This is a genomic window from Marinobacter lacisalsi, from assembly GCF_042651045.1.
GTDB classification, from domain to species: Bacteria; Pseudomonadota; Gammaproteobacteria; order Pseudomonadales; family Oleiphilaceae; genus Marinobacter; species Marinobacter lacisalsi.
On record NZ_JBHSDI010000059.1, the window covers coordinates 56,391 to 96,788 of the forward strand.

At 61.1% G+C, this 40,398-nt stretch carries 39 protein-coding genes and 1 tRNA gene (1 of these 40 cut by a window edge); 23 read left to right on the forward strand and 17 right to left on the reverse strand.

The features are described 5' to 3' along the window. From accC to ACFOZ5_RS16615, 9 genes are all read left to right on the forward strand, one after another. Window positions 1-664, forward strand: partial view of an acetyl-CoA carboxylase biotin carboxylase subunit gene (accC, locus tag ACFOZ5_RS16575; protein WP_449288628.1) — the 3' end only. The gene continues 677 nt to the left of window position 1, outside the view; the window shows 664 of its 1,341 coding nt (coding positions 678-1,341); its start codon lies beyond the left edge, outside the window; it ends in the stop codon at window positions 662-664. 1 nt (window position 665) lies between these two features. Then, entirely contained in the window at window positions 666-1,562 is an 897-nt protein-coding gene (gene prmA, locus ACFOZ5_RS16580) for a 50S ribosomal protein L11 methyltransferase (RefSeq protein WP_379889339.1), read from the forward strand. A 57-nt stretch (window positions 1,563-1,619) separates the two neighbouring features. Beyond that, window positions 1,620-2,870 (forward strand): DUF3426 domain-containing protein, encoded by a 1,251-nt coding sequence (locus ACFOZ5_RS16585; protein ID WP_379889341.1) that lies wholly within the window; start codon window positions 1,620-1,622, stop codon window positions 2,868-2,870. 237 nt (window positions 2,871-3,107) lie between these two features. Beyond that, complete coding sequence (gene dusB, locus ACFOZ5_RS16590) at window positions 3,108-4,103, forward strand: tRNA dihydrouridine synthase DusB (protein WP_379889412.1); 996 nt, start codon at window positions 3,108-3,110, stop codon at window positions 4,101-4,103. After that, a complete protein-coding gene (gene fis, locus ACFOZ5_RS16595; protein WP_379889343.1) occupies window positions 4,100-4,420 on the forward strand; it encodes a DNA-binding transcriptional regulator Fis in 321 nt (106 codons plus the stop codon). The genes dusB and fis overlap by 4 nt, the downstream gene beginning before the upstream one ends. A gap of 70 nt (window positions 4,421-4,490) precedes the next feature. Then, complete coding sequence (gene purH, locus ACFOZ5_RS16600) at window positions 4,491-6,071, forward strand: bifunctional phosphoribosylaminoimidazolecarboxamide formyltransferase/IMP cyclohydrolase (protein WP_379889344.1); 1,581 nt, start codon at window positions 4,491-4,493, stop codon at window positions 6,069-6,071. A gap of 25 nt (window positions 6,072-6,096) precedes the next feature. Further along, window positions 6,097-7,389 carry a phosphoribosylamine--glycine ligase gene (gene purD / locus ACFOZ5_RS16605; protein ID WP_379889346.1) on the forward strand — a complete coding sequence of 431 codons (1,293 nt, stop codon included), beginning with the start codon at window positions 6,097-6,099 and terminating at the stop codon, window positions 7,387-7,389. A gap of 109 nt (window positions 7,390-7,498) precedes the next feature. Further along, window positions 7,499-9,064, forward strand: coding sequence for a cation:proton antiporter domain-containing protein (locus tag ACFOZ5_RS16610; protein WP_379889348.1), 1,566 nt, complete (start codon window positions 7,499-7,501; stop codon window positions 9,062-9,064). Further along, on the forward strand, window positions 9,064-9,669 hold the full coding sequence (locus tag ACFOZ5_RS16615; RefSeq protein WP_379889350.1) for a methyltransferase domain-containing protein: 606 nt from the start codon (window positions 9,064-9,066) through the stop codon (window positions 9,667-9,669). The genes ACFOZ5_RS16610 and ACFOZ5_RS16615 overlap by 1 nt, the downstream gene beginning before the upstream one ends. Window positions 9,670-9,842: 173 nt before the next feature. Here the strand turns inward: ACFOZ5_RS16615 and ACFOZ5_RS16620 are convergent, their stop codons facing one another. The 3 genes from ACFOZ5_RS16620 to rho form a co-directional block, all read right to left on the reverse strand. Further along, the gene (locus ACFOZ5_RS16620; protein ID WP_379889352.1) at window positions 9,843-10,847 is read right to left on the reverse strand and encodes a 2Fe-2S iron-sulfur cluster-binding protein; all 1,005 of its coding nucleotides are present in this window, start codon (window positions 10,845-10,847) and stop codon (window positions 9,843-9,845) included. Window position 10,848: 1 nt separating this feature from the next. Further along, entirely contained in the window at window positions 10,849-12,336 is a 1,488-nt protein-coding gene (gene ubiD / locus ACFOZ5_RS16625; protein WP_379889354.1) for a 4-hydroxy-3-polyprenylbenzoate decarboxylase, read from the reverse strand. 120 nt (window positions 12,337-12,456) lie between these two features. Further along, a complete protein-coding gene (gene rho, locus ACFOZ5_RS16630; RefSeq protein ID WP_379889356.1) occupies window positions 12,457-13,719 on the reverse strand; it encodes a transcription termination factor Rho in 1,263 nt (420 codons plus the stop codon). A gap of 387 nt (window positions 13,720-14,106) precedes the next feature. Here rho and moaB point away from each other — a divergent pair, with 387 nt between their 5' ends. From moaB to ACFOZ5_RS16650, 4 genes are read left to right on the forward strand one after another with little or no spacing between them, the layout of a single operon-like run. Then, window positions 14,107-14,679 carry a molybdenum cofactor biosynthesis protein B gene (gene moaB / locus ACFOZ5_RS16635; RefSeq protein WP_379889358.1) on the forward strand — a complete coding sequence of 191 codons (573 nt, stop codon included), beginning with the start codon at window positions 14,107-14,109 and terminating at the stop codon, window positions 14,677-14,679. Beyond that, the gene (locus tag ACFOZ5_RS16640) at window positions 14,679-15,893 is read left to right on the forward strand and encodes a molybdopterin molybdotransferase MoeA (protein ID WP_379889360.1); all 1,215 of its coding nucleotides are present in this window, start codon (window positions 14,679-14,681) and stop codon (window positions 15,891-15,893) included. The genes moaB and ACFOZ5_RS16640 overlap by 1 nt, the downstream gene beginning before the upstream one ends. 4 nt (window positions 15,894-15,897) lie before the next feature. Then, the gene (gene moaD, locus ACFOZ5_RS16645; protein WP_379889362.1) at window positions 15,898-16,158 is read left to right on the forward strand and encodes a molybdopterin converting factor subunit 1; all 261 of its coding nucleotides are present in this window, start codon (window positions 15,898-15,900) and stop codon (window positions 16,156-16,158) included. Window positions 16,159-16,160: 2 nt separating this feature from the next. After that, entirely contained in the window at window positions 16,161-16,616 is a 456-nt protein-coding gene (locus tag ACFOZ5_RS16650) for a molybdenum cofactor biosynthesis protein MoaE (RefSeq protein WP_379889364.1), read from the forward strand. A 175-nt stretch (window positions 16,617-16,791) separates the two neighbouring features. On the opposite strand, the gene mobA is transcribed toward ACFOZ5_RS16650, so the two are convergent. Both mobA and trxA read right to left on the reverse strand, forming a co-directional pair. Then, entirely contained in the window at window positions 16,792-17,367 is a 576-nt protein-coding gene (mobA, locus tag ACFOZ5_RS16655) for a molybdenum cofactor guanylyltransferase MobA (RefSeq protein WP_379889366.1), read from the reverse strand. A 69-nt stretch (window positions 17,368-17,436) separates the two neighbouring features. Continuing rightward, window positions 17,437-17,763, reverse strand: coding sequence for a thioredoxin TrxA (gene trxA / locus ACFOZ5_RS16660; protein WP_379889368.1), 327 nt, complete (start codon window positions 17,761-17,763; stop codon window positions 17,437-17,439). A 474-nt stretch (window positions 17,764-18,237) separates the two neighbouring features. Between trxA and ppx the strand changes: the two genes are divergently transcribed. Continuing rightward, entirely contained in the window at window positions 18,238-19,752 is a 1,515-nt protein-coding gene (ppx, locus tag ACFOZ5_RS16665) for an exopolyphosphatase (RefSeq protein WP_379889370.1), read from the forward strand. Between the two features lie 273 nt (window positions 19,753-20,025). On the opposite strand, the gene ACFOZ5_RS16670 is transcribed toward ppx, so the two are convergent. Next, window positions 20,026-21,954: an ATP-binding cassette domain-containing protein gene (locus tag ACFOZ5_RS16670; protein WP_379889372.1), complete on the reverse strand. Its 1,929-nt coding sequence runs from the start codon at window positions 21,952-21,954 to the stop codon at window positions 20,026-20,028. Between the two features lie 122 nt (window positions 21,955-22,076). Here ACFOZ5_RS16670 and ACFOZ5_RS16675 point away from each other — a divergent pair, with 122 nt between their 5' ends. The 3 genes from ACFOZ5_RS16675 to ACFOZ5_RS16685 all read left to right on the forward strand — a co-directional run bounded on the left by ACFOZ5_RS16675 (window position 22,077) and on the right by ACFOZ5_RS16685 (window position 23,848). Further along, window positions 22,077-22,619: a DUF2390 domain-containing protein gene (locus tag ACFOZ5_RS16675; RefSeq protein ID WP_379889374.1), complete on the forward strand. Its 543-nt coding sequence runs from the start codon at window positions 22,077-22,079 to the stop codon at window positions 22,617-22,619. Further along, window positions 22,616-23,005 (forward strand): DUF4124 domain-containing protein, encoded by a 390-nt coding sequence (locus ACFOZ5_RS16680; RefSeq protein ID WP_379889376.1) that lies wholly within the window; start codon window positions 22,616-22,618, stop codon window positions 23,003-23,005. Before ACFOZ5_RS16675 ends, ACFOZ5_RS16680 begins: the two co-directional genes overlap by 4 nt. A gap of 120 nt (window positions 23,006-23,125) precedes the next feature. Next, complete coding sequence (locus tag ACFOZ5_RS16685) at window positions 23,126-23,848, forward strand: FKBP-type peptidyl-prolyl cis-trans isomerase (RefSeq protein WP_379889378.1); 723 nt, start codon at window positions 23,126-23,128, stop codon at window positions 23,846-23,848. A 74-nt stretch (window positions 23,849-23,922) separates the two neighbouring features. Here ACFOZ5_RS16685 and rsd read toward each other — a convergent pair whose 3' ends face one another. Both rsd and ACFOZ5_RS16695 read right to left on the reverse strand, forming a co-directional pair. Continuing rightward, on the reverse strand, window positions 23,923-24,405 hold the full coding sequence (rsd, locus tag ACFOZ5_RS16690; RefSeq protein WP_379889380.1) for a sigma D regulator: 483 nt from the start codon (window positions 24,403-24,405) through the stop codon (window positions 23,923-23,925). A gap of 272 nt (window positions 24,406-24,677) precedes the next feature. Next, window positions 24,678-25,178 carry a disulfide bond formation protein B gene (locus ACFOZ5_RS16695; RefSeq protein ID WP_379889382.1) on the reverse strand — a complete coding sequence of 167 codons (501 nt, stop codon included), beginning with the start codon at window positions 25,176-25,178 and terminating at the stop codon, window positions 24,678-24,680. 119 nt (window positions 25,179-25,297) lie between these two features. On the opposite strand from ACFOZ5_RS16695, the gene ACFOZ5_RS16700 reads away from it, so the two are divergent. Then, the gene (locus ACFOZ5_RS16700; protein WP_379889384.1) at window positions 25,298-25,741 is read left to right on the forward strand and encodes a flagellar basal body-associated FliL family protein; all 444 of its coding nucleotides are present in this window, start codon (window positions 25,298-25,300) and stop codon (window positions 25,739-25,741) included. 73 nt (window positions 25,742-25,814) lie between these two features. Here ACFOZ5_RS16700 and gshA read toward each other — a convergent pair whose 3' ends face one another. From gshA to ACFOZ5_RS16715, 3 genes are all read right to left on the reverse strand, one after another. Next, complete coding sequence (gene gshA / locus ACFOZ5_RS16705; RefSeq protein ID WP_379889386.1) at window positions 25,815-27,368, reverse strand: glutamate--cysteine ligase; 1,554 nt, start codon at window positions 27,366-27,368, stop codon at window positions 25,815-25,817. Between the two features lie 136 nt (window positions 27,369-27,504). Beyond that, a complete protein-coding gene (locus ACFOZ5_RS16710; RefSeq protein ID WP_379889388.1) occupies window positions 27,505-29,847 on the reverse strand; it encodes a Tex family protein in 2,343 nt (780 codons plus the stop codon). An 89-nt stretch (window positions 29,848-29,936) separates the two neighbouring features. Then, entirely contained in the window at window positions 29,937-31,652 is a 1,716-nt protein-coding gene (locus ACFOZ5_RS16715; RefSeq protein ID WP_379889390.1) for a putative bifunctional diguanylate cyclase/phosphodiesterase, read from the reverse strand. Window positions 31,653-31,889: 237 nt separating this feature from the next. On the opposite strand from ACFOZ5_RS16715, the gene rep reads away from it, so the two are divergent. Then, the gene (rep, locus tag ACFOZ5_RS16720) at window positions 31,890-33,908 is read left to right on the forward strand and encodes a DNA helicase Rep (RefSeq protein WP_379889392.1); all 2,019 of its coding nucleotides are present in this window, start codon (window positions 31,890-31,892) and stop codon (window positions 33,906-33,908) included. A gap of 58 nt (window positions 33,909-33,966) precedes the next feature. On the opposite strand, the gene ACFOZ5_RS16725 is transcribed toward rep, so the two are convergent. Beyond that, window positions 33,967-34,377 carry a c-type cytochrome gene (locus tag ACFOZ5_RS16725; RefSeq protein ID WP_379889394.1) on the reverse strand — a complete coding sequence of 137 codons (411 nt, stop codon included), beginning with the start codon at window positions 34,375-34,377 and terminating at the stop codon, window positions 33,967-33,969. A gap of 175 nt (window positions 34,378-34,552) precedes the next feature. On the opposite strand from ACFOZ5_RS16725, the gene ACFOZ5_RS16730 reads away from it, so the two are divergent. Together ACFOZ5_RS16730 and ACFOZ5_RS16735 are read left to right on the forward strand one after the other, a co-directional pair. Continuing rightward, complete coding sequence (locus ACFOZ5_RS16730) at window positions 34,553-34,888, forward strand: hypothetical protein (protein ID WP_379889396.1); 336 nt, start codon at window positions 34,553-34,555, stop codon at window positions 34,886-34,888. Between the two features lie 67 nt (window positions 34,889-34,955). Beyond that, window positions 34,956-35,957, forward strand: coding sequence for a phospholipase A (locus tag ACFOZ5_RS16735; RefSeq protein WP_379889398.1), 1,002 nt, complete (start codon window positions 34,956-34,958; stop codon window positions 35,955-35,957). Between the two features lie 152 nt (window positions 35,958-36,109). Here the strand turns inward: ACFOZ5_RS16735 and ACFOZ5_RS16740 are convergent, their stop codons facing one another. The 3 genes from ACFOZ5_RS16740 to ACFOZ5_RS16750 all read right to left on the reverse strand — a co-directional run bounded on the left by ACFOZ5_RS16740 (window position 36,110) and on the right by ACFOZ5_RS16750 (window position 38,527). After that, window positions 36,110-37,462 carry a phosphomannomutase gene (locus ACFOZ5_RS16740; RefSeq protein WP_379889400.1) on the reverse strand — a complete coding sequence of 451 codons (1,353 nt, stop codon included), beginning with the start codon at window positions 37,460-37,462 and terminating at the stop codon, window positions 36,110-36,112. A gap of 226 nt (window positions 37,463-37,688) precedes the next feature. Continuing rightward, a complete protein-coding gene (gene bfr, locus ACFOZ5_RS16745) occupies window positions 37,689-38,165 on the reverse strand; it encodes a bacterioferritin (RefSeq protein ID WP_379889402.1) in 477 nt (158 codons plus the stop codon). A gap of 155 nt (window positions 38,166-38,320) precedes the next feature. Further along, a complete protein-coding gene (locus tag ACFOZ5_RS16750) occupies window positions 38,321-38,527 on the reverse strand; it encodes a bacterioferritin-associated ferredoxin (RefSeq protein ID WP_379889404.1) in 207 nt (68 codons plus the stop codon). Window positions 38,528-38,724: 197 nt separating this feature from the next. On the opposite strand from ACFOZ5_RS16750, the gene ACFOZ5_RS16755 reads away from it, so the two are divergent. Next, window positions 38,725-39,267 (forward strand): YaeQ family protein, encoded by a 543-nt coding sequence (locus ACFOZ5_RS16755; protein ID WP_379889406.1) that lies wholly within the window; start codon window positions 38,725-38,727, stop codon window positions 39,265-39,267. A gap of 7 nt (window positions 39,268-39,274) precedes the next feature. Here the strand turns inward: ACFOZ5_RS16755 and ACFOZ5_RS16760 are convergent, their stop codons facing one another. Further along, window positions 39,275-39,784, reverse strand: coding sequence for a DUF2244 domain-containing protein (locus ACFOZ5_RS16760; RefSeq protein ID WP_379889408.1), 510 nt, complete (start codon window positions 39,782-39,784; stop codon window positions 39,275-39,277). A 151-nt stretch (window positions 39,785-39,935) separates the two neighbouring features. On the opposite strand from ACFOZ5_RS16760, the gene ACFOZ5_RS16765 reads away from it, so the two are divergent. Then, a tRNA-Arg gene (locus ACFOZ5_RS16765) sits at window positions 39,936-40,012 on the forward strand. Window positions 40,013-40,181: 169 nt separating this feature from the next. Here ACFOZ5_RS16765 and ACFOZ5_RS16770 read toward each other — a convergent pair. Next, window positions 40,182-40,398: integrase core domain-containing protein (locus ACFOZ5_RS16770; RefSeq protein WP_379889410.1), on the reverse strand; the 217-nt coding region annotated here is incomplete at its 5' end.

Here is a 40,398-nt window from a genome sequence, read left to right on the forward strand (position 1 = left end):
GGACCGCGACTGCTCCATGCAGCGCCGTCACCAGAAGGTTCTGGAAGAAGCCCCGGCACCGAACATTGATCCGGAAGCCCGGGAAAGAACCCTCAAGGCCTGCGTCGACGCCTGCAAGGAAATCGGCTATGTGGGCGCCGGCACTTTCGAGTTCCTGTACCAGGATGGTGGTTTCTACTTCATTGAGATGAACACCCGGGTACAGGTGGAGCATCCGGTGTCGGAAATGGTCACCGGTGTCGACATCGTCCGCGAACAGCTGCGCATCGCCAGCGGCCTGCCTCTGCAGTACAGCCAGGACGATATCCACATTTCCGGCCATGCCATGGAATGCCGGATCAACGCCGAGGACCCGCAAACCTTCGTGCCCAGCCCCGGCAAGGTGAAGCATTTCCATGCCCCCGGGGGCAACGGTATCAGGGTCGATTCGCACCTTTACAGCGGCTATACGGTACCCCCCTATTATGACTCCCTGGTGGCCAAGCTGATCACCTGGGGCGATGACCGGGAGATTGCCCGCCGGCGCATGAAGAACGCCCTGGACGAACTGGTGGTGGAAGGTATCAAGACCAATCAGCCTCTGCACCGGAAACTGGTGCGGGACGGCGGCTTCAAGGGCGTGGATTTCACCATCCACTACCTCGAAAAGCTGATACGGGACTGATATGCCCTGGATCCAACTGCAGATTCCGGCTGACCCCGAAACCGCGGATCAGCTGGAAGAGCTTCTCATGGAGATGGGATCAGACGCCGTTTCCATGGAAGACGCCGCCGACCAGCCCATCTTCGAGCCGGACCCGGGCACCACACCACTGTGGAGCGACACCCGGGTAACCGGCCTGTTTGATGCCGATCAGGACATCGAACGGATTTGCGCCGACATCCGCGACGCCTGGCACCAGCGGACCCAGCAGGAGCTGCCGGAAATCGATGTCACCCTGGTGGAGGACAAGGACTGGGAGCGGGCCTGGATGGATGACTTCAAGCCCCTGAGGTTCGGTCAACGCCTGTGGATTGTTCCCAGCTGGCATGACGCGCCCGACCCAGAGGCGGCGAACCTCCTGCTGGACCCGGGCCTGGCCTTCGGTACCGGCACCCATCCCACCACCGCCCTTTGCCTGGAATGGCTGGATAGTGCCGGGGTTAAAGGCCGACAGGTAATTGACTATGGCTGCGGTTCCGGCATTCTGGCACTGGCGGCATTGCTGCTGGATGCTGACCACGCCATTGGCGTGGACACCGACCCGCAGGCCCTGGAAGCCAGCCGCGACAATGCCCATCGCAACCAGATCGATGACACTCGTCTTGACCTGTACCTGCCGGGAGACGATCCGGATACCCGCGCGGATATCCTGCTGGCCAATATCCTGGCTGGCCCCCTGGTTGAACTGGCGCCGACCCTGGCCGGAAAAGTCAGGCCCGGCGGTCACCTGGTGCTGTCCGGCATCCTGGCGCAGCAGGCGCGGGAGGTGATGGCCGCCTACGAGCCCTGGTTTGTTATGGACGAACCGGAACAACGCGAAGAGTGGATACGCCTCACAGGTCGCCGTATTGACGGATGACGAACAGCAACTGTGTCGTTAAACTGCTGACAGTCTGACACCTTACAGGATTTAGGGATGGCCGATACCTCCAGTCTGTTGACCCGCTGCCCGCACTGCGACACCCGCTTTCGGGTCACTGATGAGCAGCTCAGTGTGGCCAACGGCAAGGTACGTTGTGGTCACTGCATGGAAGTGTTCGATGCCCGCTCCCACGCCGATGCTGACAAGGAAAACGGTTCAGCGGCCGCCGGCGGCGACGCCTACGAGAGCTTCAGTGCCTCTGACCCTGAGGACGACCTCATCTTCCAGGACAACCCCGAGGAAGACGCAGCCGAGGGTCACTATGCGGGACAGAAGACAGGCTTTTCCGACGACGAGCTCAGTGAGAGCTTCCTCGGTGCGGGCACACGCGCGGACAGCTCCGGCATGGTTGACGACGACGATGACATGAATGACGTCGACGAAAGCTGGGCCGAAGCCATGCTTCAGGAAGAGTTCCCGGACACACCGGCCAGAACCGACGCCGACCGGCGTTCATCAAGCCGCGCCGAAGCGCCGGAGCCGGCAGCATCCAGTCGCCCGGAAACCTCCCCGCCTCACGCGAGCCCCGACCCCGAACGTCCGACCCCGGAGCCGGCCCGGAACACCCCTCCCCAATCGCCAGAGGACCCGGAGCTGACTGAAATCACGGCCGCACCGCCACCGGACGAAACACTTTCAGGCCCGGCCAGACAACAGGACCGGGTTACCGGCGGCACCTTCCCGCCACTGGACGACCTGTCACCCTATGAACAACTCTCCCGGGAACCGGTCGCGGTACAGTCACGCGGGGGTAACGGTGTGCGCCGCTCACTGTGGACGCTGGTGATCCTGGCGCTGATTGCCGGACTGGTCTCCCAGGTGGCCTGGTTCCAGTTCGATCGCCTGTCGGCCATTCCGGAATTGCGCCCCTGGTATGAAAAGGCCTGCGAATACGCCGGCTGCCAGCTTGAACCACTGGTGGCCATGGACCGCATTCAAAGCCGCAAGCTGGTAGTGCGCACCGACCCGGAAAATCGCAGCGCCCTTCTGGTGGACGCCGTGATCATCAACCAGGCCGAGTTCGAACAGCCCTTCCCGTCCATTGCCCTCACCTTCTCCAATCTGAACGGTGACGTCATAGCGCAGAGCATCTTCCCGCCTGAAGACTACCTGGCCGGCGAAGCCGACAACCTGAGCGCCATGCCGCCAGGCACACCAGTGCGTATCGCCATCAGCATTCGTGATCCGGGCCGGGACGCGGTCAACTATAACCTTCGCTTCGTTAACCGCCGCGATGGGTCATGAGTCGAACGACACCACCCCCTGATGGACACCGGGCCGCATAAAAGTCAACCAGACAGAACGAAAAATAATCAGTTTTTTACACCCCGACGGCCTTCAATACCCTTCCCCCCGACGGTATCATTATCGCCCCCTGAATTTACTGCCCAGAACTGACAGACTCCGCAGTCCGGAGTCCGCCGGTGAGGTATGGTAGTTTCAGAAGGAAATCCGGTAACCGACGACGGACACAGACGTATGCTGCCCACGGTGAAAATCGGGCCCTACACCCTGCCCAATTCCCTGGTGGTCGCGCCCATGGCCGGTGTGACAGACCGCCCCTTCCGGCTATTGTGCCGGCGCATGGGGGCGGGCCTGGCAGTCTCCGAGATGGTGATCGCCGACTCGTCCCTGTGGCATACCCGGAAGTCACGCCTGCGACTGGACCACACCGGCGAGCCGGAGCCCCGGTCGGTGCAGATTGCCGGCGGTGACGCCGACATGCTGGCCAATGCGGCCCGCATGAACGCCGAACATGGCGCACAGATCATTGACATCAACATGGGCTGCCCGGCGAAAAAGGTCTGTAACAAGGCATCCGGTTCCGCGCTGATGAAGGATGAAGCACTGGTGAAGGAGATCCTGCACGCCGTGGTTGCGGCCGTGGACGTCCCCGTCACCCTCAAGATGCGCACCGGCTGGGACCGGAACAACCGCAACGCTGTCACTATCGCCCGCATGGCCGAAGATGCGGGCATACAGGCACTGGCCGTTCATGGACGCACCCGGGCGGATGCCTACAAGGGTGAGGCGGAGTACGACACCATCGCGGAAGTGAAGGCCGCCGTCGGTATTCCGGTATTCGCCAACGGCGACATCACATCGCCCGGCAAGGCGCAGGACGTGCTACGTCACACCGGAGCCGACGGCCTTTTGATTGGCCGGGCAGCACAGGGGCAACCGTGGATCTTCAGGGAAATCCTGCATTTCCTGAAGACCGGCAGCCATGCCACGCCGCCAGCCCTGGACGAAGTGGAAAGAATCCTGCTGGAGCACCTGGGGCAGCTTCATGGCTTCTATGGCCACCACATGGGCGTTCGCATCGCCCGCAAACACGTGGGCTGGTACCTGCAGTCCCATGATGCCGGCAAACAATTCAGAAAGCGTTTCAATACGCTGGAATGTGCCACGGCACAATCCGATAGCATCCAACAGTATTTTGCAGCCTTACGAAATGGAGAGGTATTCGCAGCATGAGCGCTGAAACCCTGGCAAACGATAACAACCTGGCGTCTTCCGCCAACGACGACCAGCCCACCCTTCAGACCGTCAGCAGCACGGGTAACTCCGTGACCCTGCGGGACAGCGTCGAAGTGGCCCTGAAGAACTATTTTGCCCAGCTTGACGGCGCGCCCGTCACTGAGGTCTACCAGCTGGTGCTGTCGGAGGTGGAAGCCCCCCTGCTGGAACAGGTGATGAAATACACCCGCAACAACCAGACCAAGGCCTCCACCATGCTGGGACTGAACCGGGGCACATTGCGCAAGAAGCTGAAGCAGTACGGTCTGCTATAATCAACTGGATTTCCCAAGGCCTCCCGGAATGATTTCGCGAGGCCTTTCCTGTTTCAAGAAGGCATCGAAAATGGCACAACCGTCAAGCACCCCTGTTCGTCGCGCCCTGATCAGCGTTTCCGACAAGACCGGCATTGTGGACTTCGGCCGCAAGCTGACCGAAGCCGGCGTTGAACTCCTCTCCACCGGCGGCACCTTCCGGCTGCTGAAGGAAAACCAGGTCCCCGTCACTGAAGTCAGTGACTACACAGGCTTCCCGGAAATGATGGATGGCCGGGTCAAGACCCTGCACCCGAAGATCCACGGCGGCATCCTCGGACGCCGGGGCACCGACGACGCTATCATGGGCGAGCACGGCATTGACCCCATCGACATGGTGGTGGTCAACCTCTACCCATTCGAAGACACCGTGGCCAACCCGGACTGCGACCTGGCCACCGCCATCGAGAACATCGATATCGGCGGCCCCACCATGGTCCGTGCTGCCGCCAAGAACCACAACGATGTCGCCATCGTGGTCAATGCCTCCGACTACAGCCGGGTGCTCAGGGAACTGGCAGACAACGACGGCCACCTCAGCCACGCCACCCGCTTCGACCTGGCGGTCAAAGCCTTTGAACATACCGCCGGCTATGACGGGGCCATTGCCAACTACCTGGGTGGGCGCACCGCAGACAACGACAACGCCGACTTCCCCCGCACCTTCAACACCCAGTTCGTCAAGGTGCAGGACATGCGTTACGGCGAGAACCCGCACCAGCGCGCCGCGTTCTACGCCGAGCGTGCCCCGAAGGAGGCCTGCGTAGCCACCGCGAAGCAGCTCCAGGGAAAAGAGTTGTCATTCAATAACGTGGCCGACACCGATGCTGCCCTGGAGTGTGTCAAGCCGTTTGCCGACCCGGCCTGCGTCATCGTCAAGCACGCCAACCCCTGCGGCGTGGCCATCGGCGCTGACATCCGCCAGGCCTATGACCTGGCCTTTGCCACCGACCCCACCTCCGCTTTTGGCGGCATCATTGCCTTTAACCGGGAGCTGGACGAGGAAACCGCCAAAGCCATCATCGACCGCCAGTTCGTGGAAGTGATCATTGCCCCCACCATTGCGCCTGAGGCTGTGGAACTGGTTGCCGCCAAGAAAAACGTGCGCCTGCTGGCCTGCGGTGAGTTCGACGGCGACCGGGCGAAAGCCCTGGACTTCAAGCGGGTCACCGGCGGCCTGCTGGTGCAGGACCGGGACCTGGGCATGGTGGCCATGGACGACGTCAAGGTGGTCACCGAGCGTCAGCCGTCCGAGGACGAACTGAACGACCTGCTGTTTGCCTGGGAAGTGGCCAAGTACGTCAAGTCCAACGCCATCGTCTATGCGCGCGCCGGTCGCACCATTGGCGTCGGCGCCGGCCAGATGAGCCGTGTCTACAGCGCGAAGATTGCCGGCATCAAGGCCGCCGATGAAAACCTGGAGGTGAAGGGTTCGGTCATGGCCTCCGACGCCTTCTTCCCGTTCCGCGATGGTATCGATGCCGCTGCTGAAGCCGGTATTACCGCCGTGATCCAGCCCGGTGGGTCCATGCGCGACCAGGAAGTGATCGACGCGGCCAACGAACACGGCATTGCCATGGTGTTCACCGGCATGCGCCATTTCCGCCACTAAGCTTTGAGCCAGAGGACATAACAAGATGAATATCCTGATTATTGGCAACGGCGGTCGCGAACACGCCCTGGCCTGGAAAGCCGCCCAGTCGCCGCACGCCGACCGGGTGTTCGTGGCACCGGGCAATGCCGGCACCGCTCTGGAACCACGCCTGGAAAACGTCTCCATTGACGTGATGGACCTGGACGCCCTGGCCGACTTCGCCGCCACCCACGAGGTGGGGCTGACCATTGTCGGCCCGGAAGCGCCCCTGGTGGCGGGCATTGTGGATCGGTTCGAGGCCCGTAACCTGCGGGTGTTCGGCCCTACCGAGGGCGCCGCCCAGCTGGAAGGCTCCAAGGCCTTCACCAAGGATTTCCTGGCCCGCCAGAAAATTCCGACAGCCGCCTACGCCAACTTCACCGATGTTGACCAGGCCCTGGCCTATGTCCGTGAACAGGGCGCCCCCATTGTCGTCAAGGCCGATGGCCTGGCCGCCGGCAAGGGCGTGATCGTTGCCATGACCCTGGAAGAGGCGGAGGCCGCCATTCGCGATATGCTGGCGGGTAATGCCTTCGGCGATGCCGGCAGCCAGGTGGTCATCGAGGAATTCCTCGAAGGGGAGGAAGCCAGCTTTATCGTTGTGGTGGATGGCGAGCATGTCGTGCCCATGGCCACATCCCAGGACCACAAGCGTGTGGGCGATGGTGATACCGGCCCCAACACCGGTGGCATGGGGGCCTACTCCCCGGCCCCGGTGGTCACCGCTGATGTGCATCAGCGCATCATGGACGAGGTGATCTATCCCACCGTCCGGGGCATGGCGGCCGAAGGTCATCCTTATAAGGGTTTCCTCTACGCCGGCCTGATGATCGACGACAGCGGCGCACCCAAGGTCATCGAGTTCAACTGCCGCTTCGGCGACCCGGAAACCCAGCCCATCATGCTGCGCATGCAGTCAGACCTGGTGGAACTGTGCAACGCGGCTATTGATGGCCGCCTGGACCAGTGTGAGTCGCGCTGGGATGATCGGGCTGCCGTCGGCGTGGTACTGGCCGCTGGTGGCTACCCGGGCAGCTATAGCAAGGGTGACGCCATCTCAGGCCTGCCGGAAACGGAAACCGCCGGCGAAAAGGTGTTTCACGCCGGCACCCGCATGCAGGGGGAGCACGTGGTCACCAGCGGCGGCCGCGTACTGTGTGCCACTGCCCTGGGCGACTCCGTCACCGAGGCCCAGAAACGGGCCTACGAGCTGGCTGACCGCATCCATTGGGACGGTGCCTTCTGTCGTAAAGACATCGCCTACCGGGCCATCGTCCGGGAGTCCGCTCAAGGCTGACCAGTCGTTCAGCGATCACCGGGCCCGGTTAACGACATCGGGCCCCGGTTCACGCTAGAATCGATACCGGGATGCACAATATCGTTGTCAGTCAGGGACTTTCCTTCCAATGTCAGAAGCCCTCTGGATTACCTTTGCCTTTTCCCTGGGACTGCTCGTCAAGTTCATCGGGCTACCGCCCCTGGTAGGCTACCTGGCTGCCGGCTTCCTGCTCAGCGGATTGACCGAGTTTACACCATTGGTGGCGGAAGACACCGACGCCCTCAATCACATTGCGCACCTGGGCGTCCTGCTGCTGTTATTCACCGTGGGCCTGAAGCTGAAGCTCAAGTCCGTTATCAGCCCCGAAGTGATCGGCGGCAGCCTGCTGCACTTCGGCATTACCTGCGCGGTGTTTGCACCCGGGCTCTACTACATTGCCGGCGTGGACTGGAGAACCGCCATTCTGCTTGCGGTGGCGCTGTCCTTCTCCAGCACGGTACTGGCGGCGAAAGTTCTCGAGGCCAAACGGGAGCTACGGGCCTTCCATGGGCGCGTGGCCATCGGCATCCTGATCATGCAGGACCTTATTGCCCTGGCGGTCATGAGTATTGCGGCGGGCAAGACGCCCTCCTACTGGGCGGTGGTGCTCTTCGCCCTGCCCCTGTTGCGCCCGTTTCTGTACCGGCTTCTCGACGCCAGCGGCCACGATGAACTGCTGGTATTGCTGGGGTTGCTGCTGGCGCTGGTGATTGGGGGGCTCGGTTTTGAAGCCCTGGGGCTGAGTTCAGAGCTGGGGGCGCTGATCTTTGGTGCCATGCTCGCCAATCACCCGCGCGCTCAGGAGCTGTCCAAATCCCTGTGGAGCGTGAAAGAAATATTCCTGGTGGGCTTTTTCCTTCAGATCGGTATCGGCGGCCTGCCGGATGCCACGGCCATGGGTTATGCCCTGGTCGCCTTTCTGGTGCTGCCACTCAAGGGCATCCTGTTTTTCGTCCTGCTACTACTGTTCCGCCTGCGCGCCCGCAGCAGCTTTCTGTCCAGTCTGGCCCTCACCAACTACAGCGAGTTTGGCCTGATTGTGGCCAGTGTCGCTCTGCCGGACTGGCTGGTGCCGCTGGCCATTGCCGTCTCGCTGTCATTCATCGTATCTGCGCCGCTCAATCGTCTGGCACACCCCCTCTATGAACGACTGGCCCATCGGCTGGCGCCGCTGGAAAGCAGTCGCCGTCACCCCGACGAACAGCCGGTTTCCCTGGGCGATACCCGGGTGCTGGTGATGGGCATGGGGCGCACCGGTACCGCGGCCTACGACCGACTGCAGGAAGAGGAACCCAACCTGATGGGCCTGGACTCGGATCCGGCCAAGGCGCAACAACACGCGGACAAGGGCCGTAACGTGGTGTTCGCCGACGCCGAGGACACCACCTTCTGGGAGGGCCTGCACATGCCCCGGCTGGAAGCCGTCATCCTGGCCATGAACGATATCGAGGGCAAGGTGATTGCCGCACGCATGCTGCGCAAAAAGGGCTTCTCCGGGTATGTGGTCGCCCATACCGGCTATGCGGATGAGGCAGACAAGATTCGCGAGGCGGGCGCCGATGAGGCCTTCCTGACCATGAGTGAAACCGGGGTTGCCCTGGCCAGCCACCTGACCGACCGTCGACATCCTGCCCCCAGCAGCGGCGCTTCCTGATGGATACCCAGTCCAGCTCGCTCCACGAGGAACGTCTGGACCGGGTGGCCGACCTGATCCGCAGGTCCGGCGCGAAAAGCGTCGTCGACCTGGGTTGCGGCAGCGGCTCGCTGCTGCGTCGACTGGTGCGGGAGCCGGTCTATACCCGGATCACCGGCCTGGAACAGTCCGGGGTTTCTCTAAGGCAGGCCCGGACAATGCTGGATGACATTGCGCCCGGAGAACCCCGGCTGTCCCTCCTGCAGGGCAGCTACCTGGACAGCGACCTGGAACTCTCCGGCTTCGACGCAGCCGCCATGGTGGAGACCATTGAGCACGTATATCCCGGCCGGCTATCGGAGGTCCAGCGGGCAGTCTTTGAGCACTATCGCCCCGGCTGGCTGGTGATGACCACCCCCAACGCTGAATACAATCCGCTGTACGGCTTACGACCCGGTGAATTTCGCGACCCGGACCACAGGTTCGAATGGAACCGCGACAAGTTCCGCAAATGGTGCACCACGACCGCGAAACAGTCCGGCTACCAGGTAAGGTTCAGCGGTATCGGTGAGGACGACCCGGAGTGCGGGCCGCCAACGCAGGTGGCGGTGTTTACCCGCCTGTAAAGGGTATTTGCGGCAGAAGAAAGGGAAAAACGTTTAGCCACGGACGCTCACGGACACTCACGGACAAATACAACAGAACTTATCTTCTCGTCCGTGTGGGTCCGTGAGCGTCCGTGGCGAACGATTTTTATCTTTTCCCGTGTTCTGCCGTGGATTCCGAGGCTAAACATCAGTCAATCCCGCGGCGCATACTCCAGCACGTCGGAATAGAAATCAGACTCCGGCAGGCCCACTTCGATCAGGGCGTCCATCAGGGTATAGACCATCACCGGTGAACCGCTGGCCATGACCTGGACGTTGCTCCAGTCGGTACCGGAGCGGAGCACGGCATCCACCAGCTGATCGTGGTGGCCACTCCAGTCGTTGTCGTCGTTGTCACCCACGACCGGCACAAAGGTGAAAGGCTCCCATTCCCGTTCCCAGGTCTCCGCCAACTCCCTGAGGTACATGTCCTCCGGGCGGCGCACGCCCCAGTAGAGCGTCGCGGGCTGGTCGTAACGGGTTTCCCGCAGGTAGTCCACCATGCTCTTGACCTGGGCAAAGCCGGTTCCGGCAGCCACGAACAGCAGGGGCTTTTCCGGAGCCACCGCCAGGCAGGCCTTGCCGTGGGGCAGCGCCACGGTCACTTCCGGCCCCTTGATGATGGCATCAATCACCTTCTGGGCCGACACCCACTCCGGGGTTGCCTGGATATGAAGCTCGATCGCCTGGGCCAGGGGGCTACTGGCAATGGAGAAGTAACAGGGCTCGGCATCCGGGAGGTTGACCGAAAGATACTGGCCCGCGTGAAAGCTGACCTCCCGGCGACGGTTCAGCTGCAGTTCCACACGATAGACATCGTGGCTGATGGAACGCACGTCGGCGACTTTGGCCTGAAAGGTCTTGGGCGGATTCTGTCCGGCGGCCATAACGGTGTCTATCTCCAGTTCCAGGTCGGTGAGGGCCTCGGTACGGCACATCATCAGGCGGTCACCGACCTTGATGGTCTGTTGGTTTCGGGTATTGAGAGCCTCGCCGGCAAGCAGGCGAGCCTCGCAGATTTCGCACACACCGTTGCGACACGAGGCCGGCACGGCGATACCGGCGCTGGCTGCGGAGCTCAGCAGATCCTCGCCGGAACGGCACCTGAAGCCTAGTAGAGAGGGCCGCAGTATCGTACGAAATGCATGTCTGGCCATATCACTCGGGGCGACGGTGCGGGGTTTCAATCCCCAGGCTGTCCCATTTTTCGTCCACCCGGCGCTTGACCTCGTCGTCCATGGTGATGGGAGTACCCCATTCCCGATCGGTTTCACCCGGCCACTTGCTGGTGGCATCAAGGCCCATCTTGGAGCCGAGGCCGGATACCGGTGAGGCAAAGTCCAGGTAGTCGATCGGGGTATTCTCCACCAGGGTGGTATCCCGTGACGGATCCATGCGGGTGGTCATGGCCCAGACAACGTCGTTCCAGTCCCGGGCATTGACGTCGTCGTCGGTGACAATCACAAACTTGGTGTACATGAACTGGCGCAGGAATGACCATACGCCCATCATCACCCTTTTGGCATGACCCGGGTACTGCTTTTTCATGGTGACCACCGCCAGCCGGTAGGAACAGCCTTCCGGCGGCAGATAGAAGTCGACAATTTCCGGGAACTGCTTCTGCAGGATGGGAATGAAGACCTCGTTCAGCGCCACACCCAGGATGGCCGGCTCGTCCGGCGGTCGCCCGGTGTAGGTACTGTGGTAGATAGGGTCCTTCCGGTGACTGATTCGCTCCACGGTGAACACCGGGAACTCGTCCACTTCATTGTAGTAGCCGGTGTGGTCACCGAACGGCCCTTCCGGGGCGGTGTCATCCGGGTAGATAAAGCCTTCCAGCACGATCTCGGCGCTGGCTGGCACCTGCAGGTCGCTCAGGCCCGCCTTGACCAGTTCGGTACGCGCCCCTCTCAACAAGCCGGCAAAGGCATATTCCGACAGGGTATCCGGCACCGGCGTGACCGCCCCCAGGATGGTGGCCGGGTCGGCGCCCAGGGCCACCGCCACCGGGAAGGGCTCACCGGGATGGGCCCGCTGCCATTCCTGGAAGTCCAGCGCACCACCACGATGGCTGAGCCAGCGCATGATCAGGCGGTTCCTGCCGATCACCTGCTGCCGGTAGATACCGAGGTTCTGACGCTCCTTGTGGGGTCCGCGGGTGATTACCAGGGGCCAGGTTACCAGCGGGCCGGCGTCCCCCGGCCAGCAATGCTGGACCGGAATCCTGCCCAGATCCACCTCGTCCTTCTCCAGGACCACCTCCTGACAGGGCGCCGAGCGCAACACCTTGGGGCTCATACGCATCACCTGCCGGAACAGCGGGAGCTTCTCGATGGCGTCCCGGAAGCCCTTGGGAGGATCCGGCTCCTTCAGATAGGCCAGCAACTTGCCCACATCCCGCAGCGCCGTGACACTGTCCTGACCCATGCCCATGGCGACCCGCTTCGGGGTGCCGAACAGGTTACCCAATACGGGCATGTCGTAGCCTTTGGGGTTTTCAAACAACAACGCCGGCCCGCCGGCCCGCAGGGTGCGGTCGCAGATCTCGGTCATTTCCAGGTAGGGGTCAACTTCCACGGAAATACGCGTCAGCTCACCCTGTTGTTCAAGCTGTGCCAGGAAGTCACGTAGGTCGTTGTATTTCATGGATGGCTCCGATTCAGTCGGAAGTCATACGATCGGCTGGAAGAGTCAGACTTCCGCCCGGCATGGCTCGCCGGGCGGAGAGGCCTTCCCGTACCAGGGGTACAGGAGGATCAGGCTGGTTTAACGACGCTTCATGGACTGGAAGAATTCGTCGTTGGTCTTGGTTTCCTTGAGCTTGTCCAGCAGGAACTCGATGGACGCCGTGTCATCATCCATGGAGTGCAGCAGCTTGCGCAGGATCCAGATCCGCTGAATGTCAGCCTCGGTCATCAGCAGGTCCTCACGACGGGTGCCGGAGCTGCGGATGTTGAGGGCCGGGTACACACGCTTTTCCGCGATCTTGCGATCCAGGTGCACTTCCATGTTACCGGTGCCCTTGAACTCCTCGTAGATGACCTCGTCCATCTTGGAGCCGGTGTTCACCAGTGCGGTCGCCAGGATGGTCAGGCTGCCGCCCTCTTCCACGTTACGGGCCGCACCGAAGAAGCGCTTGGGCTTTTCCAGGGCGTGGGCGTCAACACCACCGGTCAGTACCTTGCCGGATGACGGAATAACCGTGTTATAGGCGCGAGCCAGACGGGTAATGGAGTCCAGCAGGATGACCACATCCTTCTTGTGCTCCACCAGGCGTTTCGCCTTCTCGATCACCATTTCCGCCACCTGGACGTGACGGGCCGGGGGCTCGTCAAAGGTGGAGGCGATGACCTCACCGCGAACGGTGCGCTGCATCTCCGTCACTTCCTCCGGACGCTCATCAATGAGCAGCACCATTACATGGCACTCGGGGTTGTTACGGGTGATGGCCTGGGCAATGCCCTGCATCAGCAGCGTTTTACCAGCCTTGGGCGGGGATACGATCAGGCCGCGCTGCCCCTTGCCGATGGGCGCCACCAGGTCGAGCACCCGGGAGGTCAGGTCTTCAGTGCTGCCGTTGCCTGCCTCGAGTATCAATCGCTCATCCGGGAACAGCGGAGTCAAATTCTCAAACAGAATCTTGTTGCGGGCGTTGTCCGGCTTGTCAAAGTTGATTTCGTTAACCTTGAGCAGCGCAAAGTAGCGCTCGCCGTCCTTGGGGGGCCGGATCTTTCCGGCAACGGTGTCACCGGTACGGAGGTTGAAGCGGCGGATCTGGCTCGGGGACACGTAGATGTCGTCCGGGCCCGCCAGATAGGAGGCGTCTGCAGAGCGAAGGAAGCCGAAGCCATCCTGCAGGATTTCCAGTACGCCGTCGCCGTATATGTCCTCGCCACTTTTCGCATGCTTCTTCAGGATCGTGAAAATCACGTCCTGCTTGCGCGAACGGGCCAGGTTTTCCAGGCCCATTTCCGCCGCAATATCGAGCAATTCGGGCATGGACTTCTGCTTGAGTTCGGTCAGATTCATAATTTGTAGGATTATCAGGAATGGAAGTAAGCGATAGTTGGTATGACAGGGAAGCCCCTGAACGGATTGATCAGATAAACACTAAATAAAGTTGATGCTGGCCAGATGGAGCAACCGGTGGTGATGGATTCCGGAAAAGTGTTGAGGCCAGGGACAAGGAGAACAACCGTTCGCCAAGCAAACAGGATAATCGACTACCTATAGCGTGCCTGTCAAGTGTTGCCGTCCAATTTCGCATCGGATTTTCCACGATGGCACCTGGTTCTCAGTGGATCTATGGCCATTACAGGGAGGATACCACCTACGCCCGTTGGGGTATTCCCTTCCAATGCCGGCTGCCAATACGGATACTGTCACCATAGAATCGAACACAATGCGGAGACTTCCATGAGCAGCACACCCACCGGTGAACTGACCCCCCTCAATATCGCCTTGCTGACCGTGTCTGACACCCGGGGCCCGGACGAGGATACGTCAGGTCAATACCTGGAAGACCAGTTAACGGCCACCGGTCACCGGCTCGCCGCCCGTCGCATGCTGCCGGACGACGTCTACCTGGTGCGGGCGCTGATGTCACGCTGGATCGCCGACCCTCAGATCCACGCCATCATGATTACCGGCGGCACCGGCTTCCATGAGCGCGACAGCACCCCGGAAGCGGTCGCCCCTCTGCTGGACAAGACCATTGACGGGTTCGGGGAAGAATTCCGGCGCCTGTCACAACAGGACATTGGCACCTCCACCATCCAGTCCCGCGCCTTCGGTGGCCTGGCCAACCACACGGTCATTTTCTGCCTGCCCGGATCCACCGGTGCCTGTCGCACTGGCTGGGAGGGCATTCTCAATACCCAGCTGGACAGCCGCCACGGGCCGTGCAATTTCTCGGCTCTGGTGCAGCGCAAACCGGAGCGCCCCCTGCACCGCGTTGATGAGAAAATCGGCGACAGGACGCTGGGCTGATGGCGGGCCAGGATCTGACCTCCCTCGACGACGCCCTCACCCACATTCTGGCCCGGGCCCGGGTGCTGACACAGACCTGCACCCTGCCCCTCCACCAGACACTGGGGCGGGTACTGGCAGCCGATATAGCGGTGCCGGCGGATGTACCACCAGCGGACAACAGCGCCGTTGACGGCTATGCCGTGCGCGCATCGGATCTGACGGATCACACGGTTCTGCCGGTGTCCGGCCGGGTAGCCGCGGGCGAGCCACCCGGGGAGCTTACCCCCGGCACTGCGGTACGCATCTTTACCGGGTCGGAAATCCCCGCCGGGGCCGATTCCGTGGTCATGCAGGAACGCACCCAGCAACAGGGTGACGGCATTACGGTTACCGCCGCAGTGGACACCGGCCAGAACATCCGGCGCCAGGGCCAGGACCTGAAACAGGGCGACACAGCCCTGTCCGCGGGCACGCCCATTCGCCCCCAGGAGATGGGGTTGCTGGGCTCCATGGGCATTGGTGAGGTCACGGTTCTTCGCCGCCTGAAGGTGGCAGTGTTTTCCACCGGCGACGAGTTGGTGGATCCGGGGCAACCACTGCAACCCGGCCAGATCTACAACACCAATCGTTTCACTCTGACCGGGCTGCTGGAAGCGGTGGGGTGCGAGATCACCCGTTGCGACACCCTGCGTGACGAACGGGATGCCACCCGAGACAGCCTGCTGGCAGCAGCTGAAGAGGCGGACCTGATCATTACCAGCGGCGGCGTATCGGTGGGCGAGGAAGATCACGTGCGGGCAGTGCTGGAGGAGAAAGGCGAACTGTCCCTGTGGCGACTGGCCATCAAGCCGGGTAAGCCCCTGGCGTTTGGCGCCATTGGCGGCACCCCGGTCCTGGGCCTGCCCGGGAACCCCGCTGCCGTTCTGGTGACATTCCTGGTGGCAGGGCTGCCCTACATTCGTCACTGTCAGGGTAACCGCCGCTACCGCCCCCTGGGCGAGCCGCTGGCGGCCGGCTTTACGGTGGACAAACCTTCTGTGCGGCGGGAGTTCCTCAGGGCCCGCAAGGAGGCCGGGGCGAACGGGGTGGTCGTGGAAGCCTACCCCAACCAGAGTTCCGGGGTGCTGAGTTCCGCCTGCTGGGGCGATGGCCTGGCCGTCGTGCCTGAGAACACCACGGTCGCCCCGGGCGATACCATTCGCTACTATTCATTCAGTGAACTGCTCGGGTGAGACCATGACCGACAACACGGTAACCATTCGCTATTTCGCACGCCTGCGGGAAGAGCTGGATACGGACGGTGAATCCCTGCCCTGCAACGGACCCCAGACTGCTGGCGACCTGCTGACACACCTGGCCAGCCGGGGCGGCCGCTGGCAGCAGCTGGCGCACGGTCAGCCGGTGATGATTGCGGTCAACCAGGCCATGGCCAGACCCGAAACGCCGGTTCAACCCGGGGATGAGGTGGCATTTTTCCCTCCGGTAACAGGGGGCTGACGATGACCGAGGTTCGTGTCGGTGAGGCGGATTTTGACGTAGCCCATGAGTACGCCCGCCTGAGGGACAGCGGTGGCGGTACCGGGGCTATTGCAACTTTTACCGGGCTGGTGCGGGACAGTGGCGATCTGAGTGGCGTCACCGGCCTGTATCTGGAGCATTATCCGGGCATGACGGAGCAGGTGATCGAGGATCTGATCCGGCAGGCCCGGGAGCGCTGGGCGTTACGTAGTGTGAGGGTCATCCATCGGGTCGGCACCCTGAAACTCACGGATCAGATTGTCTTTGTGGGTGTGGCCAGTGCTCACCGTGAGGATGCCTTTGCCGCCTGTCAGTTTTTAATGGATATTCTCAAGACCAGTGTGCCGTTCTGGAAGAAGGAGCTGACGGAGTCTGGTGAGCATTGGGTTGAGCAGAAGGACACCGACGTTCAGCTTGGGGATCGTTGGGAGTCGTAGTTTTCCTGGCTGGTATTCGGGGGCTGGTCCCGCGGAGGGGAAAGTTTTTCTTCCGGGAAAAGAACTCGCTTCGCTCAGACACCTTTTCCCTGCAGAAAAGCCTCCCCCACCACGGAACCGACCAGACTAGAGTGCCTTGCGCCTTTAGTTAACCACTCGTTTTGTTGGCCAGCGGTTATTCTTCTCTCAGGCGGTTGATGTTGTCGAAAAGCGTTGGCGGCTCAATTGTCACAAACCTTGCCCCGGCCGCCTCGACGAACGCCATGACCTTCCGGTCACCCACCTTCAGTCTCTGTTCCAGCATGGGTACCAGTGATACCGGGTAGACCCCATGTAGCGGATGCAGTCTATCACCCGACCGGGCAACAACTGCCGAGCCGGGCCCGGTCTGGTAGGCATCGTAGAGCGTACGAAACAGCTCGGGGGTGACGTTGGGGGTATCGCAGGGGGAGGCCACGACCGCGTCAGCGCCAGACTCAGCCGCCGCCCGCAGCCCGGCCAGGAGACCGGCCATGGGGCCCTGCCACCGGAAACCGGCGGGGTCACCAACGAGGCGATCACTGTAGAGGCGATACTGCGCCAAGGAGCGGTTGGCACTGATCCATACGGGAGAGGCTACCGGCGCCAACGCATCCATAACCCTGGCCACCAGAGACCGGCCGTGCCAGTCCACCAGCCCCTTATCGACGCCGCCCATGCGGCGGCCTTCGCCTCCGGCCAGGATCAGGCCGGCAATGACCGATTCACTCATGCTCTCAACCATAAAAAAACCGCCCGTGAACCTGCTGTCCAGGGGCGGTTTTTGGCCAGCAACCGGAGATTACAGGTTGCTGTCGAGGAATGCGGCCAACTGGGACTTGGACAGGGCCCCTACCTTGGTGGCGTCCACGTTGCCGTTCTTGAACAGCATCAGCGTGGGGATGCCACGGATGTTGAACTTGGGCGGGGTCTGCTCGTTTTCGTCGATGTTCAGTTTGCAGACCTTGAGCTTGCCTTCGTACTCTTCGGCAATTTCCTCCAGTACCGGTGCAATCATCTTGCACGGGCCACACCATTCCGCCCAGTAGTCCACCAGTACGGGGGTGTCGGCGTTCAGAACGTCCTGATCAAAGGAATCGTCGGTTACGTTTACAATATTTCCGCTCATTACTGTTTCCTGATTCTGTCACCAGGCCGGTCTCACGATGATGCGAGGGGCACTTGGTGGTCTGGATCTTTTGACGGTGACCTCACCGTCGCGAATAAAATGTCGGGTGCTATGAAAAAGCGATCCCGTTACTTTACGCGATTTCTCGTCCGCCTGTGAAGCGTCCCTATGTGCAAACCCTGATGCTGGCCAGTGTCCCGGTTGGTGAATTCACTGATCTAATGAGCCACTGAGGGCCTTGAGAGCAAGGCGCGGTGGCGAAGGTTTGGTTGGGCCCAAATCGAGTCAGCGCAACACGGCTATCGAGGCCCTCAGTGGCTCCCACAGGGCGTCACGCAGTAGGTCAGAGAATTCACCAACCGGGACACCACCCCGTTACTGACAGGCTGGCACGGTTTCGCTTATAGTACCGGCTGTGGCGTTTCACGGGCAATGCGACGCACTATAAATCGTGGCAAGAGGATTTCAAGACACGTGACGGCTTCAGACAACGCCAACGCCTCCGAGCTGCTTGCAGCCATCGACATGGGCTCCAACAGCTTTCACATGGTGGTGGCGCGCCAGGTTCACGGCGAGATACGAACCCTCGAGAAAATGGGTGAGAAGGTCCAGCTGGGAGCCGGGCTGGATGAACACAACAACCTCACCGAGGAAGCCCAGCAGCGGGGCCTGGACTGCCTTCGGCGCTTTGCCCAGCGACTCAGCGGCATGCCCCAGGAAGCGGTGCAGGTTGTCGGCACCAACGCCCTGCGGGTAGCCCGCAATGCCAACGACTTTATTGCCCGCGCCGAGGAGGTGCTGGGCTACCCGGTCGAGATCATTGCCGGCCGGGAGGAAGCCCGCCTGATCTACCTGGGTGTCTCCCACACCCTGTCCGATGACACCGGTCGTCGCCTGGTGATTGACATCGGTGGCGGCAGTACCGAGTTCATCATCGGCGAGCGCTTTGAAACCCAGGCCCTGGAAAGCCTGCACATGGGCTGCGTGTCCTTTCGCAACCGCTACTTTCCCGACGGCAAGATCAACCGCCGGCAGATGGACCAGGCGGTCACCCATGCCTCACAGGAACTGCTCAATATCCGCTCCCGCTACCGGGAGCTGGGCTGGCACAGCTCGGTGGGGTCATCCGGTTCCATCAAGGCGGTGGCCAGTGTGCTGGCGACCCTGCGCATTACCGATGGCACCCTCGACCTCAAGAGTATGCGCGAACTTCGCCGTCGGCTGATCGACATGGGCCATGTGCGCCGGCTTGCCGACCTGGGGGTACGCACCGACCGCCAGAGTATCTTCCCGGCGGGCTTCGCCATCCTGCTGGCGGCGTTCGAGTCTCTCGGCATTGAGTCCATGACCTATGCCGACGGCGCACTCCGGGAAGGCCTGCTATACGACATTCTCGGACGCATACAGCACGAGGATGTCCGCGAACGAACCATCAGCGCCCTGCAGGAGCGCTATCACCTGGACCAGCGCCATGGCGAAGCGGTCGAGGCTTCCGCCATGGCACTCTGGCAGGCGGTATGCCGCGACTGGGACATTGATACGATGGCGGACGAGGAGCTACTGCGCTGGGCGGCCCGGCTCCACGAAATAGGCCTGACCATCTCCCACAGCCAATACCACAAACATGGCGCCTATCTGCTGCGTTATTCCGACCTGCCCGGATTCACCCAACAGTTCCAGCAGGAGCTGGCCACCCTGGTACGGGCGCATCGCCGCAAGTTCAGCACATCGATCTTTGACGGCTTTTCAACCGACGATGCCAACCGGCTGAAGCGCCTGGCGGTGCTGCTCCGGCTGGGTGTTCTGCTGCAGCACGCCCGCAATTACGATCCGCCTCCCGCCGTCAAAGCCAGAGCGTCGGGAAAACAGCTGACACTGATCTTTGATGAGGAATGGCTCAGCGATCGGCCGCTGACCCTGGCGGACTTCGAGAACGAACGGGAGTACATCGGCCGGCAGGGGTTCGCCCTGGATATCCAGACCCGCTGACTAGTGTCCCGTCTGACTAATTCCTTAACCTACTGAGCTTCTGAAAAGCCGAAGAGCCAGGCGTGCTGGTGAAGGTTTGGTGGCTCCAAATCGAGCCAGCAGAACGACGCTATTCGGTTTTTCAGAAGCTCCCGAAGGGCTTGCCTCTGAGGACTCTGAGCCTGTGTTGCCAGTCTTTGATGTGGAACCACCACACCTGCAGACTGGCGCCTTGGTCAGAGTCCTCAGAGGCAAGCAGTAGATTAAGGAATTAGTCAGACGGGACACTAGGGATCAATCCAGCTGGGCCTCCAGTTCTTCCAGCTTCTCTCCGGTTTCCAGCCAGCTGGCTTCGGCCTCGTCGAGGGCAGCCCGGGCAGACGACTGCGCCGCCAGCAACTCCTTGAGCCGCTCCTTGTTACCCGCCTCGTACAGCGAGGCGTCGGACAGGGCATCTTCCAGCTCCGCCAGTTTCGCCTGCGCCGCCTCCATGGCCTTTTCCGCCCGGGCCAGCTGTTTCTTCCAGGGGCTCAGCTGCTGGCGCAGTTCCGCCTGTTCCCGCTTGCGGGCCTTGCGCTGGTCGGCGGTCAGGCCTGTACCGGCATCGGCCTGGGGCGTCCCTGTTTCCCGCCGCGGCGGCTGGTCATCGTCTTTGCGGCGATCGGCCAGCCAGCGTTCGTAATCTTCCAGGTCCCCTTCATAGGGCGCCACGGTGCCATCGGTAACCAGCCAGAACTGATCCACAGTGTTGCGTAACAGATGCCGGTCGTGGGAAACCACCACCATGGCGCCCTCGAAATTCTGCAGCGCCATGGTCAGCGCCTGGCGCATTTCCAGATCCAGGTGGTTGGTGGGCTCGTCCAGCAGCAACAGGTTGGGTTTCTGCCAGGCAATCACGGCCAGGGCCACCCGCGCCTTTTCTCCGCCAGAGAAGGAGCGGATCGGCGAGAGGGCTTCGTCGCCATGGAAGTCGAAGCCGCCAAGGAAATTGCGCACGCTCTGTTCCGAGGCCTTCGGGGCCAGCCGCTGCAGATGGAGGAACGGGCTGGCGTCCAGATCCAGCGATTCCAGCTGATGCTGGGCGAAGTAGCCAATAGCCAGGTGCTCGCCACAGGTGCGTTCACCACCGAGGAGCGTGGCCTCTCCGCGCAGGGCATCCATGAGCGTGGACTTGCCGGCACCGTTGGGGCCCAACAGGCCGATGCGGCTACCAGGCAGCAGGGTCAGATTCAGATCGGAAAGCACCACCGTATCACCATGTCCCGCCTTGCCGTGGCGCATCGACAGCAAGGGGTTGGAGACCTTGTCCGCCATGGGAAAGCTAAAGCTGAACGGTGAGTCAATGTGGGCCGGCGCTATCTGCTCCATTCGCTCGAGGGACTTGACCCGGCTCTGGGCCTGGCGGGCTTTGGTGGCCTGGGCCCGGAACCGGTCGATAAAGCGCTGGATCTCGGCGATGCGGGCCTGCTGTTTCTCGTAGTTGGCCTGCTGTTGCGCCAGCCGTTCGCTGCGCTGGCTTTCAAAGGCGGAATAGTTGCCGCTGTACTGGACCAGCTGTCGGCGATCGAAATGGATGATGTGAGTGGCCACCCGGTCCATGAAGTCCCGGTCGTGGGAGATAAACAGCAGCGTGCCCGGGTAGCGGGCCAGCCAGTTCTCCAGCCACAGACAGGCGTCCAGGTCCAGGTGGTTGGTGGGCTCGTCCAGCAACAACAGGTCGGATGGTTTCATCAGTGCCTGGGCCAGGTTCAGCCGGATCCGCCAGCCACCGGAAAAGGACGACACCGGGCGGTCCGCATCACCGTCCACAAACCCCAATCCACGAATCAGCGTCTCCGCCCGCCGGGGTGCCGACCAGGCCTCGTGCACATCCAGTTCGCCGTGAATCCGGGCCATCCCATGGTCATCGCCCGCTGCCTCTGCCGCCGCCAGTTCCGCCTCCAGCTCCCGCAGTCGGGTGTCACCATCAAGCACGAAATCCCGCGCGCTGCGGGGCGACGCCTCCACTTCCTGCGCCATATGGGCGATGCGACAGCCGCCAGGCAGGCTCACGCTGCCCTGCTCCGGGCTCAGTTGCCCCAGTAATAACTGGAAAAGGCTCGACTTTCCCGCCCCGTTGGCACCAACAATGGCGACACGCTGGCCGGGCTGGATAGTGACGCTGGTGGACTCTAGTAACCAGACGCCACCGCGTTGTAAACTGAGATCGGTTATCGTAAGCATCGCGGGATTATAACGTCCCGATCGGACTGGTGTCCCGTTTGGTTGATTGTCAGCAGGTCAGCGAATGAACCAAACGGCGGACCAGGCGTCAGTCATCCGGTGGGATGAACGAAGAGCGGGTAATGTCGGACGGGGAAATCCACAACAACGGGCCGGAGACAGACACACCACTCTGGCGTTTTGCCCTGTCGCTCTGGCAACAGGAAGCCGCCCGCAACCTGTGCCTGGCCCTGCAGGAACAGGGCTGGAGTGTCACCCGGCTACTCTGCGCGGGCTGGCTTGCCAGCCAGGGCCTGGCCTATACCGGCAGCGAGCCGCAAGCCATTGGGCAATGGCGCCGGAATGTGACGGAGTCGATACGATCTCTGAAGAAATCCCTGAATAAATCGGATAGCCTGCTCATCCCTTTGAGGGAGAGCCTGGCAAGGGCCGAGCTGGAAGCCGAACGAATCGAGCTGTACCGGGCATGGCTGGTAATAAGGCAAAGCGACCTTGCCGGCATGCCTGAGGAAGGGGACCGGATGGAGGCCAATCTCCGGCAGGCTGCCCCGGCAACCAACGGCAGCAACCACGAGACGACGGAGCCCATGATCAGACATCTGGCACAGCTCATGATGACCACTTCCGCCGGGCAGCGCCACCGACAGGGGAGCCAGCAGACATGACCCGCTGGCTGATCCGGCTCGCCTTCCCCGCCCTCGCGGTACTGATGGGGCTTATCGTCTATGGCGTAAAGGCGCCGGACAACCCTGCCGGCCCGACTCCGGAACATCGGCAATCCAGCACCATACCGTCCTTCGAGGCCGTGGTTCCTGCCCCGGTCACCCCGGAAGGGCCGGACATCGTTTTCAAGTGGCAGGACGACGATGGCAGCTGGCACTATGCCGATCAGCCACCATCCGAGGGCCCATGGTACACCCTGGCGATTGAGCCCGGCCGGGAAACCCAGCCGGTAACCCCCGACAGCCCCGATCCGGCCGACGATGACCTGGACTCGCCCTATACCGCTCCATTTTCCCTGGACCCCGGTTATCCCCGGAACGGTAGCTGAGCAGCCATTCCCGCCGTTCCAGAATTACGACACCGTCAGTGGTATCAGACTCTTAAAGACGTTACCTTTGGTCCTCGTAATGACTCTCCAGACAACACATTCAATCTGACAGGAACGATCATGAAGAAATCGCTTATTGCCCTCTCTATTGCCGGCCTGCTCGCCGGTTGTTCAGCGGGCACACAGACTCCCGAGGTAACCCAGGCGCCCCTGGAAACCAACAGCGAGAAAGTCAGCTACGGCATGGGCATCGTCTTCGCGGAGCGCATCAAGAATGACCTCCCGGACCTGGAACTGGACCAGTTCATCGAAGGTTTCCGCCATGGTCACGCCGGTGGCGATCAGGCCCGCCTGACCCGTGAGGAAATCCAGGACGCCATGCTGGCCTACCAGCAGGAGATGCAGGAGAAGCAACAGCAGGAAATGGAACAGGCCGCTACCGAGAATCAGGAAAAGGGTGAGGCCTTCCTGGCAGAGAACGCTGAACGTGAGGAGGTCATGACCACGGATTCCGGCCTTCAGTATGAAGTGCTGGAAGAAGGCGAGGGTGAGAAGCCTGGTCCCGAGGACGAAGTGAAAGTCCACTATACCGGCGAACTGCTTTCCGGTGAGGTCTTTGACAGCTCCCGTGAACGGGGCGAGCCAGTCACCTTCCGCCTGAACCAGGTGATCACAGGCTGGACCGAAGGCCTTCAGCTGATGAGCGAGGGCAGCCGTTACAAGCTGTATATTCCGTCTGACCTGGCCTATGGCCCCGGCGGCAACATGGGCATTGGCCCGAATGAAACCCTGGTGTTTGATGTGGAGCTTCTGGAAGTGAACCCGGGGGCGGAGCAAGAGTAAGCCAGACGGCTCTGAAAGCATAAGAAAGGGCGGCCCGAGAGCCGCCCTTTCTGTTTCACAACTCAACAGTACGTTCAGGCCGAGGAAGGCACCTTGCCGGCGTGAGCGTTGTGCAGGTGTTCGATCAGAAAATCTTCCAGCTCGAAACGGGTCTCCAGGGCTTCACCCAGCCGGGACAACTCCGTCATCAGGTCATCCATTTCCGCCTCTGCCGGGCGTTTGCCGTCCACCCGCTCGTTGAAGTCCAGCACCACCTCGGTGGTCTCGCTGATTCGGGGGTAAACGCGCCCAGCCAGTTCAATGCCGCCGTCATCGAATTCACGGGCTTCCTGGATCAGCTGCTCATAGATCTCGAAGTGACCGGCAGAGGTGTAATCCACCAGGATCTCACAGAGCCGCTCGAGCTTCTTGCCCAGATCTTCCGATGCGGTACCCCGCGCCGTATCCGAGAGATCGCAGTAATGAACCAGTAGTTCCTGGCGCTCCTTGAGCCAGCGGTCTATCAGCTGGTGGACGCCCCCCCAGCGTTCCTTCGCATTCTGGCAGTTGTCTAACATGGTGCCTCCCGGGCGGAGTTTTTATTGGGTGTTGGCTTAATGCGTTGGCTTGGCATCAACGTGGTAAACCAAGTTACCCCAATTCGGATCGACCGGGCAAGCATCAAAGAGCAGCCTGGGGGAGACTCCGTACCACAGCCGCCAGATCCGTCCAGGGATGCGTCATAATGGGGCGCGGCGAGTGTTGCGTATGACGAGAACAAAAGCGCCCCGCCGGGGTGGCAGGGCGTACTGGTTGCCACAAAAATCACCTTTAACGGGGCCAGGCACCCTCAGCGATTACCGGCAGGGCCTCGTATCAGGCCAAACAGAATAGCCAGACCAGCCAACACGATCAGGGTAAAGAACACCGCCGTCCAGCCCGGAATACTGAGCCCCAGGAAGGTCCAGATCACCTTGGCGCAGTCGCCGGTGCCCTTGAGGGCCATGGCCAGAACATCCATCAGCGGGAACACCTGCAGCATGAAATCAACGGAACCACCACAGGCCGGCACCTGGTCCTCCGGCAGACTCTGCAACCACAACTGCCTGCCAGCAAGCCCGACACCGATACCCGCGGCGACGGACAGCAGGAAGCCATAGATCCGGCCACCGATATCACCCGGGTTATGGAGGAAGGCCACCAGGGCCACCGCGGCCACCCCCATAAAGGCGAAACGCTGCAGCCAGCAAAGCGGACAGGGCTCCAGGCCCATGACATGCTCCATGTAGAACGCCACAGCCAGCAACCCGGCGGGAACCAGAAACGCGAAGAGAAAAATCAGCCTGCGCATGTAAACAATAACCTCCTGCCAAAGCCCTGCCGCAGTGGCCCGTAATGGCTGCATCAGCCTTCGGGCCCTGTTATTCTGCGAACCAGACTTCCATGAAAAATGAACCAGGAACGCCGATAATGAATCGACCCCATACCCTGTGGATCAGCCTGCTCCTGGCCGCTGCCCTCTCACTGCCCGCCCTGGCGGCGGATGAAGAGGAAGCACCGGAGAACGACGAGGAAACCACCGAAAGCTACACCGAATATGTGGAAATGACACCGTCATTCGTCACCCATGTCGGTGAACCCACTGAACGCCCCGCCTACCTCAAGGCCGATGTCAGCCTGCGGGTCGGCACCGAAACTGCCAAGGCTGCCATTGAAACCCACATGCCACGCCTGCGCCATGAACTGGTCATGCTTTTTGGCGAACAGACCGACCTGGATGCGCTGTCCGGCCATCAAGGCCAGCAGGCGGTGCGACAGGCAGCCCGCGACCGGATGAACCAGGTGCTGGAGGAACAGCAGACCGGTGAAGAGATTGTCGACGTACTGTTCACTTCGTTCGTGATCCAGCGTTAATCGGAGCAGACTCTCACTGGTTCAGCAGGTCAGTGAATTCACCGAACGGGGCACCAGACCGCCGCTGTGACCATCAACTGGCCAGATAGTTCTCCAGGAACTGTGCAAAGCTGGCCTTGTCGGCTTCTTCCATGGCGCGCTGCTCCTCGAGGGATTCACGGGTCATCCGCTCGAAATCGGCACGCACCCGCTCATCCGGCACGGCATCCTGGAGGGCCTTCTGGTGCTCCCGGGACAGTGCCAGGGTCCAATCCCGGTGCCCGCGCCCGGTCTCTTCCATGGCGGCGACAACCCGGGCCGAAGGCAGCAGGGCGGGGTCCTCAACCTTGTCGCGCTGAACTGCCAGGGCTTCCCGGTAGCGCGTACCGCCCTGCCAGTGATCAAGCTGCTCCGCCAGCTCCCCGAGACCATCCAGGGCTTCCCGCGCGGCATCCATGACCGGGGTGGTCTGGTCGCAGCGGGTCAGTCGCAGCTCGGGGTTGCGCCCCTCGTTGATCACATCCTTGTAGTTATCATCCAGCCGCTCGCATTCTTCATCACCAATACGCGGGCTGTCTCTCAACAGGCACCCCAGCAGGAACAGGTCCAGGAAATCCACCTGGGGGGCGTTCAGGCCCAGCGGCGAGAACGGATCAAGATCCAGGCAGCGCACCTCGATGTACTCCACGCCCCGGTCATCCAGGGCCTGAATGGGCTTCTCACCCCGCTCGGTAGTGCGCTTCGGGCGCACAGCACTGTAGTACTCGTTCTCGATCTGGAGGATGCTGGTGTTGAGCTGGATGAACTGGTCCCCCCGGCGGGTACCAATCTTCTGGTATTCGGGCCAGTCGGTGTGGATGGCACGGTCCAGGGTTTCCGTGTAGGTCTTCAGTTCGTTGAAGCAGATGTTCAGCGATGACTGGGCGTTATTGTGGTAACCCAGGTCGCCCATACGCAGGGACGTGGCCTGGCGACCGAACCAGGAGTCTTTCCCCAGGGGTGCCAGCTGATGCTTCATGCCTCTCACGAAGCTGGCGTCCAGTGCCGGCGACGCCCCGAACAGCAACATCAGCAGCCAGCTGTGGCGACGGAAGTTGCGGATCAGCCAGAAATACTGGTCCGACTTGAAGTCCTTGAGAGACTGGTTGTTGTCCAGCTGCTGCTGCCACTTCTGCCAGAAGCTGTCCGGCAACGACAGGTTGTAGTGGGCACCGGCGATGCTCTGCATCATGCGCCCGTATCGCACTGCCAGCCCCTGGCGGTAGACATGCTTGAGCTGACCGATATGGGAGTTGCCGTACTCGGCAATGGGGATGCTGGGGTCGCCATCCAGCTCACAGGGCATACTGGCGGACCAGAGGACTTCGTCGCCCAGGTGCTGGTGCACGAACCAGTGGATATCCCGCAGTGAAGCCAGCATCTCCTCGGTGCTGCGGCACACCGGCGTGATCAGCTCCATCAGTGACTCGGAATAGTCGGTGGTGATGCGGGGGTGCGTCAATGCCGAACCCAGCGCCACGGGGTGGGGTGTCTGGGCAATATAACCATTGCGGTCCACCCGCAAGCCTTCTTTCTCGGCTCCTTTCAGGAAACCGTCCCAGTCACTGGCCGTGAGCTGTGAAAACAGCGCCTGGCGCGATGCAGCCATGGTTGACTCCTATGATCACCCGAAAACGGCCCGATCGCCGTTGCGGACAATGTGTGGGGCTTCTGGCAGCAGCCAGTCGTCAGTGCGCTGTCAGAAGCTCAAAAGCATATGGGGGCAATCACCCCCATATCAATCGTTAGCGCTTGTCCTTGGCTGAGGCCATGGCCTGGGCCAGCGCACCGGCCATGGCGCCCTGGGGCTGCTGCGGCTTGCCCTTTCCGCTCTGGCGGGGCCCGGCACCCTGACGGGGCCTGCCGGAAGCCTTGCGGTCGCCCTGCCCCCGCTCCGGGCGGTTGCTTTCACCGGGCTTGTCGTCCAGTCGCATGGACAGGCCGATCCGTTTGCGGGGGATGTCGACTTCCATCACCTTGACCTTGACGATGTCGCCGGCCTTGACCACTTCCCGCGGGTCCTTGACGAACTCGTGGGACAGGGCCGAGATATGCACCAGGCCGTCCTGATGGACACCGATATCCACGAAGGCACCGAAATTGGTGACGTTGGTCACCGACCCTTCCAGGGTCATGCCCGGCTTCAGGTCGTTCAGGGTCTCCACCCCTTCCTGGAAACTGGCGAAACGGAATTCCGGGCGCGGGTCCCGGCCCGGCTTCTCCAGCTCCGCGATGATGTCGCGGATAGTAAGAACGCCAAACTGTTCAGTGACATAGTCTTCCGGGTTCAGGGAACGCAGGAAGCTGACATCACCAATAAGGTCCGCCACCTTGCGACCGTTCTTCTGTGCAATCGCCTCTACCACACCGTAGGCTTCGGGGTGCACGGCGGAGCGGTCCAACGGGTTCTCTCCCCGGCTGATCCGCAGGAAGCCGGCCGCCTGTTCGAACGTCTTGGGACCCAGGCGGGGCACCTCCAGCAGCTGCTTTCGGCTATGGAAACCACCGTTGCGGCTGCGGAAATCAATGATGTTTTCGGCCGTGCCGGGGTTGAGCCCGGATACCCGTGACAATAGCGGTGCGGAAGCCGTGTTCAGATCCACCCCGACGCCGTTCACACAGTCCTCCACCACGGCATCCAGGCTGCGGGCCAGCTGTACCTGGGAGACATCGTGCTGATACTGGCCCACGCCGATGGACTTGGGCTCGATCTTGACCAGCTCTGCCAGTGGGTCCTGCAGGCGGCGGGCAATGGATACGGCACCACGGATAGTGACATCCAGGTCCGGCAGCTCCCGGGACGCAAACTCGGAGGCGGAATAGATCGACGCGCCGGACTCACTGACCACAATGCGATTGAGCTTGAATTCCGGATAACGTTTGCACAGGTCACCGACCAGTTTTTCCGTTTCCCGGGAGGCGGTGCCGTTACCGATGGCCACCAGTTCAACGTGGTATTGCCGGCACCATTTGGCAAGCTGCTCAATGGACTGGTCCCACTGGTTTTTCGGAGCATGGGGGTAGATGGCGCCGTGACCGGCCACCTGCCCTGTGGCGTCGATAATCGCCACCTTCACCCCGGTGCGCAGGCCCGGGTCCAGGCCCAGGGTGGCGCGGGGGCCGGCCGGAGCCAGCAGTAGCAGGTCCTTCAGGTTGTTGGCGAATACCTGGATCGCTTCGGCTTCGGCGGCTTCACGGACCTGGGCCATAAGGTCGGTTTCCAACTGGGTGGACAGCTTGACCCGCCAGGTCCAGCGCACCACCTCTGCCAGCCAACGGTCTGCCAGGCGGCCGTCATCGCGGATGCGCCAGTGGGCGGCGATCTTCCCTTCCGCCGGGTGCGGCACGCGACGGTCCTCGCTCTCCCCTTCCACGGTAATGCCATAGGTGAGAATGCCTTCGTTGCGTCCCCGCAACACCGCCAGGGCCCGGTGGGACGGCATTTTCCTCAGGGGCTCCCGGTGGTCGAAGTAGTCCCGGAACTTGGCGCCCTCATTCTCCTTGCCTTCAATCACGGTGACCTTCAGTTCACCGTCACGCCACAGATACTCCCGCAACTGACCCAGCAGTTCGGCATCCTCGGCAAAACGCTCCATCAGGATATTGCGGGCCCCCTCAAGGGCCGACTTGACGTCTTCCACGCCCGCTTCCGGATTGAGAAAGCCGGCCGCCACGGCTTCCGGATCCTGGGTCGGGTCATCGTAGAGCGTGTCCGCCAGTGGCTCCAGGCCGGCCTCGCGGGCAATCTGGGCCTTGGTACGACGCTTGGGCTTATAGGGCAGGTAAAGGTCTTCCAGGCGGTTCTTGGTATCCGCCTCGTTGATAGCGGCCCTGAGTTCGTCCGTCAGCTTGCCCTGCTCGTCAATGCTGTTGAGGATCGTTTCCCGGCGATCTTCCAGTTCCCGCAAATAGCGCAGTCGCTCTTCCAGGTTCCGCAGCTGGCTGTCGTCCAGCTCTCCGGTGACTTCTTTCCGGTAGCGGGCGATAAAGGGCACGGTGGCACCCTCGTCCAGCAGGGCAATGGTGGCATTTACCTGTTGTTCACGAACGCCAAGTTCTTCGGCAATAAGGGCGGGAATACGGATCATGCTGTGTTACCTGAAAAGTGGACCTTTGACAGTTTTGTCTGCTGGTGGTCCCTGACTGTATTAGGCTGAGGAGCAAAAGGTACAGGGCCTTACTCCGGCAGGCAAGCGAGGCGGTTGCGGTCATGCAGGAAAGTAATCAGATCAGACCAGGGCATGGGCCTGGCGTAGTAGAACCCCTGCACCTCGTCACAGTGCTGATCACGCAGGAAAGCCAGCTGCCCTTCTGTCTCCACGCCCTCCGCCACCACGCTCATCTGCAGGCTGTGGGCCAGGCTGATAATGGCGCGAATGATGTGTTCGGAATCCCCGGTCTGGCCGAGCGCCTGGACGAACGACTTGTCGATCTTGACCAGGGAAATGGGCAAGTGCTGGAGGTTGGTCAGCGACGAGTAGCCGGTGCCGAAGTCGTCCAGGGCAAAGCTGATACCCAACTGACTGAGCTCCCGCAGGCAGCGCTGGGCATAGTCCGGGTCGTGCATCATGGCACTTTCGGTCAGCTCCAGTTCCAGTAGCGAGGTATCGACATTGGCATTGAAGATAATCCGGAAGATGGTTTCCGTCATCTTGCGGTCGTGGAACTGGCGGAACGACAGGTTGACCGCGAACACCATGCCGGGGAAGCCCAGATCAGCGGATTCCCTCAGGCGTTCGCAGGCCTGCTCGATCACCCAGTAGCCGATGGGTACGATCAGCCCGCTGCGTTCGGCGGCCGGAATGAACTCGTCGGGCATGACCAGACCCCGGGTCGGGTGGTTCCAGCGAATCAGGCACTCCACACCCCTCACCTCACCGGTGATCAGGTCGACACGGGGCTGGTAATAGAGCTCCAGTTCATTGCCCCGAAGCGCATTGCGCAGATCGCCTTCCAGCTTGATCTGATGACCGGCGGAGATATGCAGCTGGCGATTGTAGAAACGGTAGCTGGTGCCGGCGTCCCGCTTGGCCTCGAACATGGCCCGGTTGGCCCGTCGCAGGAGGGTTTCCGGCGTGTCGCCGGCTTCCGGGAAGGTGGACACGCCAAGACTGGCGGTAACCCCCACCATACTGCCGCCCACGTTGACAGGTTCCCCCAGGGCGGCCACCAGCTTGCGAACAATATGGGACAGGTCGAGGGAATCATCCACGTTTTCCGCAATCACCGCCAGCTCGTCGCCGCCAATGCGCATCAGGGAATCCACCCGACGGATCACCGTGCGCAGCCGTTCCGCCAGCTTCAGCACCAGCTCGTCGCCACGACGGTAGCCCAGGGATTCGTTCACGGTGCGGAAATCGTCGATATTGATATGCACCAGCGCCAGCCGGTGGTCGCCCCGCTCTGCCCGCAGGATGGCCTGCTGAAGGCGATCAAAGAACAGGTTGCGGTTGATAAAACCGCTGGCCACTTCCCGCCCCAACTGCCCCCCGGTGCTGTCTTCCAGTTGCTGACGGAACCAGACACAGCGCACCGCCCGGCCCAGTGACCAGCGGTCAAGGCGGGCCTTGCTCAGGTAATCCGCCGCACCACCGCCCAGCATTGCCTGGCTCAGCTCATCCTCACAGGCCGCACCCAGGGCGATCACAGGTTTTTCATGGCCGGCGACGGCAAGGTACTGCAGGAAGCCGGCACGGGACCCGGCATGGAACGCACACTCCCAGAGCAGCACGTCAAAGTGGGCGTTAAGCAGCAGGTCACCGACATCGTCCGGATCCGGACACCAGGTCAGCTCCGGCACGAAATCTCCGTGGCCACGGAGCAGGTGGCCGTACCAGAGGAAATCGGTATGTTCCCCGGTCAGGACCAGGATGCGCAGATTATCAGACTGCATGAAGGTTCTGGTGCTCTCTGTTCCCGGAGCGTCCCAGCCGCAGGTACTGCACAACCCCGAAGCTGTATGATGAAAGCGGCCTGGTTCCCCGATGTGAAAGGGTAACCAACTGCCGCGTCCCGATTTTCCGACCTATCATTTGATACCACCTACAAGATAGCTGAAAGCCACAGAAGATACAGAAATTACACTCAGGTAGAATGCTTCTTCGTTGTTAAATCCCACGCCAGGTGAAATGTGTCACAACTCAACCCACGTCAACGCGAAGCCGTCCACTATATCGACGGCCCCCTGCTGGTTCTGGCCGGGGCCGGAAGCGGCAAGACCAGCGTGATTACCCGCAAGATTGCCTACCTGATCGAGCAGGCCGGCATTCCGGGGCGACATATTGCCGCGGTGACCTTCACCAACAAGGCCGCCCGGGAAATGAAAGAGCGCGTGGGCAAGCTGGTGGACCGCAAACTCACCCGGGGGCTGACCGTGTCCACCTTCCACAACCTCGGCATGCACATCATCCGGGAAGAGCTCGCCCACCTGGGCTATCACCCGGGGTTCTCCATTTTCGATGCGGAAGACGCCAAGGCCCTGCTGCAGGACCTGATGCTGCGGGAAGCCAGCGCCGATGCCGGTGACGAGTTGTCGGACATCCAGAGTACCATCTCCACCTGGAAAAACGACATGAAGGGCCCGCAGGAAGCCTGGAGCAAGGCGGCGGATGAGCGGGAGCAGCGTATTGCGCTGATCTACAAACGCTACCAGCAGTACCTGAAGGCCTACAATGCGGTGGACTTTGACGACCTGATCCTGCTGCCGGTGCAACTCTTCCACACCGTACCGGAGGTACTGGCCAAATGGCGCCGCAAGATCCGCTACATGCTGGTGGACGAATATCAGGACACCAACCTGTGCCAGTACGAACTGGTCAAGCTTCTGGTAGCGGAGCGCGCGGCCTTTACCGTGGTGGGCGACGATGACCAGTCCATCTATGCCTGGCGTGGCGCGAGGCCGGAGAACCTGGTCCAGCTCAAGGCGGATTTCCCCAGCCTGAAGATCGTCAAGCTGGAGCAGAACTACCGTTCCACCTCGCGCATCCTGCGCTGCGCCAACGAAGTCATCGCCAATAACCCCCACGTGTTCGAGAAGGTGCTATGGAGTGACCACACTATCGGCGATGAACTGCGTATCGTGCGCTGCCGCAACGAAGACGCCGAGGTTCACCGGGTGGCCTCCGAGATCATCGACCAGAAACTCAAGAAGGGCCTGCAGTTCCGGGACTTCGCCGTGCTCTACCGGGGCAACCACCAGGCCCGTCTGTTGGAAATGAAACTGCAGGCGTTCCAGATTCCCTATCGCATTTCCGGCGGCCAGTCGTTCTTCGCCAAGAACGAGATCCGCGATGCCATGGCCTATCTGCGGTTGCTGATCAACCCCGACGACGACGCCGCCTTCCTGCGGGTGGTGAATGTGCCAAGGCGGGAAATCGGCCCCCGCACCCTGGAGCAGCTGAGCCACTATTCGCGCTCCCGTGACATCAGCATGCACCGGGCCCTGGACGAAATGGGGGTGGAAACCCATGTCACCGAGAAGGGACTGGACCGGTTGCGCCGCTTCCGCCACTGGGTGGAGGCCACCTGCCGCCGCCTGTACGAGGAAGACCCGATACCGGTGCTGAAACAGCTGTTCACCGATATCGAGTACGAGGAATGGCTGCACCAGCATGCCAGTAGCCCCAAGGCGGCCGAACGTCGCATGGAGAATATCTGGTATCTGATCGATTCCGTGCAGCGCATGCTCGACAACGACAAGGGCACTGCCAACGAGACCACCATCGAGGACGCCATCAGCCGGCTCATCCTGCGGGACCTGATGGAACAGCAGGAAGAAGAGGACGACAGCGACAAGGTACAGTTGCTCACCCTGCACGCTTCAAAGGGCCTGGAATTTCCCCATGTTTTCATTATGGGGCTGGAAGAGGAAATCCTGCCGCACCGCTCCAGTATCGAGGAAGGCAACATTGAGGAAGAACGTCGCCTGATGTACGTGGGCATCACCCGGGCCCGGGAGACCCTGACCCTGACCTATGCCGGCCAGCGGCGTCAGTATGGCGAAAAGATGGAAACCATCCCCAGCCGTTTCCTCGACGAGCTGCCGGAAGACGATGTACGAAGGGAAGGCATGGGTGATCTGGACCAGGAGGCCAATCAGGAAAAAGGCAAGGCAACGCTCAGCGCATTGCTGGGCGACCTGGAAGGTTAAAGCGCAGGAAAGTGTGGAAAGCGGGCCGGTTGCGAGGAGCTCCGGCCCGCCAGCGATCTTACTGTACCTGTTCCACCAGGTACTCAACAGCGGCCTGGATTTCCTCATCCGAGCAGGAGCTACAGCCGCCCTTCGGTGGCATGGCGTTGAAACCATTGATAGCGTGATCAATCAGGGTTTCCATGCCTTTGTCGACCCGTGAACTCCAGGCATCGGCATCGCCAGCCACCGGAGCACCGGCTACGCCGGACGCATGACAGGCCTGGCAGGCGGCGGCGTACACATCCTCACCGGAGCGGGGGCCATCATTGGAGGCTGCAGCCGGTGCCGCGGAGCCACAGTCTTCGCCTTGAAGACATACTTCGCCGACCGGCGCGATACGCTCACGGATCTGGTCTTCAACACTGGCCATTACGGCGCCAGCGGTCAGGCCGGTTGCAACCAGTACGGCCGCCAGGAGTTTCATCATTTTCACTATGCACCTCTCATCAGAGCATGTTGGGTAGCCAGAAACGTTATTCAGGGCGGATCCAACGGCCCCCAATATTGTATGTGGGCGCATTATAGCGGCTGGAGCCGGGCAAAAAAACCAACGAAACGCTAAGATAGGTCGCATCCATCAACCAGCTACTCATGGGACCGCAATGACAGGCAAGCCATCGCAGAACAAACACCCCTGGCGCAAACCTCTCCTGGTGACCGAATTTGTTTCCCTGGCCGTCCTGGTCGGGTCCATGGCGCTGCTGGGTCGGCAGGGCCGCGATACCGACCCGGTCCAGCCGTTCTGGCTGCTGATTCCCGCCGTGGCGAGCCTGGCGGTATTCCTGTCGTTTCTCGGGCTGATGTATATTCGCTGGGTAGCTGCGGCCGGGGGTACGGCAGCCGGGCGCCAGAAATTTCTGTTCTCATTGCTGGCGCTGACACTGCTTGGCGTCTGGGCCTACGCCATAGCTCAGACCTGGCAAAGCCTGCCCGTGTAATTGCTCGTTCATGACCTGTTCATGCCCGCTCGTTCATAATGCAGACTCATTTTTCAAAGGACCCCACATGAAACAACGGACACTGGCTGCACTGCTGCTAACCACCATCGGTGCCGGATTGCCCTTGACGGCCATGGCCCAGGATCAGCAAGCCCCCACAACGGAGGCGGAGTCCAGAAACGATATCCCGGAACTGGCGGAAGAGCTGGAACAGGAGATGGATCAATCCGACGAAAACACGTCGAACGGACGGGCCATGGAGCAGGAAGTGGAGGAATATGAAGCCAGGGAAAGATTGATCGGCTCACTGATTGGCGGCTTCGTTCCCTACCAGCCCACCTATATCCTGCCCTATACCTATGTGGACAATCCTAACCAGACCCCCGACAGTCCCAGGCTGGGGGAATCGACGTACGATTCCCGTCTGCAGAGCGAGGAAGCCAAGTACCAGATCAGCTTCCGGGTGCCCCTGCTCACTGGCATGCTGGATGACAGCACCACGCTCTGGTTCGGCTATACCCAGACGTCATTCTGGCAGGTCTATGACACAGAAGAGTCAGCCCCCTTCCGGGAGACCAACTACCAGCCGGAAGTCTTCGTCCGTCAGCGACTGGGCTGGGATCTTGGCCCTGGACAGCTGACCAGCGCCTCCATAGGCTTCACTCACCAGTCCAACGGCCAGTCGGAACCCCGCTCCCGCAGCTGGAACCGCATCAAGGGCAGCATCGCCTATACCTATGACCGCTGGCTGTTCATGGTGAACCCCTGGTACCGGTTACCAGAAAACGATCGTGACGATGACAACCCGGACATCGAAGAGTACATGGGTTACGCCGACTATATCGCTGTCTACAAGTGGAACGATGACCACGTAATCTCCACCCGGCTGTTGAACAACCTGCGCACGGAAGATAACAAGACCTCGGTGGAACTGGGCTACAGCTTCCCCCTGGGGGAGACCATCAAGGGCTACATCCAGTACTACAATGGTTATGGGGAAAGTCTCATCGACTACAACGAACGCACCCACCGGATCGGCATCGGCATCATGCTGAATGACTGGCTGTAAGAACAGAAGGGCTAACTCGATGTCGGTGCCAGACATTCCCTCTCCCTTGACGGGAGAGGGCCAGGGTGAGGGTGAAGGCGGCCAAACTTTGTACGGAGGTCTCCCCCCTCACCCCAACCCCTCTCCCTCCGGGGGAGAGGGGCTTTAAAGCGTCAGGCGTTCAACCGATCCATCTCCACCAGCAGTTCGGCGGTCTTCCGCTCCATCAGCGCCTTGTCTGCCCGCGATTCCACGTTCAGGCGTACCACCGGCTCGGTGTTGGACATGCGCAGGTTGAAACGCCACTCCGGGAACTCGACACTCAGCCCGTCCACATGGTTGACGGAGACCGCATCACCGGCATAAGTCTCCTCAATGGCCTTGATCACCTTCGGCGGATTATCGATGGTGCGGTTGATCTCGCCACTGGCCGGATACGCTTCAATGCGGGCATCGATCAGCGATGACAGGGGCTGGCCGGACTGGCACAGGCGCTCCGCCACCAGCAACCAGGGAATCATGCCACTGTCACAGTAGGCGAAATCACGGAAATAGTGATGGGCGCTCATCTCGCCGCCGTAAACGGCGTCCTCGTCCCGCATGCGCTGCTTGATAAAGGCATGGCCGGTCTTGCTCTGAACCGCCTCGCCGCCGGCCGCCTCCACCAGGTCCAGGGTATTCCAGGTCAGGCGCGGGTCGTGGATCACCTTGCCGCCACCCGTCTTGCGCAGGAACTGGTCCGCCAGCAGGCCGACGATATAGTAGCCTTCAATGAAGCGGCCGGTCTCATCAAAGAAAAAGCATCGGTCAAAATCGCCATCCCAGGCAATGCCCATAGCCGCCTTGTGCTTGAGCACCGCCTCCGCCGTAACATCACGGTTTTCCGGCAATATCGGGTTGGGCACGCCGTTGGGAAAGCTGCCGTCCGGTTCATGGTGAAGCTTGATGAACTCAAAGGGCAGGTGCTTTTCCAGGGCGTCGATCACCAGACCGGCACCGCCGTTGCCGGCGTTGACCACAATCTTCAGGGGCGTCAGGGCAGCGGCGTCGACATACCCCAGCAGGTGGTCCACGTAGGGAGCCATCACTTCCAGTGGTTCATGGCGGCCCTGCCTGGGGGCATCGGCAAAAGGTTCGAGCACCCGGTCACGGATGTCGTTCAGGCCGTTGTCTGAACTGATGGGGCGGGACTGTGGCCCCACCATCTTCATGCCGTTGTGGTCTTTCGGGTTGTGGCTGGCGGTCACCATGATGCCGCCATCCATCCCAAAATGGCTGGTCGCGAAGTACACGTGCTCGGTGCCGCCAAGACCGATATCAAAAACGTCCGCACCGGCGGCCATCAAACCGGAACTGAGGGCATCGGCAATTTCAGGGCTGGACTCGCGGATATCGTACCCGACGATGACCTTGCGGGCCCCGGTCACCTCCACGTAGGCCCGGCCGATCTTCTCCGCCAGCGTTGCATTAAGCTGGTCCGGTACGCGCCCTCGCAGGTCGTAAGCTTTAAAACAGGACAGGTCCATGGCGACTGTTCTCCCAGTTGGTCTTCGACAGTGATACTTGTGACGCCCCGACTAGTGGGCAATCGACTTCACGCAACAAACGGACCCATTCTAGCCATTTGCCTGTGACAACGGCAGGAAACACCTGAAAAATGAAAAAAAAGAAACCCGGTGGCAATCACCGGGTTTGTTCTGACAACGAGGGGATCCGGCGCACGCACCAAACAGGAGCACCGACAGTCAGATCTTATTCGGCAGAACCTGACTGTAGCTGGATGTAATTCTGAATGCCCATCTGGCCAATCTGCTCCAGCTGGGTTTCCAGCCAGTCGATGTGTTCCTCCTCGCTGTCCAGGATGCTGCGGAACAGCTCACGGCTGGTGTAGTCCTGCACCTGCTCGCAGTAGACGATCGCTTCCTTGAGATCCTTGTGGGCGGTGTGTTCCAGCTTGAGATCACACTCGATCATCTCCTGGACGTTCTCTCCGATCAGCAGCTTGTTGAGATCCTGCAGGTTCGGCAGGCCCTCCAGGAACAGAATCCGTTCAATCAGCTGGTCCGCGTGCTTCATCTCGTCGATGGACTCTTCGTATTCCTTGTCCGCCAGCTTGGTGATGCCCCAGTCCTTGTACATACGTGAGTGCAGGAAATACTGGTTGATTGCAGTCAGCTCGTTGCCCAGAACCTTGTTCAGATGCTGAATAACCGTCTTGTCACCTTTCACGTGCGGGACCTCCTCTCGAATTTCGGTATTGGTTGTCCGCCTTCAATCAGCGGAATTGGCACAAGGATAGACCCATTTCCGGAGAGAAAAAATCGCGTAAGAGAATGGTTTACGTTTGACACAGCGCATTGACAACGCCCCGGAGGGGCGTCGGGTCAGGCAGGTTGGGCGAGCATGTCCGCCAGGGCCAGATAATCGGTGGAGCGGCTCTCCCTCAGGATTTCCCGGGCGGTGCAGGCACAGCGGCCGCATTGACGCCCCACACCCAGCTCCTTGCCCAACTGGCGCATGGAACTGACACCGCTTTCAGCCGCTTCGCGGATTTCCCGATCGGTCACACCGGTACAAAGGCAGACGTACATAGGCAAAATCTCACACACCGATTAAAGTTAGTGATAATTATTGTTATTCGTAAAAGAGATTGCAAGTCAATTGAGAAAATTTGTACAAATCGTCACAGAAAAGCGCCCGCCACGCATCCGGGTCCTGAAAATTTCGCGGCGCCGTCGCCCAGATCCGCTACACTCTGCTCGACCAGACAACCCGAGCGGAGCAAACCATGGCCCTGAAAGCCACCGTGTTCAAGGCGACCCTGAACATCGCCGACATGGACCGTCACTACTACGCAGACCACCACCTGACCATTGCCCGACACCCGTCGGAAACCGATGAGCGGATGATGGTCAGGCTGCTGGCCTTCGCCCTGAATGCCGGTGACCAGCTGGAATTCACCCGCGGCCTGAGCACCGATGACGAGCCCGACCTATGGTGCAAGACCCTGACCGGGGATATCGAACACTGGATCGAGGTGGGCCTGCCCGAGGAAGACCGTATCCGCAAGGCCTGCAACCGGGCCGAGCGGGTCACCCTCTATGTCTATGGCGGGCGTGGTGTGCCGGTGTGGTGGGACAAGCACCACAACCGGCTCGAGCGCTTCAATCACCTGACCGTCATCGCCTTGGCCCAGGACGATACCGACGCCCTGGCTGAACTGGCGGACCGGTCGATGACGCTACAGGTGAATGTTCAGGATGGTGAAGTGACTGTGGGCAACGAATCCCGGGTAGTGAGCCTTGAGCCAGAGGTGCTCAAGCGAGGCTGAAACGGAGTCAGAAGCGCACGCCCTCTATTTCCCGGCTCCGGCGACGTACGGGGAAACCCTGGCTTTCCAGCAAGGTGACGAGTTGCCGGGAATCCCGCGGGTTGAGGAAGTCCGCCAGTGGCACCTCCTCTCCGTTGCAACAGAGGCAGACGCGTTCCCGCAGCCAGGGATGGGGCCGTTCATCGAGCAATACGCGTACACCCGGGCGGGGCCAGTCCCAACGCTGTTCGGGTTGTTCATGGCCCTTTTCCAGCAGCACCCGCGACGCCCCGAAGGTAATCACTTCCTGCCGGCAGCAAAGGCGAGCGGTGTACCATAACCCGGCCCCCACCGCGACCAGTTCCAGCCCGGCAAACGGGATCACCAGCCAGGCGCCGGCGAGACTCATCCCCGCCACCACAATGGACGTCAGTGCCACCAGCCCCAGCCAGACACGAACCAGCGCGGGCCAGCTGATGGACCGGTTGGGGGTCAGCCGGTAGCGTATGCCATTGCTGTCAGATAAGCGTTCAATCATGGGAAAGCCCCACCCGGATGAAACCCGGCCAGATTGCCTTTCATCAAGTATACGCGATGACAGCAAAACGGTTTTAGTCAGGGCTGGACAGAGTAACGCTGCGCAAGTAAGATTGCGCACTCGAAATCACCGGCAGATGGTGGTTCGATATCCGCCCGTAGCTCAGCTGGATAGAGCGTCGCCCTCCGGAGGCGAAGGTCTCAGGTTCGAATCCTGACGGGCGGGCCATTTTGATGGCAGATCAACACGTTATACCCCCATCTCCCGGAACACTCCCAAATCCGAAAGGTCCCAGGTTTCAAATCAGCTAACGACCTTTGCCCGGTTTATGAAATTGTCCTGTTTGGCACACGAAATAGAGCCTGTGTCCAAATTGTGTCTGACCTGCCCCCAGTCTTTAATCCAACTGCTCCCTAGTAATGTCCGGTGCTTCTGAATCAGTTTTTCCAAGTCGGAGAGCGGAGGCAAACTCCAAGGGGGTCTGATACCCCAGGGATGAATGCGGACGTTGCTCATTGTAGTCCAAACGCCAATTGCTGATCTTCTCCCGCGCGTGTGCAAGATCCCGGAACCAGTGTTCATTCAGACACTCATCCCGGAATTTTCCGTTAAAG

Excerpts from the sequence above, each read along its gene's own strand:
- prmA (WP_379889339.1), top strand. The coding sequence starts at position 666 with ATGCCCTGGATCCAACTGCAGATTCCGGCTGACCCCGAAACCGCGGAT.
- ACFOZ5_RS16585 (WP_379889341.1), top strand. The coding sequence starts at position 1,620 with ATGGCCGATACCTCCAGTCTGTTGACCCGCTGCCCGCACTGCGACACC.
- fis (WP_379889343.1), top strand. The coding sequence starts at position 4,100 with ATGAGCGCTGAAACCCTGGCAAACGATAACAACCTGGCGTCTTCCGCC.
- purH (WP_379889344.1), top strand. The coding sequence starts at position 4,491 with ATGGCACAACCGTCAAGCACCCCTGTTCGTCGCGCCCTGATCAGCGTT.
- purD (WP_379889346.1), top strand. The coding sequence starts at position 6,097 with ATGAATATCCTGATTATTGGCAACGGCGGTCGCGAACACGCCCTGGCC.
- ACFOZ5_RS16610 (WP_379889348.1), top strand. The coding sequence starts at position 7,499 with ATGTCAGAAGCCCTCTGGATTACCTTTGCCTTTTCCCTGGGACTGCTC.
- ACFOZ5_RS16615 (WP_379889350.1), top strand. The coding sequence starts at position 9,064 with ATGGATACCCAGTCCAGCTCGCTCCACGAGGAACGTCTGGACCGGGTG.
- ACFOZ5_RS16620 (WP_379889352.1), bottom strand. The coding sequence starts at position 10,847 with ATGGCCAGACATGCATTTCGTACGATACTGCGGCCCTCTCTACTAGGC.
- ubiD (WP_379889354.1), bottom strand. The coding sequence starts at position 12,336 with ATGAAATACAACGACCTACGTGACTTCCTGGCACAGCTTGAACAACAG.
- rho (WP_379889356.1), bottom strand. The coding sequence starts at position 13,719 with ATGAATCTGACCGAACTCAAGCAGAAGTCCATGCCCGAATTGCTCGAT.
- moaB (WP_379889358.1), top strand. The coding sequence starts at position 14,107 with ATGAGCAGCACACCCACCGGTGAACTGACCCCCCTCAATATCGCCTTG.
- ACFOZ5_RS16640 (WP_379889360.1), top strand. The coding sequence starts at position 14,679 with ATGGCGGGCCAGGATCTGACCTCCCTCGACGACGCCCTCACCCACATT.
- moaD (WP_379889362.1), top strand. The coding sequence starts at position 15,898 with ATGACCGACAACACGGTAACCATTCGCTATTTCGCACGCCTGCGGGAA.
- ACFOZ5_RS16650 (WP_379889364.1), top strand. The coding sequence starts at position 16,161 with ATGACCGAGGTTCGTGTCGGTGAGGCGGATTTTGACGTAGCCCATGAG.
- mobA (WP_379889366.1), bottom strand. The coding sequence starts at position 17,367 with ATGAGTGAATCGGTCATTGCCGGCCTGATCCTGGCCGGAGGCGAAGGC.
- trxA (WP_379889368.1), bottom strand. The coding sequence starts at position 17,763 with ATGAGCGGAAATATTGTAAACGTAACCGACGATTCCTTTGATCAGGAC.
- ACFOZ5_RS16670 (WP_379889372.1), bottom strand. The coding sequence starts at position 21,954 with ATGCTTACGATAACCGATCTCAGTTTACAACGCGGTGGCGTCTGGTTA.
- ACFOZ5_RS16675 (WP_379889374.1), top strand. The coding sequence starts at position 22,077 with ATGTCGGACGGGGAAATCCACAACAACGGGCCGGAGACAGACACACCA.
- ACFOZ5_RS16680 (WP_379889376.1), top strand. The coding sequence starts at position 22,616 with ATGACCCGCTGGCTGATCCGGCTCGCCTTCCCCGCCCTCGCGGTACTG.
- ACFOZ5_RS16685 (WP_379889378.1), top strand. The coding sequence starts at position 23,126 with ATGAAGAAATCGCTTATTGCCCTCTCTATTGCCGGCCTGCTCGCCGGT.
- rsd (WP_379889380.1), bottom strand. The coding sequence starts at position 24,405 with ATGTTAGACAACTGCCAGAATGCGAAGGAACGCTGGGGGGGCGTCCAC.
- ACFOZ5_RS16695 (WP_379889382.1), bottom strand. The coding sequence starts at position 25,178 with ATGCGCAGGCTGATTTTTCTCTTCGCGTTTCTGGTTCCCGCCGGGTTG.
- ACFOZ5_RS16700 (WP_379889384.1), top strand. The coding sequence starts at position 25,298 with ATGAATCGACCCCATACCCTGTGGATCAGCCTGCTCCTGGCCGCTGCC.
- gshA (WP_379889386.1), bottom strand. The coding sequence starts at position 27,368 with ATGGCTGCATCGCGCCAGGCGCTGTTTTCACAGCTCACGGCCAGTGAC.
- ACFOZ5_RS16710 (WP_379889388.1), bottom strand. The coding sequence starts at position 29,847 with ATGATCCGTATTCCCGCCCTTATTGCCGAAGAACTTGGCGTTCGTGAA.
- ACFOZ5_RS16715 (WP_379889390.1), bottom strand. The coding sequence starts at position 31,652 with ATGCAGTCTGATAATCTGCGCATCCTGGTCCTGACCGGGGAACATACC.
- ACFOZ5_RS16725 (WP_379889394.1), bottom strand. The coding sequence starts at position 34,377 with ATGATGAAACTCCTGGCGGCCGTACTGGTTGCAACCGGCCTGACCGCT.
- ACFOZ5_RS16730 (WP_379889396.1), top strand. The coding sequence starts at position 34,553 with ATGACAGGCAAGCCATCGCAGAACAAACACCCCTGGCGCAAACCTCTC.
- ACFOZ5_RS16735 (WP_379889398.1), top strand. The coding sequence starts at position 34,956 with ATGAAACAACGGACACTGGCTGCACTGCTGCTAACCACCATCGGTGCC.
- ACFOZ5_RS16740 (WP_379889400.1), bottom strand. The coding sequence starts at position 37,462 with ATGGACCTGTCCTGTTTTAAAGCTTACGACCTGCGAGGGCGCGTACCG.
- ACFOZ5_RS16750 (WP_379889404.1), bottom strand. The coding sequence starts at position 38,527 with ATGTACGTCTGCCTTTGTACCGGTGTGACCGATCGGGAAATCCGCGAA.
- ACFOZ5_RS16755 (WP_379889406.1), top strand. The coding sequence starts at position 38,725 with ATGGCCCTGAAAGCCACCGTGTTCAAGGCGACCCTGAACATCGCCGAC.
- ACFOZ5_RS16760 (WP_379889408.1), bottom strand. The coding sequence starts at position 39,784 with ATGATTGAACGCTTATCTGACAGCAATGGCATACGCTACCGGCTGACC.